This is a genomic window from Faecalimonas canis, from assembly GCF_054601575.1.
Genome location: NZ_BAAHSI010000022.1, coordinates 1 through 57,671 on the forward strand (window position 1 = coordinate 1; position 57,671 = coordinate 57,671).

Annotated in this window: 42 protein-coding genes, 1 riboswitch and 1 other annotated feature (1 of these 44 running past the window's edge); of the genes, 38 read left to right on the top strand and 4 right to left on the bottom strand. The window is 37.5% G+C overall.

The genetic code is table 11. The features are described from left to right. Window positions 1-47: 47 nt before the first annotated feature. The 28 genes from ACYPXO_RS06960 (at window position 48) to uraA (ending at window position 44,532) form a co-directional block, all read left to right on the top strand. Complete coding sequence (locus tag ACYPXO_RS06960) at window positions 48-9,155, top strand: Spy0128 family protein (RefSeq protein WP_459639892.1); 9,108 nt, start codon at window positions 48-50, stop codon at window positions 9,153-9,155. Window positions 9,156-9,315: 160 nt separating this feature from the next. After that, the gene (locus ACYPXO_RS06965) at window positions 9,316-11,049 is read left to right on the top strand and encodes an ABC transporter ATP-binding protein (RefSeq protein WP_459639893.1); all 1,734 of its coding nucleotides are present in this window, start codon (window positions 9,316-9,318) and stop codon (window positions 11,047-11,049) included. 19 nt (window positions 11,050-11,068) lie between these two features. Then, window positions 11,069-11,959, top strand: coding sequence for a DUF2156 domain-containing protein (locus ACYPXO_RS06970; protein ID WP_459639894.1), 891 nt, complete (start codon window positions 11,069-11,071; stop codon window positions 11,957-11,959). Further along, on the top strand, window positions 11,960-13,147 hold the full coding sequence (locus ACYPXO_RS06975) for a pyridoxal phosphate-dependent aminotransferase (RefSeq protein ID WP_459639895.1): 1,188 nt from the start codon (window positions 11,960-11,962) through the stop codon (window positions 13,145-13,147). Window positions 13,148-13,238: 91 nt separating this feature from the next. Next, window positions 13,239-14,087: a DUF368 domain-containing protein gene (locus ACYPXO_RS06980; RefSeq protein WP_459639896.1), complete on the top strand. Its 849-nt coding sequence runs from the start codon at window positions 13,239-13,241 to the stop codon at window positions 14,085-14,087. A 6-nt stretch (window positions 14,088-14,093) separates the two neighbouring features. After that, on the top strand, window positions 14,094-14,780 hold the full coding sequence (locus tag ACYPXO_RS06985; protein WP_459639897.1) for a DNA alkylation repair protein: 687 nt from the start codon (window positions 14,094-14,096) through the stop codon (window positions 14,778-14,780). 219 nt (window positions 14,781-14,999) lie between these two features. Beyond that, window positions 15,000-15,320 (top strand): hypothetical protein, encoded by a 321-nt coding sequence (locus ACYPXO_RS06990; protein ID WP_459639898.1) that lies wholly within the window; start codon window positions 15,000-15,002, stop codon window positions 15,318-15,320. 51 nt (window positions 15,321-15,371) lie between these two features. After that, window positions 15,372-16,700 carry a hypothetical protein gene (locus tag ACYPXO_RS06995; RefSeq protein WP_459639899.1) on the top strand — a complete coding sequence of 443 codons (1,329 nt, stop codon included), beginning with the start codon at window positions 15,372-15,374 and terminating at the stop codon, window positions 16,698-16,700. A 15-nt stretch (window positions 16,701-16,715) separates the two neighbouring features. Beyond that, window positions 16,716-17,570, top strand: a complete 855-nt coding sequence (locus ACYPXO_RS07000) for a carbohydrate ABC transporter permease (RefSeq protein ID WP_459639900.1) — start codon at window positions 16,716-16,718, stop codon at window positions 17,568-17,570. Then, window positions 17,567-18,403: a carbohydrate ABC transporter permease gene (locus ACYPXO_RS07005; RefSeq protein ID WP_459639901.1), complete on the top strand. Its 837-nt coding sequence runs from the start codon at window positions 17,567-17,569 to the stop codon at window positions 18,401-18,403. The genes ACYPXO_RS07000 and ACYPXO_RS07005 overlap by 4 nt, the downstream gene beginning before the upstream one ends. 11 nt (window positions 18,404-18,414) lie before the next feature. Then, window positions 18,415-19,785, top strand: a complete 1,371-nt coding sequence (locus ACYPXO_RS07010) for an ABC transporter permease (RefSeq protein WP_459639902.1) — start codon at window positions 18,415-18,417, stop codon at window positions 19,783-19,785. A gap of 70 nt (window positions 19,786-19,855) precedes the next feature. After that, entirely contained in the window at window positions 19,856-20,317 is a 462-nt protein-coding gene (locus tag ACYPXO_RS07015; RefSeq protein ID WP_459639903.1) for a hypothetical protein, read from the top strand. Window positions 20,318-20,392: 75 nt separating this feature from the next. After that, window positions 20,393-21,448 (top strand): flavodoxin-dependent (E)-4-hydroxy-3-methylbut-2-enyl-diphosphate synthase, encoded by a 1,056-nt coding sequence (gene ispG / locus ACYPXO_RS07020; protein WP_459639904.1) that lies wholly within the window; start codon window positions 20,393-20,395, stop codon window positions 21,446-21,448. Between the two features lies 1 nt (window position 21,449). Further along, window positions 21,450-25,913, top strand: coding sequence for a PolC-type DNA polymerase III (locus ACYPXO_RS07025; protein ID WP_459639905.1), 4,464 nt, complete (start codon window positions 21,450-21,452; stop codon window positions 25,911-25,913). 12 nt (window positions 25,914-25,925) lie between these two features. Then, window positions 25,926-26,393 carry a GNAT family N-acetyltransferase gene (locus ACYPXO_RS07030; protein WP_459639906.1) on the top strand — a complete coding sequence of 156 codons (468 nt, stop codon included), beginning with the start codon at window positions 25,926-25,928 and terminating at the stop codon, window positions 26,391-26,393. 62 nt (window positions 26,394-26,455) lie between these two features. Beyond that, window positions 26,456-26,653: riboswitch (cobalamin riboswitch) on the top strand. Window positions 26,654-26,808: 155 nt separating this feature from the next. Further along, the gene (locus ACYPXO_RS07035; protein ID WP_459639907.1) at window positions 26,809-27,672 is read left to right on the top strand and encodes an energy-coupling factor transporter transmembrane component T; all 864 of its coding nucleotides are present in this window, start codon (window positions 26,809-26,811) and stop codon (window positions 27,670-27,672) included. Next, window positions 27,660-29,321 (top strand): ABC transporter ATP-binding protein, encoded by a 1,662-nt coding sequence (locus ACYPXO_RS07040; RefSeq protein WP_459639908.1) that lies wholly within the window; start codon window positions 27,660-27,662, stop codon window positions 29,319-29,321. Before ACYPXO_RS07035 ends, ACYPXO_RS07040 begins: the two co-directional genes overlap by 13 nt. Then, window positions 29,297-30,235: an ECF transporter S component gene (locus tag ACYPXO_RS07045; protein ID WP_459639909.1), complete on the top strand. Its 939-nt coding sequence runs from the start codon at window positions 29,297-29,299 to the stop codon at window positions 30,233-30,235. The genes ACYPXO_RS07040 and ACYPXO_RS07045 overlap by 25 nt, the downstream gene beginning before the upstream one ends. Window positions 30,236-30,255: 20 nt before the next feature. Further along, on the top strand, window positions 30,256-30,768 hold the full coding sequence (locus tag ACYPXO_RS07050) for a DUF4430 domain-containing protein (RefSeq protein WP_459639910.1): 513 nt from the start codon (window positions 30,256-30,258) through the stop codon (window positions 30,766-30,768). A 20-nt stretch (window positions 30,769-30,788) separates the two neighbouring features. After that, the gene (locus ACYPXO_RS07055; RefSeq protein ID WP_459639911.1) at window positions 30,789-31,718 is read left to right on the top strand and encodes an AAA family ATPase; all 930 of its coding nucleotides are present in this window, start codon (window positions 30,789-30,791) and stop codon (window positions 31,716-31,718) included. Window positions 31,719-31,726: 8 nt separating this feature from the next. Then, window positions 31,727-32,815 carry a DUF58 domain-containing protein gene (locus tag ACYPXO_RS07060; protein WP_459639912.1) on the top strand — a complete coding sequence of 363 codons (1,089 nt, stop codon included), beginning with the start codon at window positions 31,727-31,729 and terminating at the stop codon, window positions 32,813-32,815. Further along, window positions 32,775-34,901 (top strand): transglutaminase-like domain-containing protein, encoded by a 2,127-nt coding sequence (locus ACYPXO_RS07065; RefSeq protein ID WP_459639913.1) that lies wholly within the window; start codon window positions 32,775-32,777, stop codon window positions 34,899-34,901. The genes ACYPXO_RS07060 and ACYPXO_RS07065 overlap by 41 nt, the downstream gene beginning before the upstream one ends. Continuing rightward, window positions 34,813-35,730 (top strand): hypothetical protein, encoded by a 918-nt coding sequence (locus ACYPXO_RS07070; RefSeq protein ID WP_459639914.1) that lies wholly within the window; start codon window positions 34,813-34,815, stop codon window positions 35,728-35,730. Before ACYPXO_RS07065 ends, ACYPXO_RS07070 begins: the two co-directional genes overlap by 89 nt. Beyond that, the gene (locus ACYPXO_RS07075) at window positions 35,714-36,964 is read left to right on the top strand and encodes a hypothetical protein (protein WP_459639915.1); all 1,251 of its coding nucleotides are present in this window, start codon (window positions 35,714-35,716) and stop codon (window positions 36,962-36,964) included. The genes ACYPXO_RS07070 and ACYPXO_RS07075 overlap by 17 nt, the downstream gene beginning before the upstream one ends. Window positions 36,965-37,035: 71 nt before the next feature. Further along, window positions 37,036-40,692, top strand: a complete 3,657-nt coding sequence (locus ACYPXO_RS07080; protein ID WP_459639916.1) for an Ig-like domain-containing protein — start codon at window positions 37,036-37,038, stop codon at window positions 40,690-40,692. Between the two features lie 207 nt (window positions 40,693-40,899). Beyond that, complete coding sequence (gene tdh / locus ACYPXO_RS07085; RefSeq protein ID WP_459639917.1) at window positions 40,900-41,976, top strand: L-threonine 3-dehydrogenase; 1,077 nt, start codon at window positions 40,900-40,902, stop codon at window positions 41,974-41,976. Window positions 41,977-42,001: 25 nt separating this feature from the next. Beyond that, complete coding sequence (locus ACYPXO_RS07090) at window positions 42,002-43,204, top strand: glycine C-acetyltransferase (RefSeq protein ID WP_459639918.1); 1,203 nt, start codon at window positions 42,002-42,004, stop codon at window positions 43,202-43,204. 77 nt (window positions 43,205-43,281) lie between these two features. Beyond that, entirely contained in the window at window positions 43,282-44,532 is a 1,251-nt protein-coding gene (uraA, locus tag ACYPXO_RS07095; protein ID WP_459639919.1) for a uracil permease, read from the top strand. 446 nt (window positions 44,533-44,978) lie between these two features. On the opposite strand, the gene ACYPXO_RS07100 is transcribed toward uraA, so the two are convergent. Further along, window positions 44,979-46,391, bottom strand: a complete 1,413-nt coding sequence (locus ACYPXO_RS07100) for an amidophosphoribosyltransferase (RefSeq protein WP_459639920.1) — start codon at window positions 46,389-46,391, stop codon at window positions 44,979-44,981. A gap of 121 nt (window positions 46,392-46,512) precedes the next feature. Continuing rightward, window positions 46,513-47,313 (bottom strand): polysaccharide deacetylase family protein, encoded by an 801-nt coding sequence (locus ACYPXO_RS07105; protein WP_459639921.1) that lies wholly within the window; start codon window positions 47,311-47,313, stop codon window positions 46,513-46,515. A 101-nt stretch (window positions 47,314-47,414) separates the two neighbouring features. Between ACYPXO_RS07105 and ACYPXO_RS07110 the strand changes: the two genes are divergently transcribed. From ACYPXO_RS07110 to ACYPXO_RS07135, 6 genes are all read left to right on the top strand, one after another. Further along, on the top strand, window positions 47,415-48,971 hold the full coding sequence (locus ACYPXO_RS07110; RefSeq protein WP_459639922.1) for a ClC family H(+)/Cl(-) exchange transporter: 1,557 nt from the start codon (window positions 47,415-47,417) through the stop codon (window positions 48,969-48,971). A 23-nt stretch (window positions 48,972-48,994) separates the two neighbouring features. Next, a complete protein-coding gene (locus tag ACYPXO_RS07115) occupies window positions 48,995-49,456 on the top strand; it encodes a methylated-DNA--[protein]-cysteine S-methyltransferase (RefSeq protein WP_459639923.1) in 462 nt (153 codons plus the stop codon). Beyond that, a complete protein-coding gene (locus ACYPXO_RS07120; protein ID WP_459639924.1) occupies window positions 49,453-50,223 on the top strand; it encodes a GNAT family N-acetyltransferase in 771 nt (256 codons plus the stop codon). The genes ACYPXO_RS07115 and ACYPXO_RS07120 overlap by 4 nt, the downstream gene beginning before the upstream one ends. A gap of 59 nt (window positions 50,224-50,282) precedes the next feature. Next, window positions 50,283-50,522: a binding site (T-box leader), on the top strand. A 47-nt stretch (window positions 50,523-50,569) separates the two neighbouring features. After that, window positions 50,570-52,993 (top strand): leucine--tRNA ligase, encoded by a 2,424-nt coding sequence (gene leuS, locus ACYPXO_RS07125; protein WP_459639925.1) that lies wholly within the window; start codon window positions 50,570-50,572, stop codon window positions 52,991-52,993. A gap of 340 nt (window positions 52,994-53,333) precedes the next feature. Next, window positions 53,334-53,705 carry a hypothetical protein gene (locus tag ACYPXO_RS07130; protein WP_459639926.1) on the top strand — a complete coding sequence of 124 codons (372 nt, stop codon included), beginning with the start codon at window positions 53,334-53,336 and terminating at the stop codon, window positions 53,703-53,705. Window positions 53,706-53,778: 73 nt separating this feature from the next. Then, window positions 53,779-54,303 (top strand): hypothetical protein, encoded by a 525-nt coding sequence (locus ACYPXO_RS07135; RefSeq protein WP_077726093.1) that lies wholly within the window; start codon window positions 53,779-53,781, stop codon window positions 54,301-54,303. Between the two features lie 54 nt (window positions 54,304-54,357). On the opposite strand, the gene ACYPXO_RS07140 is transcribed toward ACYPXO_RS07135, so the two are convergent. Continuing rightward, the gene (locus ACYPXO_RS07140) at window positions 54,358-54,666 is read right to left on the bottom strand and encodes a hypothetical protein (RefSeq protein WP_173823011.1); all 309 of its coding nucleotides are present in this window, start codon (window positions 54,664-54,666) and stop codon (window positions 54,358-54,360) included. Between the two features lie 113 nt (window positions 54,667-54,779). On the opposite strand from ACYPXO_RS07140, the gene ACYPXO_RS07145 reads away from it, so the two are divergent. Continuing rightward, a complete protein-coding gene (locus tag ACYPXO_RS07145) occupies window positions 54,780-54,995 on the top strand; it encodes a helix-turn-helix domain-containing protein (protein WP_004611575.1) in 216 nt (71 codons plus the stop codon). 192 nt (window positions 54,996-55,187) lie between these two features. On the opposite strand, the gene ACYPXO_RS07150 is transcribed toward ACYPXO_RS07145, so the two are convergent. Continuing rightward, entirely contained in the window at window positions 55,188-55,871 is a 684-nt protein-coding gene (locus ACYPXO_RS07150; protein ID WP_173823009.1) for a helix-turn-helix domain-containing protein, read from the bottom strand. Window positions 55,872-56,121: 250 nt separating this feature from the next. On the opposite strand from ACYPXO_RS07150, the gene ACYPXO_RS07155 reads away from it, so the two are divergent. The 3 genes from ACYPXO_RS07155 to ACYPXO_RS07165 all read left to right on the top strand — a co-directional run. Further along, window positions 56,122-56,451 (top strand): hypothetical protein, encoded by a 330-nt coding sequence (locus ACYPXO_RS07155; protein ID WP_270602940.1) that lies wholly within the window; start codon window positions 56,122-56,124, stop codon window positions 56,449-56,451. Between the two features lie 87 nt (window positions 56,452-56,538). Continuing rightward, entirely contained in the window at window positions 56,539-57,621 is a 1,083-nt protein-coding gene (locus ACYPXO_RS07160; protein ID WP_173749540.1) for a replication initiation factor domain-containing protein, read from the top strand. A gap of 4 nt (window positions 57,622-57,625) precedes the next feature. Continuing rightward, window positions 57,626-57,671 carry the 5' portion of an excisionase gene (locus ACYPXO_RS07165; RefSeq protein WP_081445676.1) on the top strand. Its footprint extends 134 nt past the window's final position, so the window shows 46 of its 180 coding nt (coding positions 1-46); the start codon lies at window positions 57,626-57,628; its stop codon lies beyond the right edge, outside the window.

Here is a 57,671-nt window from a genome sequence, read left to right on the forward strand (position 1 = left end):
ACTTTGTCTACAGTCTGACTTCTTATTATTATAAGAAGAGTTATTTTGTGAAAAACACAGCGGGTACAGTAGAGAAAAAAGAAGAGTCTGTTAGATTTAACGGAGCAAACTTTGCAACATCTTCAACAACATGGGGGAAAAATAACAAAGGCGAAGTTTATGTGAAAGCAGGTGCAGCACGTTTAACACGAGTTGATGACTTGACAACAACTAAAAAAGAAAATCCTACAGGAACAGCAACAGAAGTTATTAATCCACAGTGGGATAATATTAATAACCCTCAGTTTGTTAATGTACATTTAGGTAATAACGGACGTATTCTGATGGAACTTCCGGGTGCTTTGGCAATCACGAAAAATGCAACAGTAGTTACAGGGAAAAACTTAAAAGAAAATGAAATTGTAAAAGACAAGGAATTTGAATTTAAGATTACAATTCCGGAAATGAAAAATGCAACTGTTAAGGCTCAAGTAAAGAATCAGCAGGGTGATGCAGTAGGAGAAGTAAAAACGCTTTCTCTTGATGATGCAGGAACAATAACGTACTCTTTAAAAGATGATGAAACATTATTTATTTACGGTTTGGATGCGGGAACAGCATATACGGTAACAGAAGTAAAAGGCAGTATGCCACAAGGATTTACATTAACATCTGTTGACGGTAAAGAGAATGAAACAGAAGCAACAGGAAACATTGTATCAGGGGCAACAAAGCAACATACATTTGTAAATAAATATGATGTAACTGAAGTAGTTGTAAATGCAGATGATTTTGCAAAATATGCGAAACATTTTGCAAACTGGGATGTAGCAGATACATTTAAAATTACTTTAAGCAGATATACTTCAAATGATGCTCCAATGCCGGAAAACTCTGTAGATGGTAAGAAGACTGTAGAAGTAACAGAAAATAGTACTACAGGTAACTTTGGTAACGTGACATTTACAAAACCGGGTACTTACGGATACACTATTTTTGAGGAAAGACCGGAAACTGTTATAGCAGGGATGACTTACTCAATGGCAGCATATACGGTAGATGTTATTGTAAAAGATAACGGAAACGGTACTTTATCAGCAGAAACAAAAATGACGAAGATTTCTGATGATACAGGAAAGGCAATGGCACAAAATGTTGACAATAAGACAGCGGAATTTACAAATAGTTTTGCGGCAGAGTCAGTAAGAGCAGGTGCGGTTGCAAGAAAAGACTACACTGATAACAGTGGAAATAATCCATTAACACCTGGCAAATTTACATTTAAAATTAAGCCAAATCAGGATAATGCTCCCGCGCCTGAAAAAGCAACGCCGGAAGCAGATGGATCATATATAATGGGAAATGATGGTGAAAGAGTTCGATTTGAACAGTTTGTATTTACAAGCAATCATGCAGGAAATACATACACTTATGAAATCTCAGAAGTGATTCCTAAGGAAGCAACGGACAACAAAAATGGTACGTACACATTAAACGGAATGACTTATGATGCACAAAAATATACAGTTGCATTTAACGTTACGACAGAAGAAGTTAATGGAAAAGCGACAGTGAAAGTTGAAAAAACATATTATAAAGGTGAAGGTACAAACGGTGAAGTAGTACCTGAAGCAAATGTTGTTTTCAACAACGTTTATACGCCGAAAGAAATTACTATTCCTGATGACCAAAATGAAGGAGTGAAGGGAAGTAAGACTTTAGTAGGACGTAACTCCTTAAATGACGAAAGATTCTCATTTACGTTAAAAGCGGCAAATGCAAAAGCAAACAGAGCATTAGCAAATGATTGGATTGTATTTGAAAATGATCCTGCAAAAAATGAGATGACGGTAGAAGTTTCCGATTTAACAAAGGGAAGAGAAAAAGACTTTAATTTCGGGCAGATGAAAATTACACGTCCGGGATTATATGAGTTTAATGTAAATGAAAATATACCGGAAGAACCGGCTCAGAAAAAAGGTCTTACATATGACACACATTTATCATTAGTAACAATTGATGTAAAAGATGAGAACGGTGTATTAAAAGCAAATGTAACTTATAATAACGGACATGATGGAGCAACAGATAAAGCAGCGTTTAAAAATGTTTATCACGCTTCAGCAAGTTATGGAGATGGAATGAAATTACACGTTTCCAAAACATTAAATGGCCGTGCATTAAAAGCGGGAGAATTTGCATTTACAATTGCAGGTAAAGATAAACCATCAAATGATAAGTTGACCGATAAAGATAAAAATTTCGTAAATCAGGCAGGTGCAAATGATGGAGTAGCCTCCGTAATCTTTGACAGAATGTCCGATATGAAATTTACAGAAGCAGATGCAGGTAAAACTTTCTCTTACACAGTAAGCGAAGTAGAACCTGTAGAAAATAAACTTGGTGGTGTTACATACGATAAAACCGTTTATACAGTTGAACTGCAAGTAGTAGACAATGGCGACGGTACAATGCACACTGTAACAACAGTGAAAAAAGGACAGGATGTAATTGGTACATATGATAGTCAAAACGGAATGAAGGAAGCCACATTACCATTTGTGAATGAGTACAAAGCTTCTCCTGTTATAGTAGATACTGCATCAGACAAGATAAAATTAACAAAACAGTTTATCGGTCGTGAATGGACGGATAACGATGTATTTGAATTTACATTGGCAGCAGTAGAGCCGAAGGATGCACCTATGCCTGAAGGCAGTGAAAATGGTGTGAAAAAGGTTGAGGTAAGAAGACAGGATGGAACAGATAAAGTTTCATTTGACTTTGGAAGTATTACTTTTGATAAAAAAGGATATTACGTTTATAGAGTAACCGAAACTAATGCTGGTCAGACTATCAACGGAGTTGTTTATGACAAAGAAGTAGCAACTATTGAAATCACAGTGAATGACGATAGAAAAGGAAATCTTTTCGCAACTGTCAGCACTTATGAAGGAGATTTCCTTAATGAGTATAAAGCAGAGTTAAGTCACAATGAAGCCGGCGGATTGAAAGTGACTAAAACGCTTAAAGGACATGATATGGCGAAAGGTCAGTTTACATTCCAAGTTAAAGCACTGAAAACAGATACTGTAACAGCAGAAGAAGCTGCAAAACGTATTCATATTTTTAATGGAATAACAGGTGAGTTTCAAAATGTTGCCGGAAAAGATGGCGAAACTGTCGAGATGGGAACGGAAAGTCCGATTGTCTTTACGCAGGATGATGTAAACAAACACTTTAAATATGAGTTTACGGAAAAAGGTGCAAACGACGAGTTTGGTACAGGCGGAGAAAAAGAAGGATATACTTTTGACGATACTGTATATGTAGTGGAACTTTGGGTAACAGACAATGGAGATGGAACGTTAACTCTTCATACAAAAGTAAATGATGGAATGGAACTGGTAAGTTCGAAAGAGAACCCACTTAAGACAGTTATTTCATTTAAAAATGAATATAAAGCAACAGGTAAACTTAACGGAGCAGAAAAACTTGCAGGTCAAAAGAATATTGACGGACCATGGCCTAACAATGATTACTCAGGATTCACATTTACAATTGCAGGTGATGATGCTCACACAGACACAATGCTTGCAATTAAAAACGGTGATGTTGTATTACCAAATGATACAACCGTAACATCGGCAGAAGACGGAAGTTTCCACTTTGGAGATATTACATTTAACAAAGCAGGTGAATATCGATTTAAAGTAACTGAAAACGCAGGAACAATTGCAGGTGTTACATATGATGATGCGGTGAAAAACGTAACTGTAGTTGTGGCAGATGACAATAAGGGAAGGTTAACTGCAACAGTAAAAGAAGGTTCTGATAAACTTACATTTACAAATGGCTATAACACAACAGGAAATGCAACATTTGTACCGTCCGTTACAAAACAGGTGACAGGACATGATGCGGTAGAAGACGTTATTTTCGTCATGACAGCAAAAGACGAAGTAACAAAGAATGCAATTCAAGCCGGTGACATTACAGGATACAAAGAAGAAATAACAATTTCTAAAGATGTATTGAAAAAGGATGGAGAACCTCAGCCAGTTACATTTGGAGAATTGACTTTCACAAAAGCAGGAACATATACATTTGATGTTTCTGAAAAAGCAGTTTCAGTACCAAACGGGTGGACATATGATGCAGATCATTATGAAGTGAAAATCAAGGTTAAAGATGAAAATTCTAAGTTGGTAGCAACTCAGGATATTTCAGATGCGACAAATAATCTGAAACGCAACTTCGTCAATGTATTTACAGCGGAAACAGCATACGGTGAAGAAGGCGGATTAAATGTAACAAAAGAATTACAGGGACGTAATTTAAAAGAAAATGAATTTAATTTCACTATCACAGGACAATCAGATGAAGCAGAAGGAAAATTAGAGGATAGTGATAAAACATTCAAAAACAATGCACCAAATCAAGATGGTGTAGCAGTAGTGAGTAAACTTAGCAATGTGACATTCGATCAGAATGACATTGGTAAAACATTTGTATACATCGTTCGAGAGGTAGTAACTACAAGAGGTGCTATCGCATACGATGATAAAGATGTAACGGTTTCTATTCAGGTATTGGAAGAAAACGGAGATATCTACACAGTAACAACAGTAACAAAAGATGAAAACGTATTAGGTGTATATAACTCAAAAGAGGGAACGACAACAGCAGTTGCTCCATTTGTAAATAAATATACGCCGGACATCGTTACAGTTGATCCTACAGGAACAGAAGCCGGAAAAGTAACAAAAGTACTTAAAGGTAACCGTGCAGAAGCACTTAAAGACAATGAATTTACATTCCAAATGAAAGTAGATGCATTGGAAGGAACAATGGATGCGGTAGAATTGCCAAATCTTACAGCAACAAATAAGGCTGACGGTTCAGTTTCTTTTGGAAATGTAACCTTTAAGGCGGCAGGTAAATATCGTTTTACAATCAGTGAGGCGGTACCTGAACCACATGATGCAAATATGACTTATGATAAGCATAAATTTAGTTATGTTGTAACGGTTTCTTACGACGCTGACCAAGGTGTATTATCAACGAAAGTCAGCGAAGTTGCAGGAAGTCCTGTATTTACAAATGTTTACACAGATGAAAAAGCAAAAGATGTTGTAAACAACAAAGACGAAAACACATCTGCGGATGGCGATATGGTTTCCGTTGGCGACACATTGACATACTCTATCGATTGGGTAAATAATGCTGTAAATGAAAATGGACAGCCTACAAAAACAGATATTACTATCGAAGATACAATTCCGGCAGGAACGGAATATGTAGAGGGCAGTGCAAGTAATGACGGTAAATTTGCAGAAGGCAAATTAACATGGTCATTCAAAGAACAGGCAGTCGGAGCGAACGGTACTGTAACATTCAAAGTAAAAGTTACAGAGGACGCAGTAAAAGTTGACTCCATTAAAAATACGGCAAGTATTAAGGTTGGCAATAATGATCCAAAACAGACAAATGGAGTGACGAACTTTGTACCAAACAAAGAAGTAACAAATGATAATAATTCATCTGATATTAAAGTCGGCGATACGGTAACATATACAATTAAGTACTACAATACAGAAGATACGAATGCCGATGTAACAATTACAGATAAACTGCCGTCAGGATTAACTTTCAAAGAAGCAGATAACGGCGGAAGTTATGACAAGGCAACAGGAATTATTACATGGAAACTTACAAATGTAAAACCACACACAGCAGGTACGGTAACGTTTAAGGCAGTAGTAAATGAAGAGGCGTTAGTTGAAGATGGTGTGAAAAATACAGCAGGTATCCAGATTGGTGAAAACGGTCCGGTGATTAACACAAACACAGAATCATTTAATACAAAGAAAGGTGACTTGACAATTTCTAAAGAAATTAAACTGGCTGAAGGTCAAGGAACAGTTATCGATACAAACAAAACATTTGAATTTACTGTTGTTCTGAAAGATACTGCTGGACAGGTATTGAAAGGCGAGTATACTTACGGAGAAAACAAAAAGATTACAAGTGGACAGAAAATTGCTTTAAAACATGGTGAAAGCGTTACAATTAAAGGTTTACCGGAAGGCACATCTTATGAAGTAACAGAAACAAAAACAGCGGGATATACACCTGCAAAAGAAACAATTACAGGAACAGTATCGGCAGGCAATGCAGTTGAAGCACACTTTGTCAATACATATAGTGTGACAGAAGGAATGCTTGAAGGAGCGACAAATCTTAAAGTGAAGAAAGACTTTACAGGTCGTGAAGAAAACAGATGGCTTGCAACAGATAGGTTTACTTTCAAATTAACATTAGCAGAAGGAACACCGGAAAGTGCAGTTGTTCTTCCTAACAATGCAAATGAAATTGTAATTAACAGTACAACACCAGGCAAAGAAGCAGCATTTGGAAATATTAAGTTCAAACGTGCAGGAGAATATACGCTCAATGTTACTGAAAATCCAAGCGGTATCTTAGGTGTAACTGACGATGCAAACGCAACAAGAGAAGTAGTTGTTAAAGTTACGGATAAACTTGACGGAACACTTCATGCAGAAGTGAAAAATGCGGCTGAGGGACTTCTTACTTTCCACAATGTTTATAAAGTTACAGACCCTGTGGAAGTAGATACAACTCCTACAGATGCAAGTGCACTCTTTGAGAAAGTATTAGATGGACGTGATTGGTTAGATTCAGATGAATTTACATTTACTATCACACCGGAAGGTAATGCACCTGCACTGGAAAAAACAACTGCAAAAGTGAAGAAATCGGATGTACAAGATGAAAAAGCACCATTTGGATTTGGCAAGATTACATTTACACCGGAACATATGGGAGATGCACATACGAAAGAATTTACTTATAAGATTACGGAAAACGATATTAATAAAGATAAGATGCCGGGCGTATCAAAAGATACACATACAGCAATCTTAAAAGTAACTGTATCAGATAATGGAGAAGGTAAACTTGTAGCTGCAACTCCGGTTGTAACGGATGGTACATTTACAAATACATATCGTTCTTCAATCGATTATAATGCGGCAGGCGGACTTGTAATTACAAAAGTATTAACAGGACGAGATGCAGCGAAAGATCAGTTCCAATTTGTTATGACGGCAAAAGATGCTGTTTCAGCAGAAAAACTTGGAGTATCTACAGAGGGTACAACATTTAAAACACCGGCTGCAAAAGACGGAGAAACAGCAACAATTGACGTACTTGCAAACAGAACAGGAGAAAACGTAGTATTTACACAGGCTGATGCAGGTAAAACATACCGCTACACAGCAGTAGAAGTAAATGGTGGTCAGAAGGGTTACACATACGACAATACAAAACATGAAGTAGAAATCAGTGTAGAAGATAACAATGATGCAACTTTGACCGTAAAAACAAAAGTAGGAGATAAGACATATACTTATAAGACCGGTATAAAAGGCGAAACGGCAGTTATTCCATTTAGAAATGTATATGCGGCCTCCACAGATAATGCAGGCGGAACAAAAGCGCCGGTTGTAACAAACAAAACAATGACAGGACGTCCGCTTACGGCAGGTGAATTTACATTTAATGTAATTTACAAAAACAGTAAAGATGTTGTTGTAAAAGATGTTAAGAACAGTGTAGACGGAGCAGTAAACTTTGGAGAATTATCATTTACAATTGATTCTCTGAAAGCAGCAGTGAAGAAAGGTGATGCAGTTCAAAATCCAAATGGAACATGGACAGTATCTTATACGGCAGTAGAGAAGACAGACGGACTTGCAGAAAACGGAGTTACTGCTACAAAGAATACGTTTGACTTTACGATAACTGTTACGGATAACGGTGACGGAACATTAAAAGCAGTGACAAACCTTCCTGAAGGACACGGATTTACAAATGCATATTCAACAGGTGACCCTGTAGAAGTAAATGTAAATGGAAGCAAAGTTCTTTCAGCAGAAGAGGGACTCACACCTCCTAATATTGCAGGTGAATTTACATTTACACTGAAGGGAGAAAAAGATGCTCCAATGCCTGAAAAGACAACAACACAAAATGATGCACAGGGTAATGTAGATTTCGGAAAAGTATCATTTACACTAGAAAACGTATTCGGAGAAACGAAAGTATCTGCAAAAGCAGGTGAACCGAGAAGTAAGACATTTACTTATACGGTAACGGAATCCGGAAAAGTTGCGGGCGTGACGAATGATAAGAAGGCGAAAACATTTACACTTACAGTAACAGATGACGGAAAAGGTCATATGACAGTTACAAAGAACCCAGCCGATAACGCATTATTCACATTTACAAACACATACAGCATTGAAAGTCCTATTAATTCAAGTGTGACAGATCAGATTTCTATTACAAAAGAATTAGAAGGACGTAAGATGAAAGCGGAAGAGTTTAATTTTGAACTTCTTGAAGGTAATAAAGTTGTTGCAACAGGAACGAATGACGCCGACGGCAAAGTAACATTTACCGGATTGGAATATAACAAACCGGGCGAATATGATTACACGGTACGCGAAGTTGTTCCGGAAGATACATACGGAGTTACATTTGATACAAGTGAGTTTATGGTTCACACATCTGTAACGGATAAAAGTGATGGTACATTGAGCGTGGAACATACGACAGAAGGCGAAATTGTATTCAGAAATGTTTACAAGGCAGCAGGAACAAGCGTAACACTTGGAGCAAGCAAAATATTAAAAGGAAATGACCTTGCAAAAGGCCAGTTTACATTCCGATTGAAAGATGAAAACGGAAATGTAGTTGCTGAAGCAAAGAACAATGAAAAAGGTCAGATTATCTTTGAAACATTAGAGTACGACAAAGCGGGAACTTATAAATATACAATTTCTGAGGTAAATGATAAACAGGAAAATATCACTTACGATGCAAAAGTATATGGAGTAACCGTAACTGTTGTAGACGATGAAAAAGGACAGTTAAAAGCAACTGTTGAAGGAGATAGTGCAGTATTCACAAATGAATATGCAGAAAAAGCAGCAGTAATAACTCCTGCTAAACCGATTAAACCGAATGATACACCTGTTAAAACAGGTGATGAATCAAATCCAATGGCAATGGCAGGTATTATGACAATTGCCGGAATGGTAATTCTCCTTAATGTAATTACAGCAGTACGCAGAAGAAGACAAAGATAATAAAGACTGTTAAATCCCGCAGGAACAGATAAATCCTGCGGGATTTCTTTGCAAAAATATTGCACTTTTGGATGCTGTGTAGTATATTATAAAGATAGAGGAATTTTGAGGACGAACTTTCAGGAGTTTCGTCCTTATTTTAGAATGAGGAGGAGAAGAGATGAAAGACAAACTAAAGAAATTATTTGCATACTATAAGCCGTACAAATTACTTTTTTACAGTGATATGTTTTTTGCTATACTCGGAGCGGGTGTTACATTGGTTATTCCTCTAATTGTCCGTTATATTACGAGTGAAGTTGTTTACTTTAACGCTAATAAGGCGATGGAAACAATAGTGGCATTAGGAGCGTTAATGATTGTTCTCGTTCTTGTAGAATTTGGCTGTAATTATTTTATCGCATTTTATGGGCATATGATGGGGGCAAAGATGGAAGCGGACATGAGAAGTGATATTTTCAGTCATTATCAGAAACTTACATTTGCTTTCTATGATAATCAAAAGGTCGGTGCATTACTTTCCCGTATTACAAGCGATTTATTTGATATTACGGAATTACTGCATCACGGACCGGAAGACATTGTTATTTCTATTATTAAGATTGTAGGTTCATTTATTATTTTGGCGAATATTAATCTTCGTTTGGCAATAGTGGCATTTATATTTGTTCCGGTTATGATTGTCTTTGCAGTATATTACAACACGAAGATGAAAACGGCGTTTAAGCGTAATCGTGCAAGAATTGCGGACATTAACAGTCAGATTGAGGATAGTTTATCAGGAATCCGTGTTGTCAAGTCATTTGCAAATGAAGATATTGAGATGAAGAAATTCCATAAAGGAAATGATGGATTTTTAGCTGCGAAAAAGATTAGTTATCGTTATATGGCGGGGTATCATTCAACTTTGACGGCTCTTACAACACTCGTAACGGTTGTCGTACTTCTTGTAGGAGCGGAGGGGCTTACAACAAAGACTGTGTTAGTGGCAGACCTTGTAACTTTCCTTCTTTATATCAATAACTTTATTGAACCTGTAAAGAAATTAATTAACTTTACTGAAATGTTCCAAAATGGGTATTCAGGTTTTGACAGATTTCAGGAAATGCTTGCTATCGCACCGGACATTACGGATGCGGAAGATGCTGTTTCTGTTGGAAAACTAAGAGGTGAGATTACATTTAAGGATGTTTCTTTCCAATATCAAGACGCAAACGAGGCAGTTCTTTCTCATATTAACTTAGATGTAAAAGCAGGAGAATATATTGCCCTTGTAGGACCATCGGGGGTAGGAAAGACAACTCTTTGCAGTCTGATACCTAGATTTTATGAGGCGACTTCCGGTGAAATAGATATAGATGGAATGGATATTCGTAAAATGAAATTGGATGATTTGAGAAATAATATCGGTATCGTGCAGCAGGATGTCTATTTATTTGCAGGAACAATTATGGAAAATATCCGTTACGGAAATCCGGATGCCACAGATGAAGATGTTATCCGCGCGGCTAGGAATGCAAATGCACATGAGTTTATTATGAGTTTTCCTGACGGATATGATGCAGATATTGGACAACGTGGGGCAAAACTTTCAGGCGGGCAGAAGCAACGTTTATCCATTGCTCGTGTATTTTTGAAAAATCCACCGATTTTGATTTTTGATGAGGCAACTTCAGCGCTAGATAATGAAAGTGAAAAAGTGGTGCAGGAATCACTGGAAATGTTGGCAAAAGACAGAACAACATTTGTTATTGCACACAGACTTTCTACAATCAAAAACGCGGAAAGAATTTTAGTTCTTACGGAAAATGGAATTGAAGAGCAGGGTAGTCATGAGGAATTGATTCGTCAGAAAGGAATTTACGAGTCTTTATACCATATGCAGTTTCACTAAACAGAATGAAGGTGTAGAAATGAAAAATATAGAATTTAAACGTCCTGAATTAGAGGACAGAAAAATAGTGGATGGGTATTTTAAACGGTATCCGTCCAGAAGTTGTGAGAGAACATTTATTAACGTATTTCTCTGGTCAAGATTTTACAAAGTGAAATATGCTATCGTTGAGAATACGCTTGTCTTTAAAAGTGAGGATAGAGATTCTTTTACTTATCCGCTTGGAGAGGCTGAGGATATTCAGAAGGCATTGCAGTTTTTGATGTCACACTGTAAGGAACAGGGAAAAGAATTTGAAATGTATTGTGTGACAGCGGAACAGTTTGAGCAATTTAATGAATGGTATCCGAATGAATTTCAAATCACATATGACAGGGACATAGCCGATTATGTGTATGAGTCTGAGAAACTGATAACGCTTTCCGGGAAAAAACTCCACGGAAAGAGAAATCACATTAATAAGTTTAAGGCGGAACATGAAAACTGGAGTTATGAAACGCTGACAGAGGATAATCTGGAAGAATGCTTTCAGATGGCTTTACAGTGGAGAACAGATAACGGTTGTGAGGCAGATGAGGAAAAGAATGCAGAAATGTGTGTGACATTAAACTCTCTGCGTCTTTTCAAAGAATTAGAAATGACAGGCGGTATTTTGCGTGTGGATGGTAAAATCGTAGCGTTTACACTCGGAGAGCCAATCAGTGAAGAAATGTTTGTTGTGCATATCGAAAAGGCATTTGCAGAAGTACAGGGTGCATATCCCATGATTAATCAGCAGTTTGTGGAGCATGAATGTGCAGGATACAAATATATTAACAGAGAAGACGATGCAGGTGTAGAAGGACTTCGTAAGGCAAAATTATCCTATCGTCCTGCGTTTCTTGTAGAAAAAGGGCGGGTGAGAAGATAGATGATTTCTGAAAAAATGGAAAACATGGTGGCAAACAGTTCGGCAATTAGACAAATGTTTGAAGAGGGAAATCGTATGGCAAAACTTTATGGGAAAGAAAATGTATATGATTTCAGTTTGGGAAATCCGAATCTTCCTGCACCCAAGCGTGTAAAAGAGGCAATTATGGAAATTTTGGATGAAGAAGATACACTCAACCTTCACGGATATACGAACAGCAATGCAGGATATATGGAAGTGCGGGATGCAGTGGCAAAATCGTTGAACAGAAGATTTGACACATCTTTTTCAGGAAATAATATTACAATGACGGTAGGAGCAGCAGGAGGTTTAAATGTAGCCTTAAAGGTACTTTTAAATCCAAATGATGAAGTGATTGTTTTTTCGCCATATTTCAGTGAATACAGAAGTTACGTCCATAACTTTGATGGCGTTCTAGTGGAAATATCTCCAAATACGGAAACATTTCAGCCAAAACTAGACGAATTTAAAGAAAAAATTACAGAGCGTACAAAAGCGGTAATTGTAAACACGCCAAATAATCCTACAGGAGTCGTTTATTCGGAAGAAACGATTATTCGTATGTCAGAAATATTAGAGAGAAAACAGAAAGAATATGGACATGAAATTTATCTTCTTTCTGATGAACCATATAGGGAACTGGTTTATGATGGAGTGGAAACGCCTTATCTGACAAAATATTATGGTAATACAATTGTTGTATATTCTTACAGTAAATCACTTTCTCTTCCGGGTGAGCGCATAGGATATGTTGTTGTTCCGAATGAAGTGAGTGAAAGCGAGAAAGTTATTTCGGCAATGAATGTGGCTAATCGTATTTTAGGCTTTGTCAACGCTCCTACATTGCAGCAGAAAATCGTACAGAAATGTTTGGAAGAGCGGACGGACATTTCCTATTATAATAGGAACAGAGAAACGCTGTACAAAGGGTTGCTGGAGTGTGGATTTTCTTGTATCAAGCCGGAAGGAGCATTTTATCTGTTCGTGAAATCTCCTATTGAAGATGAGAAGGAATTTTGCAGGCAGGCAAAAGAATTTCATATTCTTCTTGTGCCGGGAAGTTCTTTTGGGTGCGGAGGATATGTGCGTATTGCCTATTGCGTTTCCTATGAAACGATTATAAATGCACTTCCGAAATTTAAAGAGTTGGCAAAGAAATATTTTTAAACATTGAAAAATATAATAAAGTGTGATAGATTTCTGTGAGTAGTCAAAATAATATTTTGGCAGGAGAAATAGAATAAGAAGAGGTAGAAAGATGATTAAACAAATACTACAGGGTATGGTTGTCGGGATAGCAAATATTATTCCGGGAGTCAGTGGCGGAACAATGATGGTCGCCATGGGATTGTATGACAGATTGATTCATGCCATTACGCATTTGAAGAGTGAGTTAAAAGAAAGTTTAAAATTATTGATTCCGATTTTTGCGGGGGCTGGTATTGCGATTGTTGCTTTATCAAGAATATTTGAGTTTTTACTTGCAACATATCCGATTCCGACCAACTTCGCTTTTTGCGGATTGATTGCGGGAAGTCTTCCGTTTATTTTGAAAAAGGTAAAGGGACATAAAGTGACAGTCGGAAAAATCATTCCGTTTTTGATTTTTTTCGGTGTTGTTATTTTTATGGCACTTTTAGGGGAAACAGGCGGAAGTAGTGCGGATGTTAGTTTTGGACTTATAAATGTAATTAAATTATTCGGAGTAGGTATTGTTGCTGCAGCAACAATGGTTGTGCCGGGAGTGAGTGGTTCGATGATGTTAATGTTACTCGGCTACTACGATACGATTTTAAAGGTGATTAATGACTTTGTTGATGCGTTAGTGAAGTTTGATATGGGTGGACTTGCAGCGGGAGTCGGTGTTTTAGCACCATTTGGAGTTGGAGTTGTAATCGGTATCTTCTTAATTGCAAAATTGATTGAATTTATTTTTTCAAAGGCAGAAATTCACGCATATTATGGAATTATCGGTTTAATTCTTGCATCTCCGATTGCAATTTTACTAAAAACGGATTGGAGTGGAGTATCTGTCCTAATGTTGCTTATTGGTGTCGCTACATTTGCTTTAGGCTGGTTTACTGCGAGTAAATTAGGTGGAGAGTAATTGAAAATGAGAAATATACGAGAACAATTAGAAAGTCTGGCTGAGCCGGACTTTCAGCAATTTATGGCAAAATTAATTCCCAATATTGAACCAAGTAAAATTATTGGTGTACGTTTGCCTGCTTTAAGGAAAATAGCAAAACAAATAGCGAAAGGGGATTGGAAATATTATTTGGGCGAATATCCTGCCAAAAGTTACGAAGAAATTATGTTGCAGGGAATGGTTATCGGTTATCTGAAAGAGGATATAGAAGAACTTTTGAAACAGATTGAAAAATTTCTGCCGAAAATAGATAACTGGTCTGTCTGTGACAGTTTCTGTACAGGATTGAAACAAACGAAAAAATATCCAAAGGAAATGTGGGAATTTATCGGTAAATATATAAATGATGAAAGAACATATTTTGTGCGTTTCAGTGTTGTTATGATGATTTTTTATTATACAGATAAAGAACATATAAAACAGGCATTTTCCTATTTTGACAAAATCCGTCACGAAGACTATTATGTGAAAATGGCGGTTGCGTGGGCGATTTCTATTTATTTTATCAAAATGCCGGAGCAGACTATGACGTATTTGAAAAATAATCGGTTAGACGATTTTACTTACCATAAGGCATTACAGAAAATCCGAGAGTCGCAAAAGGTGGATAAGGAAACAAAAGAGAAAATAAAAGAGATGAAAAGAAAATAATAAGTCAGACACTTTGTAAGAGGTGTCTGTTTTTGTGTGATATTGCAAATTATATGCGAAAAATTCTATAAAATGATAAAACATAGAAAAAGATTGAAAAAAATATGCATATTATGTTAAAATAACAACAACAAATAAAAGGGAGTGAGTCCAATGGATAGTATAATGGAAGAGGTAGTGACAAAAAGATAAAAATTGCTTGTGAGAGGAGAAAAATATATGAGTAGAAAACGTAAAAGTATAATTTCTTTAGTAACGGTAGCATTATTAAGTATGTGTTTGGCATTACCTGTTTTTGCAAAGGCAGAGGCGAGATTGCCGGCAGGAACTTGTGAAAAATGTGGGAAAAATACAGCGGTAAGTTATACTGTATATGGGTCATGGCAATTTGTAGAAAAAATATGGCATACTGACCATTATGATGTAAAATATATAAGAAATAAGTATATAGAAACAAAGTGTAATAATTGTGGATATACAACTAGAATAGGAAATGGACATGAAACAAAAGTAACTTGTCCATGGAAAAATAAAAAATAGTTATAAAGGAGATGGGTGTACCTTTTAGGTACACCTGAATTATATGAGGATATGAGGAGAAAGCAAAAATGGATATTATTTTTTTCTGTTTTAATAGGTGGAGTTATTTTTTGCAGTATTCTATTTTTAAAGCAGAAAGATTATGACAAAGAAAAACAAATACCTCTCTCCATTTGCACAGAAGAAAGTTTGGCATCTGTTATAAATAATATGATACAGTGTTACAACAAATATTATAATGAAAATATAAAGTTTGAGATTACCTATCTTCCCGAAGACCCCATGCAAAGAGAAAGTATGTGTAAGAGATTACAGACGGAATTAATGTCGGGAAAGGGAAAAGATATTTATCTGATGTCTGAGCGGACAAGAGAAATTAACAATTTAACAAGTGTTTTCGGAGATCCTAATAAATTGATATATAATGGTGTGTTGGCTGATATGACGGAGTGGACAAAGAAAGATAAAAGTTTTCAAGAATGTTTTCAACCTGTAATGAAGGCAGGACAGGCAAATGGAAGACAATATTTATTGCCGATAACTTTCACGGTCCCTATGTTTATACGGGAAGGAAGTGGAACGGACTTTACGGAAGAAACATTAAAACCACTTGGGAAGTTGATTGATGGAAAATCAGAGTTATTACAGGAAATCGCACCATATACCTTTACGAATACAAAAGAATGGCTCGGTAACTGCATTGATTATAAAAAGCAGAGAGTAACTGTATCTGAAAAAGAGATAGAAAAAGTATTGCGATATGAAATAGAAAAAAATAAAAAAGGAGTAGATTTTTCAAAGGAGAAATTTGTTTGTAATTTTGGAGTATTTAGTAAAGATGAGGGGAAGGAACATACTCTTTATCAATATATGCCGATGGTTACATTGGACGGGAAACCGATGGCAAAAATTTATAGTTACATTGCTATTGGAAGAAACTGTAAAGAGAAAGAGAGAGCATATCAATTTGCAAGGCTTTTTTGGCAAAAAGGTTTTGCTGAAGGAAAAGGAATAGAACTGACACTTAAAAGTGGTAAAACACAAAGACGAAGTGAAAATGATATTTTTATAGTGGGAGGAGTACCTGTACATGAACCGGCATGGGAAGAATGGGCAGTGAACATAAAAACGCCGGGAATTGTACAACAGAAGAATACACTTGAACAGATAGAAAATATACAGAGATATTTAGAGGCAATATCGCAAGTACAGACGGCACGATTTATAAGTGATTTTGATATTATAGGAAACGAAGTGCAGACACTTTTTCTAGACGAAGACGGATATACTTTTCGGACGGATTTTCCGGATATAGATGAGAGAGTGAAAGAGGCGGCAAAGATACTTTATCGGAATGCGTATTATATCGCAATGGAATAGGATAGGGGAAAGGCTATGAGGAAGAAAGAAAAACGGACGGCAATTATTCTTATGGCACCGGCGGTTATCGGATTTTTTGTTTTTTATGTTCTTCCAATGGGAGTTACATTGAAAAATTCATTTTTCTTTGGCGGAGAGTTTATCGGACTGGAGAACTATCAATTAACATTTGAAAACTATATGTTTCAGATAGCAATGAAAAATACATTAAAATTTTTTGCAGTTGGCTTACCTCTTATTATGGTGTTGTCGCTGGGACTGGCTGTACTTCTTTTTGAGCAGTTTCCACTGAATAGATTTTATCGGTTGGCATTTTTATATCCGATGATTGTTCCGATTGCATCAACAGTTATGGTGGCACAAATTTTTTTAAGTGATAACGGAGTTTTAAATCTGCTGATGACGCAGTTTGGTCTTCCGGTACAGGATTGGTTACAGTCGGATAAAGCATTTTGGATTTTGATGATTTTGTTTTTGTGGAAAAATATCGGATATAACGTTATTTTACTTTTGGCTGCATTAGCCATGATACCAAAAGAATATGAAGAGATTGCGAAACTTGACGGGGCGGGAAAGTGGAAATATTTTCTTTATGTAAGGCTTCCGCTAATTGCACCGATGTTATTTTTTACACTGTTAATTTCGATTTTAAATGGATTTAAGTGTTTTAGAGAAGCGTTTTTGCTCGGCGGCGTACGTCCCCATGAAAGTATTTATATGATACAACATTTTATGAATAATTATTTTGGGCAGTTGAATTATGCCAGATTATCGGTTGTGGCTGTTGTTATCTTTTGTATTGTCGGAACGTTTGTATCGGTTGTATATGCAGCCATGATGAGAAAGAAGAAGGGGGCTGATGTATTTTGAAGAAATATATAAAAACCTTTGTTCTTGGTATAGTAGTGTTGCTTATATTGTTTCCGATTTTATTTACATTTATTAATTCTTTTATGAGTCCGGAGGAAGTAAAGACAACGTATGAAGGCGTTTTCGGAAAATTCGGAAGTGCAGTGCAGTTGCAGTGGATTCCGCAACAGTTTTCTATGTTGGGGTATGAGAATGTTTTCATTGATACACCGAATTATCTGATGAAGTTTTGGAGAAGTCTTGGAATGTGTTCCATTATCGTTATCGGTCAGATTATTGTGGGAAGTATGTGCGGACTTGTTTTTGCCAAGTACCGTATTGGCGGAAAGAGAATTTTCTTTATTTTATTTATCATCTTTTTGCTTCTTCCGGTACAGGTGACGCTTGTGCCGAACTATATTATATTATCCGCACTGCACTTGACAGACACATGGTGGGCGTTGATTTTACCGGCAATATTTTCACCGTTTTCTACATTTTTTATGACGATTGTTTTTCAAAATATTCCGATGAGCCTTTTGGAAGCGGGGCGTCTTGACGGAGCGAATACATTTCAGGTGTTGACGAAAATTGTTCTTCCGGTGGCAAAACCGGGTGTAATTAGTTTGGCAGTTATTGTGTTTGTGGATAATTGGAATATGGTGGAACAGCCGATGGTATTTTTGAATAAAGTGACGGAATTTCCGCTATCGGTGTTCTTAGCAAGCGTGAATGCGGAAAATTTTGAGTTGCAGTTTGTATGTGGAATACTCAGTCTTATTCCGGTAACATTGTTGTTTTTGTTCTTTCACGATGAATTGGCAGAAGGAATATCCGTTTCCGCTTCAAAATAGGAGAGATGTGTATGAAGAAAAAAATATGGAAATGCAGTATATGGGTAATGCTTTTTCTTCTTCTTTGCACGATAACGTCCTTTTGGGTGGAAGAAAGGCTTATACCTGAAGTAGTTTCTACCGTGCCAATGGCTATGGACGAATTTTCGGAGCAAACAAAAGTTCCCACTGTCTGTGTACGTACAAATGAAAAGGGAGAACAGGGCGTATGGGCTATGCAGGAAGTAGTGGATATTTGGGGTGGAAAGCAATATCGAGTTCGGTTTGAATCCGATGTTGTAAAGGAGATAGTCGGTGAGAGCGCTACTATAAAAATAAGACCGGAGGCGGTAGTTGTTGATAATCTGTTTCCTTTAGAAGATGGAACAAACGTAAAAAAGGTGTATGAAAAATTGGGAAAAGAAAAGCCTGAACCAAATATAGTTTTATATTTGTCGGATCAAGAAATAGACAGAAAAAAATTGGAAAAAGATATTGCAAACAGTCAGTCCGTGTTGGATACGGCGTTTTTTGGTCAGAAAAAATATATTTGTAACGAGGAAGAAGTAGATGTCGCTTATGGAAATAGAATGTGGCTTCGGGAAAGAAAAATAGGGTTATCGGAAAGTGAAACAGAAAATTTCTTTCAGGGGGAGAAGAAGGCTCTTCTCCATAACCATACAGCCGATAAGTTAAATGTAAAAAAGGGCGATACGATTTTGCTAAAAAATACGCCTTATAAAGTAGAAAAAGTTTACAGTAATGAAGAAAAGGCGAATGGATTTGGAGAGGAAATCTACGTTAATCAGATGCCGAAAGGGGAAGAGATTCCGATGACTTCTGTTTTGGTAAAGAGTGCGCAGGGAAAAACACTCAGACAGAATACGACAGAGTTTATGCTGAAAGAATATCTTCATTTATCCGCAACAGACGGAAAACAGTATAATCTGCAGGATATAGAACAAATGGTAACGGAAATCAAATGGGTATGTTCGCTAATCGTTTTGTTTGTTATTTTGGTTATTCTTTTTCACTACACGGTTTTCTGGTGGACGAAAGCCTATGAGGAGAAAAAATTCCGATTTACTTTGATAGGTATTTTTCTAAGTGGAAGTGGATTTGAACTTTGGTATATGCTTTTAAAACAGTGTGGTATTCCGCAGACGTTCTTTTCTTCGGAAGGTATTCTAAATATAGGCGTATATGCTGATAGAATTCGTACATTTTCTGAAAGTATTCAGACGGGTGCGGGGGAAAATTATTTTCTCTGTCAGATTGGCTATCGGGCATTGCTTAATATAGAAAAATATGCTTGTATAGGTATTCTGGTGCTGGTACTCTTCCTGATTGGGAAAAAATTTGTAAAAAAATTTGCAAAAAGTGTAAAGTTTGTTGATATTTAATGCGTTGACAGTCCATGATAAACTTCGTATAATTTAAAATGTAAACAATAAAGAAGGGAATCGTGGTAAAATGATTATAGCAAAGAATGATGAGGAAAAAAGAAGTAAAATCTGGCGAATAGTGACAGCGGGAGCATCGGTTATTCTTCTTATAGTGATTGTTTATTTTTTATTTTCCCTATTTGCAGGTAATCCGCTTGAAGGGACATGGAAGAGTGAGGAGAGTAATTTGCGGTTGACAATTCGCGGTGGGGATTCCGCTATTGCAAGTTGGTCGGAGATTGCAGAGGCTTCTAATGTGAAAGTAAAGATGAATTATACATTAGATAAAGAGAACAAAACAATTGCGTTTAAAGTCGATGACGCAGAAATTGAAAAGGCAGTGAAGAATTCTGATGCGGGATTGACAAAGACTGCATTGGAAACGGAAATCAGTATGTTGGAAATGACTTTCGACTATAGTTTGGAGAAAAACAAATTGATTTTGTCTGAGCGTGAATACGGCGAGCAAATCGTTTTTGGGAAAAAGTAAAGGTAAACCAAAGCCACATTCTTTAAAGGTGGAGGCTTTGGTTCTTTTTGATTATAAAAAAAGGAGAGAAAAGTAATGAAACGTGAAGAAACAAAAGTGGTACATATAGGAAACAGGGCTATTGGCGGAGGAAACCCAATTGCCATTCAGTCGATGACAAATACAAAGACAGAAGATGTGCAGGCTACAGTAGAACAAATCTTAGCGCTGGAAAAAGCGGGGTGCGAGATTATCCGCTGTGCAGTTCCGACTATGGAGGCTGCGGAAGCGTTAAAAGAGATTAAAAAACAGATACATATTCCTCTTGTAGCAGACATTCATTTTGATTATCGTTTGGCAATTAAAGCGATTGAAAACGGTGCGGATAAAATCCGTATTAATCCGGGGAATATCGGAGATGTATCAAGAGTGCAGGCGGTTGTAGATAAAGCGAAAGAATATGGTGTTCCTATTCGTGTAGGAGTAAACAGTGGTTCTTTGGAAAAACATCTTGTAGAAAAATACGGCGGAGTGACAGCAGAAGGAATTGTGGAAAGTGCTTTAGATAAAGTCCGTATGATTGAAGATATGGGATATGATAATTTGGTTGTCAGTATCAAATCTTCTGATGTACTGATGTGTATCAAGGCACATCAGTTGATTTCTGAACAGTGTAATTATCCATTACATATTGGTATTACAGAATCGGGAACGATTTTATCGGGAAATATTAAATCTTCTGTAGGACTTGGTATTATGCTTTATGAAGGACTTGGAGATACAATTCGTGTATCCTTAACCGGTGACCCACTGGAAGAGATTAAGACAGCGAAATTAATTCTAAAGACACTTGGACTTAGAAAAGGCGGAATTGAAGTTGTTTCCTGCCCAACTTGCGGAAGAACGAAGATAGATTTAATCGGGCTTGCAAATCAGGTGGAAAATATGGTTGCGGACATTCCCCTCGATATTAAAGTGGCGGTTATGGGATGTGTTGTAAACGGACCGGGGGAAGCGAAAGAAGCAGATATTGGAATTGCAGGGGGAATCGGAGAAGGACTTTTGATTAAAAAAGGTGAAATTGTGAAAAAAGTGAAGGAAGAAGAACTTTTGGAAACATTAAGACAAGAACTTTTGAATTGGGGAAAATAAAATGGGAAAACGATTTTTTGATGTGTTTCCGACATTACAGGTAGAAAAAGAGATAGCAGATTTATTTGAGGAAGTGGAAGTGATGAAAGTGACAACCACTTCCTTAAAAGACCGATTAAAAATATATTTTGTAAGTATGCATTTAATTCCGAAAACTTATGTGTATCATATGGAACAGATGATAAAGGAGCAGTTGTTTGCTCGCACACAAATTTCTATTCAAATCGTGGAGAGGTATCAACTTTCAGAACAATATACGCCGGAAAATCTGTTGAGAGAGTATCGGAACAGTATCTTGGAAGAGTTAAAAGAAAGAAGTGCTGTAGAGTATAATATGTTTTTGAATGCCAAGTGTACGTTTGAAAATGAAAATATTTTATGTCTGACACTGGAAGATACGATTGTGGCAAGGGGAAAACAGGAATCTATAGTGGAACTTCTTGAAGAAGTATTTAACGAGAGATGTAATATTCCGGTAGAAATCCGTACACTCTATAGTGAGGTTAAGGAGAGCAGACATAAAAAATATAATGAGATACGCTTACAACAGGAAATTCAGGCAATTGTAGAGGGGAACGAAAGCAGAAGAAAAGAACATATTGAAGAAGTAAAAGAAAAGAAAAGTGAGGAGAAAAAAGAAAAAGCGATTAAACCGAAAGAGGAAAAGAAACCATTTCAGAAAAAGGACTTCTATTCTCCTATTAAGCGTTCCGATGACCCGAATGTTATTTATGGAAGAAACTTTGAAGATGATACAATTGAACTTTCACAGGTTGTAGGGGAAATGGGAGAGATTACCATTCGAGGAAAAGTTATTCAGTTCGACACAAGAGAAATTCGGAATGAAAAAACAATTATTATGTTTGCAGTGACAGATTTTACAGACACGATTATGGTGAAGATGTTTGCAAGAAACGAACAACTTCCTGAACTTTTAGGTGAGATTAATAAGGGAGAGTTTCTAAAAATAAAAGGGGTCACAACAATTGACAAATTTGACGGTGAACTGACAATCGGTTCAGTGACGGGAATTAAGAAAATTCCTGATTTTACAACAACACGAAAGGACACAAGTCCGGTAAAACGTGTAGAACTTCATTGTCATACAAAAATGAGTGATATGGACGGTGTGTCGGAAGTAAAAGCGATTGTAAAACGAGCACATGATTGGGGGCATAAAGCGATTGCCATTACGGATCACGGTGTCGTGCAGTCTTTCCCGGATGCAAACCACTATATCGAAACGTTGGATAAAGATGATCCGTTTAAAATTATTTACGGGGTGGAGGGGTATCTTGTTGATGATTTAACAGATATTGCGGTGAATGAGGATAGCCAGACACTTGATGATACTTTTGTCGTATTTGATATTGAAACAACAGGGTTTAGTTCCGTAAAAGATAAAATTATCGAAATCGGTGCGGTAAAAGTGGAAAACGGGAAAATTGTGTCCCGTTATAGTACATTTGTCAATCCCGAAGTACCGATTCCGTTTGAGATTACAAAGTTAACAAGTATTACGGATGCAATGGTTATTGATGCTCCAAAGATAGAAAATGTGCTACCGGAGTTTATGGAATATGTTGGAGATGCTGTTTTAGTTGCACATAACGCAGGATTTGACGTGGGCTTTATAGAAGAAAACTGTAAAAGACTTGGCATAGAGAGAAAACTGACGTCTGTGGATACGGTTGCGCTTGCCAGAGTGTTACTCCCAACGCTTTCGCGTTATAAATTAAATGTGGTGGCAAAGACTTTAGGCATTTCTTTGGAAAATCATCATCGTGCGGTGGATGATGCGGGAGCAACGGCGGAAATTTTTGTGAAATTTGTGGAGATGTTAAAAGAACGTAAAATTACTACGTTAAAGGGTATCAATGAATTTGGTGCGATGAATCCCGATGCTATTCGAAAAATGCCGGCACACCATGTTATTATTTTGGCGAAAAATGATGTGGGCAGAGTAAACTTATATACATTGGTGTCCATGTCCCATTTAAAATATTTCGGACGTATGCCACGTATACCGAAAAGTGAGTTAAATCGCTATCGGGAAGGGCTGATTGTCGGAAGCGCTTGTGAAGCAGGAGAATTATATCAGGCGATTTTAAATGAAAAGTCGGAAGAACAGATTGCAAAGATAGTAGATTTTTATGATTATCTGGAAATCCAGCCTCTTGGGAACAATGCGTTTATGTTGGAAAGTGAGCGTATTTCTAATGTAAATACACAGGAAGATTTAATTCAGATTAATAAGAAAATTATAAAACTAGGTGAAGAGTTTCAAAAAATGGTCGTGGGTACTTGTGATGTGCATTTCCTTGACCCTGATGATGAGGTATACAGAAGGATTATTATGACGGGAAAAGGATTTTCGGATGCGGATGACCAAGCACCATTGTATTTGAGGACAACGGAGGAAATGCTGGCAGAGTTTTCTTATCTTGGTTCAGCGAAAGCGGAGGAGATTGTTATTACCAATCCGAATAAGATTGCGGATATGATTGAACCGATTTCCCCGGTACGTCCGGATAAATGTCCTCCTGTCATCGAAAATTCAGATCAGGAATTGCGTGACATCTGTTATGAAAAAGCCCATAGTATGTATGGAGAAAATCTTCCGGAGATGGTTGTGGAACGTTTGGAAAGAGAATTGAACTCGATTATTTCTAATGGGTTTGCGGTAATGTATATTATCGCACAGAAATTAGTTTGGAAATCCGTGGAGGATGGGTATCTCGTAGGTTCAAGAGGTTCGGTTGGTTCTTCTTTTGTAGCAACTATGGCGGGAATTACGGAAGTAAATCCGTTAAGTCCGCACTATTATTGTAAAAAATGTCATTACAGCGACTTTACATCAGAGGAAGTGCGGGCATATTCCGGTCTATCTGGATGGGATATGCCGGACAAACTGTGTCCTGTCTGCAATGCGCCTTTAGCAAAAGATGGATTTGATATTCCGTTTGAAACATTTCTTGGGTTTAAGGGGAATAAAGAACCGGATATCGACTTAAATTTCTCGGGAGATTATCAGAGTAACGCTCACAAATACACGGAAGTTATATTTGGAACAGGGCAGACTTTCCGTGCGGGAACAATCGGTACGCTTGCAGATAAGACAGCATATGGTTTTGTAAAAAATTATTATGAGGAGAGAGAGAGCCGAAAACGTAAATGTGAGATTGAGCGAATTGTAGAAGGATGTACGGGAATCAGGCGAAGTACAGGACAGCATCCGGGAGGGATTATCGTTCTTCCTCACGGAGAAAATATTAATTCATTCACTCCTGTACAACATCCTGCCAATGATATGACAACGGATATTATTACAACACATTTTGATTATCATTCCATTGACCACAACTTATTGAAACTTGATATTCTCGGTCATGATGATCCTACGATTATTCGTATGCTGGAAGATTTAATTACAGATATTACAGGAGAGAAATTCGATGCAACAAAAATTCCTCTAGATGATCCTGATGTCATGGCGCTTTTTGCAGGGACAGAAGTACTTGGAATTAAGCCGGAAGATATTGGTGGTTGTCCGGTAGGATGTCTTGGCATTCCGGAGTTTGGTACAGATTTTGTTATTCAGATGGTTGTAGATACGAAACCGAAGACAATTTCGGATTTGATTCGTATTTCGGGTCTTTCCCATGGAACAGACGTATGGCTTAACAATGCTCAGACATTAATTCAGGAAGGAAAGGCCACAATTTCTACGGCAATCTGTACACGAGATGATATTATGACCTATCTGATTAATAAAGGGTTGGATAGTGAGAAATCATTTACCATTATGGAACGTGTCCGAAAAGGGCTTGTTGCAAAAGGAAAATGTAAAGAATGGCCGGAGTATAAGAAAGATATGCTGGAGCATGGAGTACCGGAGTGGTATATTGGCTCTTGCGAGAAAATTAAATATATGTTCCCGAAAGCCCATGCGGCAGCCTACGTTATGATGGCATACCGTATAGCATATTGTAAGGTGAATTATCCTTTGGCATATTATGCGGCGTATTTCAGTATTCGTGCATCGGCATTTTCTTATGAAATTATGTGTCAGGGAAAAGATAAACTGGAATTTTACCTTAGGGATTATAAGAAACGTTCGGATTCTTTAAGTAAAAAGGAGCAGGACGTATTAAAAGATATGAAAATCGTGCAGGAAATGTATGCAAGAGGATTTGAATTTCTTCCACTTGATATTTATACTGCGAAGGCAGATAAGTTCCAAATTATAGACGGAAAATTGATGCCACCGCTTAATAGTATAGAAGGAATGGGTGATAAGGCGGCTGAAGCGGTAGAAGCGGCTTCAAAAGACGGTCCATATTTATCGAGAGATGATTTCCGACAGAGAACAAAAGTAAGTAAGACAGTTATTGATTTGATGACAGATTTGGGAATGTTTGGAAATCTTCCGGAATCAAATCAGTTGTCATTATTTGATTTTTAAGAAGGTGATAAAATGATTACATTTAAAGAAATAGACAGAAGTAATTATATGGAATGTATTGGCTTGAGAATAAAAGAAGAACAAAAAGGTTTTGTTGCAGATAATGTACAATCTTTGGTGGAAGCAAAGTTTGAAGAAGGCTTATATACTCGTGCAATTTATTCAAATGATATTATGGTAGGATTTGTATTGTTTGATTATGACCCTGAAATTCCCGGCTGGTCAATGAGTCGATTTATGATTGGAGAGCAGTATCAAGGGCAAGGTTTGGGAAAAGAAGCGATTAAACAATTTTTAAAGTATATAAAAGAAGAAATGAAAATACACGAACTTTATATTTCTGTAGAAGTGGAAAATGTAGTTGCCTGTGAAATGTATGAAAAAATAGGATTTCATTTTGTGAAATCGGTTGCATATGAATTTGGCGGGGTTATGTACAAAGAAAAACAGATGAAAATAGAATTGCAAGTAAATGGCTAAATATATTGCTGTGTTTATAAAAGCATGATATACTAATGTATCAATGCAAATTTTATAATTGAATAATACAAACATTGTGCGGTTACTTTTTGTAATGAAAAGTATTAAAAGGGAATTCGGTGTAAGTCCGAAACAGCTCACTTTACTGTAAGGAATGACGAAATCCATAAAGCCACTGTGGAGACAATTGGTCTGCATGGGAAGGAGGAAAGTAGGGTTTAGTTCTAAGTCAGGAGACCTGCCGGTACATATTGTGAAATCTTTCGGTGAGGATAAGATGATACATAGAAATTAAAGTAGACTTTCATAGACAGAGTCTTGGTTTTTGTGTGTTAAAAAGCAGCCGACAGGTTGCTTTTTTTATGTGAGAATGCACAGTGGAGCAATGACTTTTAATAGGGAAAAGGGGGAAGGTATGAAATTTAGTGATTTTCATCCGATTGTGAATGCTATCTATTTTGCAGTGGTTATCGGGGTTATTATATTTTCTATGTCACCATATTTTTTATTGCTTTCTCTGTCGGGGGCATTTATATATTCTCTTATATTGAAGGGGAAAAAGGCAATGAAACAAAACATTTCTATAGTATTTATTACCCTTGTCATTATGACAGGGATAAATGCGATGTTTACCCATAACGGAGAAACGGTTTTGTTTTATATACGTCATAACAGAATTACGATGGAGGCTGTATTTTTTGGTATTGCATCATCGGTAATGTTGTCTTCCGTCATTCTTCTGTTTGACTGTTTTCATGTGATTATGTCTGAAGAAAAATTGATTTATTTATTTGGAAGAATAGTTCCGGTATTTGGATTAATGGTGTCAATGATATTTCGGTTTGTTCCGCTTTTGCGATGCAGATTTAAGGAAATACAGATGGGGCAGGCATGTATGGGAAGAAATGTACAGACGGGAGTAATCCGGAAAATAAGACAGTTGTTGAAAGAACTTTCTATTTTGATTGCATGGTCGCTGGAGGCTTCCATTGAAAGTGCGGATTCTATGGCTGCCAGAGGGTATGGACTGCCGGGAAGAAGTAGTTTCCATTTGTTTAAAATCACTGTTCAAGATGTGATACTGCTTATCATTGTCGGAATGTGTGGTGTAATTACTGTGGCGGGCTGTATTTCCGGCCGGACAACAATGCAGTATTATCCGAAACTGCTCGTGCCGGCGATGGCATGGAAAGATATAATCTGCATAAGTTCCTTTGGTATATTAGTGTTTATGCCATCGGTAATTGAATATATTGGAGGACATAAATGGGAAAGATAAAGTTTGAACAGGTAACATTTACATATCCGCTTGCAGAGCAGGCAGCGCTTAAAGACGTTACTTTGGAAATAGAGGAATCACAATTTATTGTGATTTGCGGAAAGTCGGGCTGTGGGAAAAGTACACTGCTCAGGCAAATGAAAAAAAATATGATGCCGTATGGTGAATTAAAGGGTGAAATTTTATATGATGGAACTTCCATAAAAGAATTGGAAGAACGGAAGAGTGTATCTGAGATAGGGTATGTACAGCAAAATCCTGATAACCAGATTGTTACGGATAAGGTTTGGCATGAACTGGCATTTGGTTTGGAGAGTCTTGGATACGACAATCAGACTATTAAGCGCCGCGTGGCAGAAATGGCGGATTATTTTGGCATAGAAAACTGGTTTCATAAGGAGACAAATACATTGTCGGGAGGGCAGAAACAGTTGTTAAATTTGGCGTCCGTCATGGTAATGCAGCCAAAAGTATTGATTTTAGATGAACCTACAGCACAATTGGATCCCATTGCAGCATCGGAGTTTTTGCAGACGGTTTATAAGATTAATCGGGATTTAGGTGTCACGGTTATTATGTCGGAACATCGGTTAGAGGAAGTCTTTCCAATAGCGGACAGAGTGCTGGTTTTAGATAAGGGGAGAATAGTTGCGATGGACATTCCCGGGCGGATTGGAGAATATCTTTCTGGTAGGGAAACAGGCGAATCACACCCCATGTTTTACGGGTTACCAGCGGTAGTTAGGATTTTTCAAAACTTCCGCATCGGAGAATCACCGCTTACAATTCGTGAGGGAAGAAAAAAGATGGAACAATTATTGAAAGGAAAAGAAGTGGTTGGAAGTTCCTTTGATGCGATAGAAAAATCTAAGGAGACAGTCATACAACTGAAAAATGTATGGTTTCATTATGAAAAAGGGCATCACGATGTATTGAAGGGTGTATCTTTTTCCGTGGAGAAAGGACGGTGGTCTTGTGTTTTGGGAGGAAACGGAAGTGGCAAAAGCACAATGCTCAAAGTAATCTGCGGCATTTTAAAACAGCAGAAAGGGAAAGTTTTTATCAATGGTACACAGACAGGAAAAAAATGCTCTGAGAAAGTTGTGATGTTACCACAGAATCCGCAGGCAGTCTTTACGGAGATTACAGTGGAGGAAGAATTATTTGAGGGTGTGGCATTTATGGACATCGAAGACCGGGAAAAAATTGAAAAAGTAGAAATGATGTTGGATAAAATGGAGATAACACATTTACGAAAGACAAATCCATATGATTTATCGGGAGGTGAGCAGCAGAGGCTGGCGCTCGGAAAAATTTTACTGTTGGAGCCGACAATTCTTCTTCTAGATGAACCGACAAAAAGTCTTGATCCATTTTTTAAAAGAGCATTGGCAAAGATTTTAAAAGATTTGCAGAGAAACGGAATGACTATTTTTATGGTGAGTCACGATGTGGAATTCTGCGCATCGTATACAGACTACTGCGCTATGTTTTTTGATGGTGAAATTGTATCGGAAGACTGTACGAGAAAGTTTTTTGCAGGAAACAGTTTCTATACGACAACGGCAAACAGGATAGCGAGAAAATGGTGTAATGAATTGATTACTTGTGAGGAGGTTCAGGAATGGCTTCAGAAAAACGTCAATTAACACAGCAGGAAAAAGCGGCAAAACAGAGACTTCATGTGGCTGCGGAACTGATATTAATAGGTATTCCGATCGCTCTTATAGTAGGGATAAAGTTTTTGCCGAGAGAGTGGTATATGCTGCTTAGTTTGATTGTTCTTGCGATGACAATAGCACCGTTTTTCATGGTTTTTGAATCGAGAAAGCCAAAAGCCAGGGAAATTGTTCTGCTTGCCATGATGAGCGCTCTTGTTGTAGCATCGCACTTGTTTTTTCATATTGTATTTCCAATACAGATAGGGACAGCGTTGATTATCATTAGCGGTATTTCTCTCGGATCGGAGGCAGGTTTTTTCATCGGGGCATTAAGCAGATTGGTGTGTAACTTTTATATGGGGCAGGGACCATGGACTCCGTGGCAGATGTTTTGCTGGGGGATACTCGGATTTTTGGCAGGGTTTGCGTTTAACTGTGGCAATACAGAAACATTAAAATCAAGAAATTTTAAAATGATTTCAGGACCCGTGCTGATGATATTGTTTTCGCTTTTGCTGGCGTATCTTAGTTTTTTGATTTATCCCGGACAGGACAGTACTGTCGGATGGAGATTTTATTTGTTTGGGGCCATCGGATTGATTTTAGGGGTGGCTGTTCAAAAAAAACGGCTTCCGGCAGATAATATTACGCTTTCACTATTTACATTTTTCACAACGTTTATTGTGTATGGTGGAATTATGAATCTCAGCAGTGCATTATTATCTGCGAACGGTGCTTCGGGGAAAGGAATCAGTCTTGAGGGACTGCGTATACTGTATGTTACCGGTGTGCCGTATGACTTTTTTCATGCGTTGACCGCTGCGGTTTGCGTATATTTCATTGGTGGGAATATTATTCGGAAATTGGAACGAATAAAGATTAAATACGGAATTTATAAATAGAAAAAATTGAGGGTGGAAATGTGGACAAAGATTTTGAAAAACTGATACGAAATAAAAGAAAACGAAAGATTTCAGTATGTATTGTAATTTTGCTTATTGTACTGACAACTCTATTTTCTTTCAAAATGGAAAATGGAAAAGAAAAAAAGAAAAGTGAGGTTACTTTGGAAATTCGCTGTGATGAACTAATTGACAATCCGGAAAAAATGGCAAAACCTGAATTGTGGAAGTATATACCGGAAAACGGAATCATATTGGAAGAGACAAAGTGTACCATAGAAACAGGGAAAACAGTTTTTGACGTTTTAAATAGAGTGTGTAAGGAGAAAGACATTCAGATAGAATACAGTTATACAACTGGATATGATTCATATTATGTGGAAGGAATACAGTATTTATATGAATTTGATGCGGGAAAGAGAAGTGGCTGGATATACCGTGTTGATGAAAAAAATACAAACTATGGTTGTTCACAGTATAAATTAAAAGGCGGAGAAAAAATCGTGTGGGAATATGTCTGCGATTATAAGTAAGGCAGGGGAAAGGAAAAAGAATGAAAGAAAAAATTTTGGAATTAAAAAAAGAAATTGGAAAAGTAATTGTAGGAAAGGAGGAAGTAGTTGAGAAAGTTCTGATGGCGATCATAGCGGGAGGACATATTCTTTTGGAGGATATTCCAGGTGTGGGAAAAACAACACTTGCATTAGCCTTCAGCAAAGCGATGGGCTTGCAGTTTAGGCGTATACAGTTTACTCCGGACGTTGTTCCTTCAGACATTACGGGGTTTATGATATATGACAAGCAAAAAAATAGTTTTACATATCGGGAAGGCGCCGTAATGTGCAATTTCTTTCTCGCAGATGAAATTAACCGTACGTCAAGTAAAACCCAGTCGGCGCTTTTGGAAGTTATGCAGGAAGCGAAAGTGACGGTGGACGGGGAGACACACCAGATTCCTCAGCCGTTTATTGTTATGGCTACGCAGAATCCTATAGGTACTGTGGGAACACAGATGCTGCCGGAAGCCCAACTTGACCGTTTTATGATAAAGTTATCTATGGGATATCCGGAATTTGACGCACAGATAGAAATTTTAAAGAACAGGGAAAAAGAAGATCCTATTGATGCCATGAAAGAAATTCTCTCAATTGAAGAAGTGATTGAGATGAAGAAGGAAGCAAAAGAGATTTATGTGGACGATAAAATATATGAGTACGTTACAATACTTGTGGAAGCAACAAGAAAACATGATTATGTCAGACTCGGAATAAGTCCGCGAGGAGCTTTGGCGCTGTGTGGTATAGCCAAAGCGAGAGCATATATTTCAGGTAGAAATTATGTGACACCAGAAGATGTAAGCGAGTGCTTTTTAGATGTATGCAGACACCGTCTTATTCTTAAGCCGAAGGCGAATTTAACTTCTATGGATACAGACAGTATACTTCAGCAGATTTTAGATGAAAATAAGGCACCAAAGTTGTAGGAAGAGTGATGGTATTGAAAAAAGAAAAAATAGTATTCGGCCTTTTGTTTCTTGCTGGAATGGTACTTTACTTTTTTACGGAGATTTCATATGCACCGCTGTTTTTGACGGGAATATGTGTTTATGGAATTGTAGGATTTATCGTATCCAGAATATCGGGAAAAAAAACAGATTTGCATTTTGATGGAGAAAAGCAATGTGAAAAAGAAAGTCAGCTGGAAGTTACTCTGCATATGAAAAATATCAGTAAGATTCCAATCTGGAACGGAAAGATACTTTTGCGGGTGAAAAACAAGTTGACGGGTGAACAGATGGAAGTCAAAAAAACAATGTCTCTTCTGTCGTTACAGAGCAAAAAGGCGCACTTCTATTTAGAAGCGCATTTCTGTGGCTGCATTGAAGTGACTGTAGAGAAAATGAAAATTTCAGATCCGTTTGGCATATTTACCAAAGAGAGAAATTTCCATATGGAAAACAGATATTACGTTTTCCCCAAATTGACGGAAGTTGATTTTACAAGCGAACAGTTGAATCAATATGATATGGAAAGTTATAAATATTCCTCTTTAAAAAGCGGGGAAGATACAAGTGAGACTTTCGGGATAAGAGAGTATAAAGAAGGGGACAGCCTGAAATCCATTCATTGGAAACTGACCGGAAAAATGGAAAATCTCATCGTACGGGAGGCGAGCCTTCCGGTAGAAAACAGTGTAATGATACTGCTTGACAAAAGAGAGAGAGAAGAAATTTCGGCGGACAAGAAAGATAAACTGACAGAAATGTTTTTGTCGCTGTCAAATACAATTATAAAAAATGGTATACAGCATTCCATTGGCTGGTACAATTATGAACTAGAAAAATTTGAACAATATCGCATTCAATCCACGGAGGACATCTATGTGATTATTGGGGAACTTCTTTCCTGTCCACATTGTAAAGATGAAATAAGCACGGTGGATAGGTTTATAGAGTCGGACGCATGGAAGGAATACAGTAACTATCTGTATGTGACAGAGAGTGACACAGCAGAGAGAGAGACGGAGAAATTAATGAATTATGGAAACGTTGAAATTTATCGAACGAGAGAATTTAGTTAGAAAAAAAGATATTATAAAGGAAATTTTGCTTTCGCTATTTTTAGGTATCTCCAATTTTTTGTGTTTTCGGGATATGTTTCAGTTTACGTTATGTTTTTCGGGCTCATATTTAGGTGGAATGAGAAGCGGGTTAGTGTATACATGGAACCGTATTGCAGATGTGTTGGGGAATGAAAAGTATATTCTGCTTCCTAAGTTTGCTGGAGCGGGAGAGGGAAATACATTATTTTTAATTGCGGTGCTAATTCTTTTCGTCATTCTGTATTTCTTTTTTGTACACAGTAAAAACAGTTGGGCAATCTTTTTGCCTTTTCTTTTAACTGTTATTTTAAGCGGAGCGACAAATTTGCAAATTTCCATGGGAACAGTAATGCTTTTTGCTGTCTCCATAATTGCCGGAATACTGTATGCCCGTGACAGAAATGGCTTATGTAATAAGTTATGCCTCTTTATTTTGACGGCAATCTTGTGCGCAGCCGTATTTTCTTCACCACTGGGCAGAAAGATAAATGCCAAATCAGAAACAATTTATAAAATACAGAATGTGGTAAAAATGAAGGCGAAAGAGAAATACTATGGCTCTAACCCGTTAAAAAATGGTGATTTGAAACAGAGAAAACGGGAGAAAGTTGAAGGAGACGCACTTGAAATTACGATGACAACCCCTCAGTCAATATACCTCAGAGGTTTTGTCGGGGAAAGTTATCAGAATAACCGGTGGGAGACGTTGCCAAACTACAATTACTATAAAGAAAAAGATTTATTTTACTGGTTAAGAAAGGAAGGATTTCAAACGTTTGGACAGTTGGGACAGGCAGAGGAATTGTTTCATGAAGAAAAATCAGAAGGAGAGAATCAGGTTACCATTCAGGTTAAAGAAGCCGACAGTCGTTATGCCTATATCCCTTATGAGATGAAAGGGAAAATTTCCGAAGGAAAAGCATGGGGTGGCAGTTTTATCACACCGTCGGGTTTAAACAGGCTAAAAAAGTATAGTTATAACACGGGTAACAATGCCGTAAAAACATGGACGGATACGGCGTCAAAAGTGTTTTTGAGGGCGGATGCGGAACAGGTAAAAGATTATTTACGGAAAGAGAGTAATTATAATACATATGTATATCAAAACTTTACATATCTCTCTAAAAAAGAAAAAAGTATTTTGAACCGGTATATCGGTAAAGCGGTAGATCAGTCCCGTGGGCATATTGATTACAAACCGGCTATTGCGGGAATTCAAAAGTATCTGGAGGATAATTTTATATATACGGAAAATCTGGGGGGAAAGGTGGAGCAAAATCAAAGTATGCTGGAGGAATTTCTTGCATCTAAAAAGGGATATGATATGCAGTTTGCCACCGCTGCAACACTTATGTTTCGCTATTATGGGATTCCTGCAAGATATGTGGAAGGATATTTAATCACGCCGAAAGATGCAAAAAAAATGGAAAGCGGAAAGCCGGAAATCATTCCAAAAACAAATGCACACGCATGGGTGGAAATATATGTTGACGGAACGGGATTTGTTCCGATAGAAGTATCGCCCCCTTATCGAAAAATTATGGAAGAAGCAGATATGGAAGTCGGTATATCCAATAATACATTATTGCGACCATTTGATAATGAGGGGGGAGCAAATAATAAGGTGCAGGAAACGGAGATGTCAGGTGACGATAATAAGCACATTACTTTTCCTGTAATAATTATTATCTGTGGGATTATCGGTCTGATTCTTCTGGCAATAGTGATCAGGCTGTTTTGGAAATATGTTATCTGTTTTAAGAAATTCTTGAACAGGCGGAAACTTTTTAATAAGGCGGCGCCGAAACAGGCGATAAGTGCAATGTATTCGTACATGGAAGAGCAAAAGTATCCGATAAAAGAGGGCGTTAGAGCGTTGGGGAATAAGGCCGCTTACAGTCAGGAAGAGTTGAGTGACAAAGAACGCAAAGAAATGTTAATGGCGCTGAAAAGTGCGGCAAAGGAGAAAAAGAAAAATGAAAAGAAAAATAAAAGGAATGCTGGTCGGCGTGCTTGCGGCAGCCATGCTATTGTGCGGCTGCGGGGCAAAAAATCTGGCAGATAATATAGATGAGCAGACCAGAAAGACTGCTGAATATGTGAAAGAAAATGTTCCAAATCCGCAAGTATCGTCAATAGGCGGAGAATGGGCGGTAAAAGGAATTGCAGAAAGTGGTATCGAACCGGACGACAGTTATTTTGAAGTATATTACGATACGGTGAGAGCGAAAGTTAAGTCGAAAAAGGGCGCAATTCACGAGGAATATTATTCGGATTATGCCAGAGTGATTATTGCCTTAAACGCGATAGGTAAAGATCCGACCAATGTGGAAGGGTACGATATGACAAAACCGTTGGAAGAGTATAAGGAATTGACACAGCAGGGGGTGAATGCGGTTGCATACACACTTGTGGCGGCAAATGAGAGCGGTATTTCTCTGGAACATGAACAGGCATATGTGGAATTTCTTGTAAAGGAAATGGAAGCCATGTTATCTGAAGTGAAAGATACATATACAGATTATATTTCAATGGGGCTTTTGGGATTATCTTTTTATCAGAACGATGAATCGGTAAAGAAGGTGACGGAAGACGGCATAAAATATTTATCGGATATGCAGCAGGATAACGGAACAATGGGAAACTGTGAGTCGACTTCCGAGGCTGTCATTGCATTGACACAATTGGGAGTAGACGTATTTTCCGACAAACGATTCGTAAAAAATGAAGGAAGTCTCGGAGAAAGTTTAATGAATTATCAGGCGGAAAACGGGGCGTTTCTTCATACGGAAGACGGGGAAAAAGCAAATGAAATGGCTACAGAGAGAGCGTTACTGGCTCTGTGCAGTATGAAAAAAGTAGAGAAAGGAGGGCTTTATGAGGGGGGAAAATAGTTTGCGATACTTTTGGAGGAAATATAGGCTGTCTCTTTTAGGTGTCGCAGTAATACTGGGGGTTATTTTTCTCTCGGGAATATTTTTATCAGTTCAGGAGCAGATACACGGAAAAAATCCATTGGAGACAGAGAATAAGGAATCTTCACGTATAGCAGTAACAGGAAAAAATTATACTTTGAATTATAAGCAGGAAGAAGAGTATAAGCGTGAACAGGCAAAATGGAAAGAAAAAATAGAACAACAGCCTGCCGAACCGATAGAGGAGATAAAAAGTGAAACAGAATCCGGTAAAAAGAAGACATCATCGATTCTTTCAGAAAATTCTTCACAGGCACATACAGGAGATAAAAATTCCATTGGCGACGGAAACAAGACAGAAGAAGGACAAGGAAAACATGAAATGGGCGGAGGAAACGAAGCGGGAAACGGCGAAGGTGAAAGTGGTGAGAATACAGGAGGAGATGAGGAAGGATCCAAACTTCCTGAGATTATATGCAACCTGACGGAAGGGCAGGTGGTAAGCGGAGGTTTTCTGGGATTCACGGTGCAGGCAACCACATATAAAAAAGAACCGTTAAGTTCTTTTTATGTAACGGTAAAGGTAAACGGCAGGAAGTTGTATAGTTCGGGAACGCAGCATAATGTGATAAGTTACAGAACTTCTCAGGAGTTGCAAGATGGAAATAATGAGATTTCCGTTATGGCAATAGATAAAGAGGGGAATACAGCCATTAAAAATTATCACGTCACAGTCAAAAAAGAGGATGCGCAGATAGAGGGAGGAACAATGCGCGTTAAATTGCAGGCGGACGTAGTTGGATTGGGAACAATTTTTGACGAAACGGTTGTGTTTTATGAGGGAGAGAACCTTCCTTATGTAGTGGACCGTGCGTTTAAGAAAGCGGGAATAAAATATAGGTATACGGGAACATTTGACTATGGATTCTATTTGCAGAGAATATATAAACCGAGCATCACAAATGGATATAAAATTCCCGCACCGATTTTACAGAAACTGGAAGAAGAAAACTGTTCATGGGTTGGATACGAAACGGATTCCCTTGGGGAGAAAGATTTTTATTACTGGTCGGGGTGGCTTTACAGGTTAGATGGATATTTTCCGGATGGGTTATCAACAATACCGGCGGAAGACGGTTCGGAGGTAGAACTTCTATTTACGCTGAACAATGGAGCAGAATATAATGGAACATGGTTTTCAGGAAACTGGTGATATTGAAAGGGGTGATACAAAAAAGAAGATTGAAACATGTAATGCAGTGCGAAAGGAAAGGAAGAAGAAAGATGAAGAAGTTAAAACAAATGGCAGCAACAATTCTTGCGGTGTCTTTAATGATAACAATGTTTCCGGCAAATGTGTTTGCCAAGGAGACGGTTCGTGAGAATGTAGATACAGAATGGTACAATTTCCGAAATAATCCGGAAAATAACGGGGTGACAGACAGACCTACCCCGATTGAAGCAGAGCAAACAGTACAAAAGTGGGCAGAAAAGTATGGAACAGGCTGGTCGGCAGCACCCACTCCGCCTCTGATTTTAAATGGAAAATTATATATCGGTGTTGCAAACCAGATTCTTGAAATCGACAAAGAGACAGGTGAAGAAATTCGCAGAAGTGATGAAATGATTGGAAATGTCGGGTATGCGATGAACCCTCTCACATATGCGGACGGAAAATTGTTTGTACAGGTTGGAAACGGTGCAATCCAGGCTGTTGACTATAAGACATTAAAATGTGTGTGGTATAGCGAGAAAATAGGTGGACAGACGGTTTCTCCGATCAGTTATGCGAAGATTGATGGGAAAGGTTACATCTATAGCGGTACATGGAACAGTGAAAAACGAGATGGAAGTTATATCTGTATGACAACAGATGACGAGGGAACAACGGAAGTAGAGGGGGTGACAAAAGGTGGAGGAAAAGAAAAAAAATTAACATGGCAGTTTACTCCGTCAACAGATGATACGCAGGTAAAGAACAAAAGAGGTTTTTACTGGGCCGGTGCATATGCTACAGAAAATTATATAGCGGTAGGTTCAGATGACGGTTCTAATGAGGGTGACTATACAGCAAATGCCATATTCTATACATTAGACTCACGTACAGGAAAAATCATTGACTCCATTTCCGGAATTAAGGGGGATATCCGTACAACGACAGTGTACGACAATGGATATTTGTATTTTGCCACAAAAGGTGGAGTTCTTTACAAGACAAAAGTAGACAACAAAGGGAAACTGAGTGAGACAAGTTCGATTGACATAGGAGCGGTAACAAATGAAAAATTAATGGCGACAGCAGCGCCGTTAGTATATGGAAATAAGATTTATATGGGAGTTTCGGGTGCGGGAGGACAGTTTGATCCTGATGCAGGGCACGGATTCCGTATTATTGATAACAAAGGTCCGCTTACACAGGATTCTATTATGTATAATCTTCCGATTGCCGGATATCCGCAGGCGGCAGCGTTAGCATCAACGGCATATGCAGACAAAGATTTTAACGGAGACGGAGAGGCAGACGGTAGAGTATATTTGTATTTCACATACAATGCAATGCCGGGAGGAATCTATTACTGTTACGATACAAAGGATCAGACAGAAGCAAAGCCTGAACAGTACGGGGAATTATTTGTGCCGCAAAAGGAACAGCAGCAGTATTGTATCAGTACTCTTTGTGCGGACAGAGACGGAACATTATATTATAAGAATGACAGCTGCTATTTAATGGCAGTAGAAAACAATCCGGCATACTTAAACAATGTAACGGTAAAAGGCGGAGAAAACGAAAGCATTTCATGGAATAAAGCATTCGATTCGGCAAATGCGGAGTATGAGTTAAAAATTCCTGATACAATGAAAACGGCAAATATCACATTGGAAATGAATCAGGGAATGACTGCTACAATCAACGGCAGCGCATATACCGGTAAAAATGAAGTGACACTTGAAGAAGGTGACACAAAAGTACAGATTGAAGTCAGCAAAACACAAGGAGAAAAAACATATAAAAGAACATATACATTAAACTTTGCGAGGGTAAAGGCAATCTCCACTCTTGAGAGTATGAGGGTAGGAAATTCAAACTCCTTCACCGGATTTTTGCAGATGACACCTGAATTTACATCAGAAGTAACGGATTATAAAGTGGATACAACAAGACAGGAAAGTTTTTGGAGAGTGTGGTTAAAACCGACAGATGTAAACTCAAAAATAACCGTAACTCCTGTAGAAAATGTAGACAGAATAACAACATCAAATGGGAATACTTCGACTCAGGGGCATGACAGATGGAATGTGTATAAGAAAGATCAGACAAAAACGGCTAAGATTAGAATCGACGTGTTGTCTGAAAACGGAAAGAAAACAACAAGTTATAATTTGACTTTAGAAGTTCCTGTAAAAGTAACCGGAATTGAGCTTGATAAACAGGAAGCAGAACTGGATATGACAGAGAAATTACAGTTGAATGCAAAAATCATGCCGGAAAATGCAACGATTCAGACGGTTAAATGGTACTCATCTGATGAAGAGACAGCAACTGTAAACGAAATAGGTCTCGTAACACCGAAAAAGGCAGGAAATGCAGAAATTACGGTTATATCTGATGATGGAGCGAGCATAACGGACAAATGTCATGTTACGATTACGGATAAGGCAAAAGAAGTAGACGATTTAATTGATGCAATCGGAACGGTTACTTTGGAAAGCAAGGCTAAAATTGATATTGCCAGAGGTGCTTACAAAGTTTTGACTGCTGAACAAAAAGAGAGAGTAACGAAGTTAAACATATTAGAAGAGGCAGAAAAAGAATATGACCGTTTAAAAGGAGAGGCCGATAAAGAAGAAGCAGACAAGGCTGCTGCAAAGGCGGTAGACCATTTGATTGAAAAAATCGGGGAAGTTACAATTGACAGTGGAAAACAGATTCAGCAAGCAAGGGAAGCATTTGAAAAATTGACTCCTGAGCAGAAAGCAAAAGTGGAACAGGAAGAAATCCTCAAAGCAGCAGAAGAAAAATATGCCAAATTATTGTTGGTCGAAGAAAAAGAAAATGCAAAGAATCTTTTAGACAACTACAAAAATTTAACAGAATACAGACAGGAACAGCAGGAAGAATTAAAAACAATTATCCGTGAAGGAAAAACGCAGATAGAAAAAGCGACGGATAAAGACGGTATAGACAAGGTCATAAAAGCGACAAAAGAAAAAATGGACGCCGTAAAAACAGATGCGGAATTGATAACCCAAGAAAATATGGATAAAGCGGCAGAGTATGTGGAAAAGCAAATTTCCAATATAGGAGAAGTTCGTTTTACTTCAAAATCAAGAGATGCGATTTTATTTGCAAGAGTTTCTTATGACAAATTAGAAAAAATGGCACAGGAAAAAGTAGATAATTACAGTGTGTTGTCAGATGCGGAAGCAAAATGGAAAGAATTGGAATCCAATGCAAAAGTAATCACTTTAGTTGATGAAAAGAGCAAAATAACAGTCAGCGGAAAATTCATGGAAGACTTTGAACTCCATGTAGAGAAAGCGGATAAAGAAGCAGAATCTGTTCTGCAAAAAGAATTTGTATCATTGTGGGATAAACTTGAAAATCCTTTTGTTCCATATACAATTTCGTATGAAGGAGGATATGTGGGAGAAATCACAGTGAAAATTCCTGTTGATGCAGTTTATAACGGAAGAAGTGTAATTGTAAAACAATTGTGTGGGGACAACTCAATAGTATCTTATGAGACAACTGTCAAAGAGAACAGTGTGTCAGTGAAAACAAACACATTGGGAACATTTATGGCAGGCGTTAAAAAAGTGAAAAATGTAAATGGAAGTGCGCCTAAAACGGCAGACACTTCAGACATGATGCTCTGGATGGGAATTTGTGTGCTCAGTATGGTTACATTGGTGGCGCGCAGACGTTTAAAACACAACTAATTATTTGTAAAGAAAGTAACTCTTAACATGGGTTACTTTCTTTTTGTCTGTCCTACAAATACATTTGATTATGTCCGCGAAACAAGAACGGTTTTGGAAAAATGTTCGTCTGCAACGGATAGAAATTGCTTGAAATTTTAGAAAAAATACGCTATGATGTTCTTAAAGAAACGGGAAAGTTACCTGAAAGAATAGGAGAAAAAAGCAATGAATGATAACAAAATGTGGGCATTGGTAAAAGAAGAAGCGGCGCCGGGACTTGCTCTGAAAAGAGTTCCGATTCCTGAAGTAAGCACAAATGACGTGAAGATTAAAATTCACAAAACAGCAATCTGCGGAACAGACGTACATATTTATCAGTGGAATGAATGGGCACAGCATACAATCGCGATCGGACAGACAGCAGGACACGAATATGTAGGTGAAATCGTGGAAATGGGAAGCGGTGTTAAAGGATACAAAATCGGTGACATCGTATCGGGCGAAGGTCACATCGTATGTGGAAAATGCCGTAACTGTTTGGAAGGACACAAAGAGAACTGTAAAGATGCAAAAGGTGTAGGCGTAAATCGTGACGGGGCATTTGCAGAATACCTTGTTATTCCGGCGGAAAATGTATGGCCGACAAATCCGGCAATTCCGGAAGAAATGTATGCAATTTTTGACCCATTTGGAAATGCGACACATACAGCGCTTTCCTATGAGGTGTTGGGAGAAGACGTATTGATTACAGGTGCGGGTCCGATTGGTATTATGGCAGCGGCAATCGCAAAATTTGCCGGAGCAAGACACGTTGTCATTACAGACTTCAATCAATATCGTTTGGATCTTGCTAAGAAGTTGGGAGCAACAAGAACGGTTAATCTTGCAAATGAAAAGTTAACGGATGTGATGAAAGAAATCGGAATGACAGAAGGTTTTGATGTTGGTATGGAAATGTCAGGAGCGGCTGCCGGATTTCGTGATATGATTGATAATATGAAACATGGAGGTAAAATTGCTGTTCTTGGTTTACAAAGACCGGATGCACAGATTAATTGGGAAACAGTTATTTGGAACGGTTTAAATATCCGAGGTATTTACGGACGTAAAGTGTGGGATACATGGTATAAGATGACAACGATGCTTCAGGCAGGACTTGACATTTCTGATATTATTACACACAGAATGAATATCAAAGATTACAAAGCAGGTTTTGACGCAATGATTTCAGGACAGTCAGGAAAAGTCATCTTAAATTGGGAAGACTTAGATCAATTAGAGCCACAATCACAGGAAATTTAAAATAAAGAAGGAAGGATTGATAGAAATGGCACGTAAAAATGATATTTTAAGTATCTACACAAAAGAAGTGGAAGACATTAAAGCAGCAGGATTATTCAAAGGTGAAGCACCGATTGCTTCCGCACAAGGCGCAAAAGTAAAATTGGAAGACGGAAGAGAAGTTATCAATATGTGTGCAAATAACTATTTAGGGTTAGGAGATAACCAGAGATTAATTGATGCGGCAAAGAGAACTTATGATGAAAGAGGATATGGAGTTGCATCAGTACGTTTTATTTGTGGAACACAGGATATTCATAAGCGGTTAGAAAAGAAAATTTCTGATTTCTTAGGAATGGATGATACAATTCTGTATTCTTCATGTTTTGATGCTAACGGAGGATTATTTGAAACTATTTTAACAGCAGATGATGCGGTTATCAGTGATGAATTAAATCATGCTTCCATTATTGATGGCGTTCGCTTATGTAAGGCAAAACGCTTCCGCTACAAAAACAATGATATGGAAGATTTGGAAGCAAAATTAAAAGAAGCAGATGAAGCGGGTGCAAGAATTAAATTAATTGCAACAGACGGTGTGTTCTCTATGGATGGAATTATCTGCAACTTAAAAGGAGTTTGTGATTTAGCGGATAAATATAACGCTTTAGTTATGGTAGATGACAGCCACGCTGTTGGATTTGTCGGAGCACATGGACGGGGAACTGCGGAGCATTGTGGAGTAGAAGGACGAGTAGATATTATTACAGGTACTTTAGGAAAAGCGCTCGGCGGAGCGTCAGGTGGATACACAGCTGCCCGCAAGGAAATCGTTGATTTACTTCGTCAGAGAAGCCGTCCATACTTATTCTCTAACTCATTAGCGCCGGCAATTGCAGGAGCAAGTATTGAATTATTTGATATGTTAAGCGAAAGCACAGAACTTCGTGATCATTTGGAAGAAACAACAGATTACTATCGTAAGTTACTTGTAGATAACGGATTTGACATTATCATGGGAACACATCCATGTGTACCGGTTATGCTATACGATGAAGTGACGGCAGCGGAATTTGCAAAACGCATGATGGAAAAAGGTGTTTATGTTGTGGCTTTCTCTTATCCGGTTGTTCCAAAGGGAAAAGCAAGAATCCGTACACAAGTATGTGCAAGTCATACAAAAGAAGATATTGATTTCATTGTAAAATGCTTTATTGAAGTAAGAGAAGAAATGGGATTAAATAAATAATCGTTTTATGAAAGAAGAGTAGAAAATCTGCTCTTCTTTTGTTATACTGAATAGAAAAACGAAAGAGAGGAAAGTGAGTGGAAAAGAGAAAAATTATTCAAGTGGAAGAAAAAGTCCCGTTTAAGTTATTAGTGCCTCTTAGCATTCAGCATATGTTTGCTATGTTTGGAGCATCGGTACTTGTACCTTTTGTGTTCGGAATTAATCCGGCAATTGTACTATTTATGAATGGGGTGGGAACACTTCTTTTTATCCTTATTACAAAGGGAAAAGCACCTGCATATTTAGGCTCAAGTTTTGCTTTTCTTGCACCAGCAGGAATGGTTATCAGCAAATTTGGTTATGAATATGCTTTAGGTGGATTTGTTGCAGTAGGGTTTTGTGGTTGTATACTGGCATTTATTATTTACAAATTCGGCTCAGATTGGATAGACATAGTATTGCCTCCGGCGGCGATGGGACCGGTAGTAGCGCTGATTGGTTTGGAATTAGCGGGAGCTGCTGCAAGTAATGCAGGACTTTTAGAAGAACATATCAAATCGGAAAATGCAATTGTATTTTTTGTAACTTTAGGAATTGCAGTTTTTGGGTCGGTTGTTTTTAAAGGATTTTTATCGGTTATCCCTATTCTAATTGCGGTAATCGCCGGATATATTTCCGCCATTGCCTGTGGAATAGTTGATTTTACTGAAGTATCTAAAGCGTCATTATTTGCCATACCGAATTTTTCGGCGCCGAAATTTAATTTGGAAGCCATTTTAATTATTCTACCTGTTATTCTTGTTATTACATCGGAGCATATCGGACATCAGATTGTAACAGGAAAAATTGTAGGAAGAAATCTATTGAAAGAACCGGGACTTCATCGTTCGTTATTCGGAGATAATTTTTCTACAATGCTATCGGGATTTATCGGTTCTGTGCCGACAACAACTTATGGGGAAAATATCGGAGTTATGGCAGTTACGGGCGTATATAGCGTATATGTTATTGCGGGTGCGGGTATTCTTTCCATTATCTGTTCATTTATCGGGAAACTGACTGTTCTGATTCAAACAATTCCGGGAGCGGTGATAGGCGGAATTTCTTTCCTACTATATGGAATGATAGGAACATCAGGTATAAGAATTTTAGTAGATTCCAAAGTGGATTACGGTAAATCAAGAAATCTAGCGTTGACATCTGTTGTTTTTGTAACAGGATTATCAGGAATTACAGTGAAATTTGGAAATGTAGAATTAAAGGGAATGGTATTAGCCTGCGTGGTAGGAATGATATTAAGTTTAATTTTCTATATATTGGATAAAATTCATCTGACAAATGATTAGAAAATTAGAGTAGATAGAGGAGTTAGTTCTGAGAGAATAACTCCTCTGTTTTAATAGACAACTTTATAGTTTGCTTTGTAATTTAGAACATTTTCAAACATAAAGCCCTGAAATCTTATTCTCCGATAAATCTGGTTTTCTCAGCATATATGCAAAGTTTACCGCAAAGAATATAAGGAATGAAGCATACCCCCCAAAAAAAAATTTAGCAGTTCAATTTAGCTAAGATACATGAAGCGTATTTTGTTCCGAATGCTTCGCGAACCCAAGTATATAATCCGTCGTCAGACTGATAGGTAGAAGAAAGTTAATATATGGAAAATTAATAGAAAAGTAAAGGGAAATGGATTATAAAAGAGAAATGAAAGACCGTCGGCTGTATGCTGCTGGTCTTTTTACTTACAAAAAAACTACAGTTCAATAACTTAGAACTGTAGTTTTTGAAATTATTCTTTTCCGTTGAAACAATATGTACAAACTTTACAAGGTTCTAATCCGATAGAAGCAATTAAATCGTCTAAGCGGTGGTATCTTAAAGTAGTAAAGTTTTGTTTTTTGCGAATTTCTTCAAGCATATTGGCATATCTTTCTGTTGTCGGGTCAGCATATTCGTGAAGTACATTTTCTGCATTGTCCCCCTCGAGTTTCTGAATAACCTGTCTTGTAATTAAATCTAATTCTGATTTAGAACGTGAGAAATTCAAGTATTTACAACCATATAATAATGGTGGGCAGGCAGGTCTTACATGAACTTCTTTCGCACCGCTATTATATAAAAATTCAGTTGTTTCACGCAATTGAGTACCGCGTACAATCGAATCATCAATTAATAAAAGACTCTTGTCCTCAATTAATGACTGTACCGGAATTAATTTCATGCGGGCAATCAGATTTCTCTGTTCCTGATTTTGTGGCATGAAAGAACGAGGCCATGTAGGCGTATATTTAATGAATGGTCTTGCAAAAGGAATGCTTGATTCATTTGAATATCCGATAGCGTGAGCAATTCCTGAATCAGGTACACCTGCGACAATATCAGGTTTTATGTTATCTTCTGCATCACGTTTTGCAAGCATACTTCCGCATTTGTAACGCATTTCTTCTACATTTACTCCTTCATAAGAAGATGTCGGATACCCGTAATATACCCAGAGGAATGAACAGATTTTCATATCTTCTTTAGCAGGGCTTACTGTTTCAACCCCGTCAGGTGTAATATGTACAATTTCGGCAGGTCCGAGTTCTTTATAAGTTGAATAACCTAAGTTGATATAAGCAAAATCTTCAAAAGATACACAGTAGGCATCTTTTTTCTTTCCGATTACAAGAGGAGTTCTTCCCAAACGATCTCTTGCAGCGTAAAGTCCGTCTTGAGTCATAAGAAGAATAGTCATAGAACCGTCAACAATTTCCTGAACAAACTGAATACCTTCTACAAGAGAGTCTTTGTGACAAATTAAAGAACCAATTAATTCAGTAGCATTAATTTGTCCTCCGCTCATTTCTTGAAAATGAGTGTGTCCATGCTGATAAACTCTTTCTAATAATTCATCCATATTATTAATTTTGCCAACAGTAGTAATGGCAAAACTTCCTAGATGTGATTGAATTAGCAATGGCTGTGGTTCAAAATCAGAAATACAACCGATGCCGATATTTCCTTTTAGTTCTTCCACATCCCGCTCAAATTTTGTACGGAATGGAGAGTTTTCTATATTGTGAATGGCTCTGCTAAAACCTTGTGGACCGTAAGTAGCCATACCGCCTCTTCGTGTTCCTAAATGTGAGTGGTAGTCAACGCCATAAAACAAATCAAGTGTACAGTTTGATTTTCCGGCGACACCAAAAAATCCGCCCATGAGAAATCCTCCTTTTTCTGATAACAAATTTGTGTCTTTAACAGAATAAGTTTATCATGATTTCCTTTGGAAAGCAAAGGAATGCTTATGAATATTTTTAAATTGATATTATAAGTGTAAGTTATAAAAATGTTTCTAAAGATTTAAAGGTATATCCCCTTTCTTCCCATTTGGTTAAAAGTTCATCTAAAATTTGTGCGTTAGTGGAAGAAGTGCTGTGCAGAAGGACAATTGCACCCGGATGAATCCTTTTTAATAGTTTGTCAAATGCTTCTTCTTTTGTCGGCTGATTGTTTTCGTACCAATCTACATAGGCCAAACTCCAGAAAAATGTTTTATAACCGAAATCCTTTGCCATTTGTAAATTTGTTGTACTATATTTTCCCTGTGGAGCGCGATATAATTTTTTCATTCGTTTTCCTGTGATTTCTTTATATAAATCTTCTACACCGGAGATTTCTTTTTGAAATTCTTCTTTAGAAGAGAGTTTTGACATATCCAGATGATTTAGCGTGTGATTTCCGACGATGTGTCCTTCTTTTACTATTCTTTTTACTAAATCGGGGCTTGTTCTTAAAAAGTTGCCTACGACAAAAAAAGTAGCGGGAGCATTATGTTTTTTTAAGGCATCCAGTATAGCAGGTGTATTGCCATTTTCAAATCCGGCGTCGAAAGTCAGATATAGAACTTTTTCTTCGGTCGGTTCGGCATAGTAGGCATCATACTGTTTTAGTTCATCAATGGATGCATTTCCTACAGGGAGTTTTCCTTCCTCCTGAAAACTGAGTCCCCAGTTACCTTCCGCGGATGCCGGAACGGCTTTGTCAGAAAAGGTGTGAATAGTTTTTGCAGTTAAATGTCCGACAGAAAAAGAGAGGGAAAACAGGAGTAGAAGTGCGGTGAATTTTTTGCATTTTTTCAAGATAATACCTCGAAATAACCTTTCTCAATTATAGAATATGGGAAAGAAAGGAGAAATATGTTACAATAATAAAAGCAAATATGTAGGAAAGAGGGGGAAAAATGAAAAAAGATACGTTACATATATTGAAGCGTGCGGAGCGTTTTCATGTTGTTCTTATCGGGGAAGGTCTGCTTGTGGGAAGTGTGGCAGGTCTTGTTGTGCTGGCGTATCGAATTGCTTTAAAGTATGCAGGACAGTGGCTTGAGGCAGTTTGTCAGTATATAGGACATTCTCCGATTAAGGCGGCAGGTTGGTTTTGTCTGCTATTTCTAATGGCGGTTGTAGTCGGAATTTTGATTAAATGGGAACCGATGATTTCAGGAAGTGGAATACCGCAGTTGGAAGGTGAAATGGCAGGAAAATTAAATCAGACATGGTGGAAAGTTTTGCCGGCAAAATTTATCGGCGGATTTTTATCTCTGCTTGCAGGGTTGTCACTTGGACGTGAAGGCCCATCCATTCAACTTGGGGCGATGACCGGAAAGGGAATTTCTAAAGTGCTGGACAGAGGGAAGACAGAAGAAAAATTTTTATTAACGTGTGGGGCAAGTGCAGGACTTTCGGCGGCTTTTCATGCACCACTTGCAGGGGTAATGTTTTCGCTTGAAGAAGTACACAAAAATTTCTCGGTATCCGTCCTTGTATCAGTGATGACAGCGTCAATTTCGGCAGATTATTTATCATCACAGTTTATCGGGATTGAGCCGGTGTTTCGATTTGATATTGGCCATGTACTGCCACAAAGTTATTACTGGTTGATTATACTGCTTGGTATTATTCTTGGTGTTTTGGGATGTGTATATAATTGGTTTACATTAAAAGTACAGTCGTGGTACAAACAATCGAAACGATTAAATGAAATTACAAAAGTAATGATACCGTTTATGTTGGCGGGAATCCTTATGTTTGTTATGCCGGAATTACTTGGAAGCGGACATGAATTAATTGACAGACTGACAAGCCATGAATTGTTTTTGGGTGGAGCAATTGTTATTTTAATTGGAAAATTTTTGTTTTCGGCGGTATCTTTTGGATCGGGAGCGCCGGGAGGAATTTTCTTCCCATTGCTTGTTTTGGGGGCTTTTGTCGGTGGGATTTTTGGAATGATAGGCGTAAATTATTTTGGTATGGATCCGGATTATATTAATAATTTTGTTCTGTTGGCAATGGCAGGGAATTTTACAGCAATTGTAAGAGCGCCGTTGACAGCGATTATTCTTATTTTTGAAATGACAGGTTCAGTCAGTCAAATGTTATCGCTCTCCATAATTTCTATTGTTGCTTATGTGGTAGCAAGTCTGATTGGTTCAGAACCGATTTATGAAAGTCTGTTGGAAAGACTTTTGAAAAAAAACGGTGAGAAGACAGAGGAAGTTAAGGGGCAGAAAATATTAATCAGCCATGTGATTATGCACGGTTCACCGTTAGCACACAAAGCGGTACAGGAAATTGAATGGCCGCAAAATTGTCTTCTTGTTTCTATTAAAAGAGGGGATAAGGAAGTTATTCCAAAAGGAAAAACGGTTCTTCTCCCAAGTGATATGATTATCACACTGACCGATGAAAAAGACGAACCGTTCGTTCGTGAATGTGTGGAAAAATTATGTAAAATGTAATGGTGAAGGGGAGAAACGAAAGAATGTATGTATATTTTTCACCGATTGGGAAATTGGGAATAAATGCAGATGAAAAAGGGATTCGTAAAATTGATTTTCTTGAGGAAAATGTTATAGTTGAGAACTGTGACGGAGAAAATATATTTATTATGGAAGTGAAAAAACAACTGGATGAGTATTTTCAGGGAAAGCGAGAAATATTTGATATTCCTCTTGCTCCTGAAGGAACACCTTTTCAACTAAAAGTGTGGGAGTCCTTGAAAAATATTCTTTATGGGGAAACAAGGAGTTATAAAGATATTGCCATACAGATTGATAATCCAAAAGGATACCGTGCAGTTGGAATGGCGAATAATAAAAATCCCATTCCGATTATTATTCCATGTCACAGAGTTGTGGGAGCGAATGGAAAATTGGTCGGATATGCAGGTGGATTAGATAAGAAAACATTTTTACTGGAACTTGAACGGAGAGAGAAGAAATGATAAGAGAGGTAAAAAGGGAAGAAAGGTCATGTATTGAACATTTGTTTTCCGGTTGGGATGAAACAATGATTTGGTCCTGCTTGCAGGGATGCATGGGAAAAGCATTTTCTGTTGCAGGAAAGGAAACGAAAACTTCCATGATAGCCATTGCAGATTTCTGCTTTTTGGCAGGAGAACCTGATAGAGAATTAGTTGCCTATATTCCACAAACAGCCAAAAAAGAATTTGTTCTTGTTGTGCCAAAAGAAGAAGCATGGAATAAGTATATTGAGGAAGTTTTTGGAGAACGGCAGGAAAAAGTAAAGCGTTATGGCATAAAAAAAGAAAATACTTTTGATACGGAAAAACTCTTTCAATATGTTGAAAAACTTCCGGAAGAGTATGTACTTAAGAAGATTGATGAGGAACTATATAATAAAGTATTACAAGAAGAATGGTCAAAGGACTTTTGTGCTACGTTTTCAGATTATAAGCAGTTTGAAGAAAATGGCGTAGGCGTAGTTGCACTTTTTGGAGAGGAGATTGTGGCGGGAGCGTCTTCTTATACATTTTATCGGGAAGGAATCGAGATAGAAATTGACACAAAAGAAACTTACAGACGAAAAGGGTTGGCAACCGCCTGCGGAGCAGCACTTATTCTAGAATGCCTCAAAAGAGGAAAATATCCGAGTTGGGATGCTATAGATTTGAGGTCGGTAGCGCTTGCTGAAAAACTGGGATATAATAAAAGTGAAGCATACACAACCTATTTTGTCACATTTTCGTAGGAAACTTGACAAATAAATAAGGGATGTGTACAATAAAATAGTTAATTGAACTAAATACAATAATGACAAGGAAGAGGAGTATTAAGAGCCTATCGTTTGCAGAGAGTTGTCGGGTGGTGCAAGACAACAGCGTAATCTCCCAACTCGCCTCAGAGTTCTTTTGCTGAAATATATTTGATGAGTATCTCGTTAAGTAACGTAGGCAGAAGCGGGACTTCCCGTTATAGAAGAAATGAGTGCATTTTGCGAAAGCAGAATGAATAAGAGTGGTAACGCGGATAGACCTTTTCGTCTCTTGGTTAGAGATGAAGAGGTTTTTTTATAATGTAAATAGGAGGAAAAAATCATGGCAACACCTTATAATCACAAGGCGATTGAAAAAAAATGGCGTGAAAACTGGGAAAAAAATCCGGTAAACGTCAAATCAGATGAAAATGGAAAAAGAGAGAAATATTACTGTTTGGATATGTTCCCTTATCCATCAGGAAATGGTCTTCATGTAGGACATTGGAGAGGGTATGTTATTTCAGATGCATGGAGCCGTTATAAATTATTACAGGGACATTATATTGTACATCCGATGGGATGGGATGCATTTGGTCTTCCGGCAGAAAACTATGCAATTAAAATGGGTGTACATCCATCTATTTCAACAGAAGAAAATATTAAAAACTTCAAAAAACAGTTAAATGAGATTTCAGCATTATATGATTGGGACATGGAAGTAAACACAACTGATCCTGCATTTTATAAATGGACACAGTGGATTTTTGTGAAAATGTTTAAAGAAGGACTTGCATATGAAAAAGAATTTCCGATTAACTGGTGTCCTTCATGTAAAACAGGGTTAGCGAATGAAGAAGTAGTAAATGGTAAATGTGAACGATGCGGAACAGAAGTAACAAAGAAAAATCTTCGTCAGTGGATGCTTCGTATTACAAAATATGCAGACAGATTATTAAATGACCTTGACAAATTGGATTGGCCTGAAAAAGTAAAGAAAATGCAGGCGGAATGGATTGGAAAATCTTACGGTGCTGAGGTGGATTTTAAAGTAGATGGGAAAGATGAAAAAATCACAGTATACACAACAAGACCGGATACATTACACGGTGCTACATTTATGGTACTTGCGCCGGAACATGCTTTAGCAAAAGAACTTGCCACAGATGAAACAAGAGAAGCAGTAGAGAAATATATTGCAGACTCTTCAATGAAATCGAATGTGGACAGACTTCAGGATAAAGAAAAAACAGGTGTATTTACAGGTTCTTATGCAATTAATCCAATCAATAATAAAAAAGTACCGATTTGGTTATCAGATTATGTATTGGCAGATTATGGAACAGGAGCAATTATGTGTGTACCGGCACATGATGACCGTGATTTTGAATTTGCTACAAAATTCAATATCCCGATTATTCAGGTAATTGCTAAAGACGGAAAAGAAATTGAAAATATGACAGAAGCGTATACGGATGCTGTAGGAACAATGATTAATTCTGGAGAATGGAACGGAATGGAATCGGCAGTATTGAAAAAAGAAGCCCCTCATATGATTGAAGAAAAAGGCATCGGTAAGGCAACAGTAAACTTCAAATTGCGTGACTGGGTATTCTCTCGTCAGCGTTATTGGGGAGAACCAATCCCAATTATTCACTGTGAACATTGTGGTGCAGTGCCGGTTCCGGAAGAACAACTTCCTCTTACATTGCCTGATGTAGATTCCTATGAACCGACAGGTACAGGAGAATCTCCTCTTGCAGCAATTGAAAGTTGGGTAAACACAACTTGTCCGATTTGTGGTAAACCGGCAAAACGTGAAACAAATACAATGCCTCAGTGGGCAGGATCTTCGTGGTATTTCCTTCGTTATGTAGATAACCACAATACAGAGGAACTCGTATCAAAAGAAAAAGCAGATGAAATGTTACCTGTAGATATGTATATCGGTGGTGTAGAACACGCAGTTCTTCATTTGTTATACTCACGTTTCTATACAAAATTCTTATATGATATAGGAGCAGTTGACTTTGACGAACCGTTTAAAAAATTATTCAATCAAGGAATGATTACAGGTAAAAATGGTATCAAAATGAGTAAATCAAAGGGAAATGTTGTATCTCCGGATGATTTAGTAAGAGATTATGGTTGTGATTCGCTTAGAATGTATGAACTATTTGTAGGACCACCTGAATTAGATGCTGAATGGGACGACAGAGGAATTGATGGTGTATATCGTTTCTTGAACCGTGTATGGAATCTTGTTATGGACAGCAAGGATGCTGATGTAAAAGCGACAAAAGAAATGATTAAAATTCGCAATAAAATGGTATATGACATCACAACTCGTTTGGAAAGTTTCAGTTTAAACACAGTTGTTTCAGGATTTATGGAATACAATAATAAACTTTTAGATATTGCGAAAAAAGAAGGCGGAGTGGATAAGGAAACATTAGGTACACTTGCAGTTCTTCTCGCACCGTTTGCACCTCATATGGCAGAAGAATTATGGGAACAGTTAGGCAACACGGGAAGTGTATTCCATGCAGGCTGGCCGACATATGATGAAGAAGCGATGAAAGATGATGAAATTGAAGTTGCGGTACAAATTAACGGAAAAACAAGAGCAGTTGTGATAATTCCGGCGGAAATTTCTAAAGAAGATGCGATTGCAGCAGGAAAAGAAGCGGTTGCAGATAAATTGACAGGAACAATTGTAAAAGAAATCTACGTTCCGGGAAGAATTATAAATATTGTGCAGAAATAATTGAGAAGAAATTCTCACAACAGAATAAAGTGCTTGGAAATATTGAAAAGTTCGCTGAAAATCAAGGTTTACAGACATTTTTCTTCAATGAAAAGGTATCGTAGAATATCGCAAAATATCGTAACAGATTTTTAAAATGGAGTAAATTTGGAGTAAAAGTTGAAAGAAAATGGAGTAAATATTTCAAGAAGACATGAAAGGAATGACGCAGATGGTAGAGATATTGTCTGCGTTATTTTTTTTGATTATAATGGTGTAAATAATTGCAAAGTATGATATTATGAGAAATAAACAAATTGGAATTTAACACGAACAAGATTTAATTATAGGAGTGTACTCAATGTGGCTTTTAGGGAGTATTTTTATATTCACATCACTATTAATTCTATACATAAAATATAGGGTTGTTTTTACTGGCGAAAAATGCAAAGGGAAAATAATCGACATTGTAGAACAAAATGCAGGTTATGTAGTAGGTGGTGTTAATGTCAAAAAGCATGCTTATATAGTGAAGATTAAAAACAAAAAATATCATACTGCACATGGTTGTATCTTTTTGTCATTGGGAAAGAGAAATATTGGAAAAGAAATTTCCGTATTTAAGAATGAAAAATATGGAAATGAGGTTTTCAAATGCTTTGATTTTCGTATAGAGATTGTTGCTTTGTTAGTATTTTTATTTGGCGTTTTTATGCTCTACTCAGCCTTATGATAAAGCCAAGCAGGTTTCAGTTTGAAAAGAAGTTATACGCAAAGAAAAATTTAGAAGTTATGGAGGAAACCATATGGAAAATTTAAGTGCATATAGATACTGTATCGCTATGAAAAAAGGTCGAAAAATATTAAATCTGATTGTGGGCTGCTTAATGATTCTTATAAGTATCATTTTCATAACCACAACTGTTTTTAGCTGTATTTTTATGCAAGAATTTGTTTATTACACATTTTTAACAATATTCCTTGTAATTATACCCCTACCTCTTTTTATTTTTGGAATTATAGGTATTGTCTCAGCTACAAAACGAGTTGAAGTTTATAAAGGAAAAGTGATTTATCATATTGGTTTTAAAAATAAGGAATATCGTATGTCTGATATTAAAACATCAAAAACAAAAAGTGAAACATATAGAACAGGATTAGATTATGGAAATATTGTACCCACCTACAGTTATGATAAATTAACTGTATTCTATGATAAAAAAGGGAAAAAGATTTTTAAATTTGGATTGGCATACGATAATGTAGAACGACTGAAAGCAGATGTTAATAATACTCAAAAAAGCATAGCAAAACAGCATAACAAGAACTAAATAAATTCCAGTTTGTAGCAGACAGTTTTTTAATCGACTGTCTGCTTTTCCTTTTCAATCATAATTGATAGTAGTGGTATAAAATGGTTCATATCCATTGTGAAAAGACCATTTAGAACGGTGTAGATTGATTGTAAGGGTGGTGGGAGTTCCGTTGATTTGGTTATGTTCTGCTTCAATTTCTGCTACCACTTCATCAGTATTCCAGTATTGATATACGATAACTTGTAGTTCGGTATCACGATTAGCCCCATTGCTGAATGACATACTGTTAAATACAAGATAATCGGGTAAACTGATATAATAGAGAACACTTGCAAGCAAGACTAGAATAATAGTGATAAATAATAATTTCTTTTTCATTTTGACATACCTCTGTTTCTATATATTTATAAGGATAACTATATAGTACCTCACTGTATAGTGAATTACTACATAAAGATTTATTGAATATACTTTTATGTAGAGGTGAGGTAATGAAGTACGGACATTTAGAACTTCACATAGAGGAACTGCTGAAAGAAAAAGGAATTAGTAAGAATACCATTTGTAAAGAATTGGATATACCGAGGTCTAATTTTAATCGTTATTGCAGAAATGAATTTCAGAGATTAGACGCACAACTAATCTGTAAACTGTGCAGTTACTTGGATTGTGGAATAGAAGAATTGATAGAGTATGTGAAAGAATGAGAGTCTGTCGGATTGAAGAAAAATCGTGCAGGCTTTTGTTGTGTCAAGAAAAAGAGAAAACCTAGTGAGGTCAAGGAACAAGGCGTAGCCGATACGCCGTAGGGCAGTCCTTGACGGAACGGACGCAGCCGACTGCACCATGATACAGCAGAGGACTTGAAAGGTCAGAAACCTTGCAAGTCCTCTTGTCTGTTATTGGGCGTTATTCTTTAAATAAAGTGCTTCTTTTACCACTTCTTTTTCAAATGCTTTTATGTGACCGTCCTGTATTCCGTTGTCGATATAAAAGCAATCGTCAGTTTGTGAGTAGGCAAGTTTGGTAACTTTTGGTTCACAGGTCTTTGTATCAATTCCATAATAGTAAATCGTGGCTGTTGTTAATACCATGTGAATACTTTCAAAATCTCTTGTAAAAATGGTATGCCTGTCAGAATAGAAGAAATCAGACGGACATTCATAGAATTGGGAACTATCCTCTTTCAAAAATAATGGCAGTATGTGCATTGCATTTCCAGCACGATTGACAAGGACATAAAAGCGTGGAATAAGGGCGGCATATTGCGTCATCATGGCAATATAGATATCGTCTAAATTATCGAGAAGATATTCGGAGCAGGAGTTGTTATAAAAGACATATTGCAGGGCATTGTCATTTTGGCTTGTATGTTCCATAGGCACATTTTGTCCGTAAAGCCACCGCAAGTCTACATCTAAGGAGTCAGCAATCAGTTCCATTTTATCGGCTTTCGGATTGTACTGTCCCGAAAGATAGGAACTGAACGCCCCTTTGCTGATACCTGTATCTTTGACTATATCTACCTGTTTTTTATTTTTTGCTTTCATGGCAAATTTAATCCGTTCTGCGATTGTATTCATCTGAAAACCCTCTCTTTCCATATCCTGTTATAACTTTTCATATCTTATCGTCTAAGGACACTATACCACAAGTTCAGAAAAAAGAAAACAAAAAGTTTATAAAAAACTAAACTTTATATTGCAAAACGAATATGTCTGTGCTAATATACAATTAAGTTCAGAAATAACTGAACTAAAAACGACGTCGTAAATATGAAAATGAAAATATGAGAAGCTGACCTATCGGTTCAACGGGGAGAAAGGAACGTGTATGCAGATTACATTGACAAAAGAACAGGTAAAAGAAGCGTTTGGAGAACTTCGTTTTATGGGTGTGGATAACTGTTACCGCTATGATAAAGACAGTAAGAAGAAAACAGAGGAAGTGGAAGCCTTAAAACTTCATCTTGGAAGCATGAAACTTGGGAACAGCGTGGATATTCGCTTGGAAGCAACGGAACTTCCGAAGATTGAGCCTTATGCTGTGGTGGAACTGGAAGAACCAGTATATGCTCCTTATGTGCAGAGAGGAAACTTTCCTGTATTAGTGGAGAAGATTACCTGTAAGGGTATCCGCCCTGTTCCAAATAAAAATATGTAGGCGGTCAAAGTTCCTGCCCTCGTTCTGACGTACCAAACGGCAGGTTGGGGGGCAGGGCAATGGCAACGCCATTGCAGGTAAGGAGGTTTGATAAATTTGGAAGAAAGAAGCGGAAGTTTTCTTCCAGAACTCCCCTACACTAACAGGGGAGTAATACGGCAGAAAGAAGAATTAAGTGCCTTGATAGATTGGTGTCAGATAACCATTAAGGAAGTTCCGTTAGAAGCAGTCATAGAAGATGTGTTGAAAATACCTATGGAACTTATGACTGTAACGGGCTATGAAAAGGGGATTGCAGGACATGAGGTTGTGGCAATCTTCGATAATATCAAGGTGCTAAAGCCGACAGGAAATGCACAGTATCAAGGCTTTCAGATTTTGATGAGTGGGAAAGGCTGTCGCAACTATGAGAATTTTTTACAACTCAATGAGGAAACATGGTTTGATTTCTTGAACAGAGTTTGCCAGTATCATATCAATGTTCCTCGGATTGATTTGGCGATAGACGACAGAAAACCGTATTTGAGTATTCCCGATTTGATTGTACGGACAAAAGAGGGATTGCTTTCCACAAAACTAAGGGAGATAGATTTTCACGACTCGGGAGAACTGAAAGAAGAAGTGTTTCAGAGTAAAGGTGGCAGTCTTTATCTCGGCAGTTCAGCCAGTAATTTGAGATTGGTATTTTATGAAAAGGGATATGAACAGAATAAAAAGTATGGAACAGAATTAGACGAAAATTGGAATAGATATGAGTTGAGATTTCGGCAGGAAATGGCGGTAAGTGTAGTACAGGAATTATTGAGATATAGAGATGTGGCAGGACTGGCAATGGAAGTATTGAACAGTAAAATACGATTTTTAGAAAAGCCGACAGGCAGCATGACAACACGAAAAAGACTTTATCCAACCTATCAAGCATGGGCGGAACTGATGAAAGATATAGGCAAGGTGAAACTTACCATGCAACCACAGAAGAAAAGTTTACAAAAGGTGTGGGAGTGGTTGGAAAAGTATGTTGCCCCGTCTTTGAAACTGTTTGCAGAGGTTGGGAAGATAGAGCAGAGAGATTATATTGGCAATCTCATAGAAAATGGAGAAATGAATATTACACAGAAGCAGTTGTATGATGATTATATAAAAGCAAGAAAATTAGACGAAAGGGGGTGATCGTATCGAAAAAGCATTACTAAATATAAATGAATTTTGTGAGTATATGG

Excerpts from the sequence above, each read along its gene's own strand:
- ACYPXO_RS06965 (WP_459639893.1), top strand. The coding sequence starts at position 9,316 with ATGAAAGACAAACTAAAGAAATTATTTGCATACTATAAGCCGTACAAA.
- ACYPXO_RS06970 (WP_459639894.1), top strand. The coding sequence starts at position 11,069 with ATGAAAAATATAGAATTTAAACGTCCTGAATTAGAGGACAGAAAAATA.
- ACYPXO_RS06975 (WP_459639895.1), top strand. The coding sequence starts at position 11,960 with ATGATTTCTGAAAAAATGGAAAACATGGTGGCAAACAGTTCGGCAATT.
- ACYPXO_RS06980 (WP_459639896.1), top strand. The coding sequence starts at position 13,239 with ATGATTAAACAAATACTACAGGGTATGGTTGTCGGGATAGCAAATATT.
- ACYPXO_RS06985 (WP_459639897.1), top strand. The coding sequence starts at position 14,094 with ATGAGAAATATACGAGAACAATTAGAAAGTCTGGCTGAGCCGGACTTT.
- ACYPXO_RS06990 (WP_459639898.1), top strand. The coding sequence starts at position 15,000 with ATGAGTAGAAAACGTAAAAGTATAATTTCTTTAGTAACGGTAGCATTA.
- ACYPXO_RS06995 (WP_459639899.1), top strand. The coding sequence starts at position 15,372 with ATGAGGAGAAAGCAAAAATGGATATTATTTTTTTCTGTTTTAATAGGT.
- ACYPXO_RS07000 (WP_459639900.1), top strand. The coding sequence starts at position 16,716 with ATGAGGAAGAAAGAAAAACGGACGGCAATTATTCTTATGGCACCGGCG.
- ACYPXO_RS07010 (WP_459639902.1), top strand. The coding sequence starts at position 18,415 with ATGAAGAAAAAAATATGGAAATGCAGTATATGGGTAATGCTTTTTCTT.
- ACYPXO_RS07015 (WP_459639903.1), top strand. The coding sequence starts at position 19,856 with ATGATTATAGCAAAGAATGATGAGGAAAAAAGAAGTAAAATCTGGCGA.
- ispG (WP_459639904.1), top strand. The coding sequence starts at position 20,393 with ATGAAACGTGAAGAAACAAAAGTGGTACATATAGGAAACAGGGCTATT.
- ACYPXO_RS07025 (WP_459639905.1), top strand. The coding sequence starts at position 21,450 with ATGGGAAAACGATTTTTTGATGTGTTTCCGACATTACAGGTAGAAAAA.
- ACYPXO_RS07030 (WP_459639906.1), top strand. The coding sequence starts at position 25,926 with ATGATTACATTTAAAGAAATAGACAGAAGTAATTATATGGAATGTATT.
- ACYPXO_RS07035 (WP_459639907.1), top strand. The coding sequence starts at position 26,809 with ATGAAATTTAGTGATTTTCATCCGATTGTGAATGCTATCTATTTTGCA.
- ACYPXO_RS07040 (WP_459639908.1), top strand. The coding sequence starts at position 27,660 with ATGGGAAAGATAAAGTTTGAACAGGTAACATTTACATATCCGCTTGCA.
- ACYPXO_RS07045 (WP_459639909.1), top strand. The coding sequence starts at position 29,297 with ATGGCTTCAGAAAAACGTCAATTAACACAGCAGGAAAAAGCGGCAAAA.
- ACYPXO_RS07055 (WP_459639911.1), top strand. The coding sequence starts at position 30,789 with ATGAAAGAAAAAATTTTGGAATTAAAAAAAGAAATTGGAAAAGTAATT.
- ACYPXO_RS07060 (WP_459639912.1), top strand. The coding sequence starts at position 31,727 with ATGGTATTGAAAAAAGAAAAAATAGTATTCGGCCTTTTGTTTCTTGCT.
- ACYPXO_RS07065 (WP_459639913.1), top strand. The coding sequence starts at position 32,775 with ATGGAAACGTTGAAATTTATCGAACGAGAGAATTTAGTTAGAAAAAAA.
- ACYPXO_RS07070 (WP_459639914.1), top strand. The coding sequence starts at position 34,813 with ATGAAAAGAAAAATAAAAGGAATGCTGGTCGGCGTGCTTGCGGCAGCC.
- ACYPXO_RS07075 (WP_459639915.1), top strand. The coding sequence starts at position 35,714 with ATGAGGGGGGAAAATAGTTTGCGATACTTTTGGAGGAAATATAGGCTG.
- ACYPXO_RS07080 (WP_459639916.1), top strand. The coding sequence starts at position 37,036 with ATGAAGAAGTTAAAACAAATGGCAGCAACAATTCTTGCGGTGTCTTTA.
- tdh (WP_459639917.1), top strand. The coding sequence starts at position 40,900 with ATGAATGATAACAAAATGTGGGCATTGGTAAAAGAAGAAGCGGCGCCG.
- ACYPXO_RS07090 (WP_459639918.1), top strand. The coding sequence starts at position 42,002 with ATGGCACGTAAAAATGATATTTTAAGTATCTACACAAAAGAAGTGGAA.
- ACYPXO_RS07100 (WP_459639920.1), bottom strand. The coding sequence starts at position 46,391 with ATGGGCGGATTTTTTGGTGTCGCCGGAAAATCAAACTGTACACTTGAT.
- ACYPXO_RS07110 (WP_459639922.1), top strand. The coding sequence starts at position 47,415 with ATGAAAAAAGATACGTTACATATATTGAAGCGTGCGGAGCGTTTTCAT.
- ACYPXO_RS07115 (WP_459639923.1), top strand. The coding sequence starts at position 48,995 with ATGTATGTATATTTTTCACCGATTGGGAAATTGGGAATAAATGCAGAT.
- ACYPXO_RS07120 (WP_459639924.1), top strand. The coding sequence starts at position 49,453 with ATGATAAGAGAGGTAAAAAGGGAAGAAAGGTCATGTATTGAACATTTG.
- leuS (WP_459639925.1), top strand. The coding sequence starts at position 50,570 with ATGGCAACACCTTATAATCACAAGGCGATTGAAAAAAAATGGCGTGAA.
- ACYPXO_RS07130 (WP_459639926.1), top strand. The coding sequence starts at position 53,334 with ATGTGGCTTTTAGGGAGTATTTTTATATTCACATCACTATTAATTCTA.
- ACYPXO_RS07135 (WP_077726093.1), top strand. The coding sequence starts at position 53,779 with ATGGAAAATTTAAGTGCATATAGATACTGTATCGCTATGAAAAAAGGT.
- ACYPXO_RS07140 (WP_173823011.1), bottom strand. The coding sequence starts at position 54,666 with ATGAAAAAGAAATTATTATTTATCACTATTATTCTAGTCTTGCTTGCA.
- ACYPXO_RS07145 (WP_004611575.1), top strand. The coding sequence starts at position 54,780 with ATGAAGTACGGACATTTAGAACTTCACATAGAGGAACTGCTGAAAGAA.
- ACYPXO_RS07150 (WP_173823009.1), bottom strand. The coding sequence starts at position 55,871 with ATGAATACAATCGCAGAACGGATTAAATTTGCCATGAAAGCAAAAAAT.
- ACYPXO_RS07155 (WP_270602940.1), top strand. The coding sequence starts at position 56,122 with ATGCAGATTACATTGACAAAAGAACAGGTAAAAGAAGCGTTTGGAGAA.